Origin of the sequence: Massilia luteola, assembly GCF_034420155.1 — a bacterium.
GTDB classification, from domain to species: domain Bacteria; phylum Pseudomonadota; class Gammaproteobacteria; order Burkholderiales; family Burkholderiaceae_D; genus Telluria; species Telluria luteola.
The window spans coordinates 114294-171964 of sequence record NZ_JAXOFN010000004.1; the positions used below are offsets into that span (position 1 = coordinate 114294).

Annotated in this window: 49 protein-coding genes (2 of these 49 cut by a window edge); 11 read left to right on the forward strand and 38 right to left on the reverse strand. The window is 66.2% G+C overall.

The genetic code is table 11. The features are described from left to right. Window positions 1-94 carry the 5' portion of a phiTE_015 family protein gene (locus U9J41_RS07190; RefSeq protein ID WP_322401399.1) on the reverse strand. 257 nt of this gene lie to the left of the window's left edge, so 94 of the gene's 351 nt are visible here — the first part of the coding sequence; the start codon lies at window positions 92-94; the stop codon falls past the left edge of the window. 725 nt (window positions 95-819) lie between these two features. Between U9J41_RS07190 and xth the strand changes: the two genes are divergently transcribed. Continuing rightward, complete coding sequence (gene xth / locus U9J41_RS07195; protein WP_322401401.1) at window positions 820-1584, forward strand: exodeoxyribonuclease III; 765 nt, start codon at window positions 820-822, stop codon at window positions 1582-1584. A gap of 65 nt (window positions 1585-1649) precedes the next feature. Here xth and U9J41_RS07200 read toward each other — a convergent pair whose 3' ends face one another. From U9J41_RS07200 to prpB, 5 genes are all read right to left on the reverse strand, one after another. Next, on the reverse strand, window positions 1650-4517 hold the full coding sequence (locus U9J41_RS07200; protein ID WP_322401403.1) for an EAL domain-containing protein: 2868 nt from the start codon (window positions 4515-4517) through the stop codon (window positions 1650-1652). Between the two features lie 202 nt (window positions 4518-4719). Then, window positions 4720-5910: a 2-methylaconitate cis-trans isomerase PrpF gene (gene prpF, locus U9J41_RS07205; protein WP_322401405.1), complete on the reverse strand. Its 1191-nt coding sequence runs from the start codon at window positions 5908-5910 to the stop codon at window positions 4720-4722. A gap of 51 nt (window positions 5911-5961) precedes the next feature. Next, complete coding sequence (gene acnD, locus U9J41_RS07210; RefSeq protein ID WP_322401406.1) at window positions 5962-8562, reverse strand: Fe/S-dependent 2-methylisocitrate dehydratase AcnD; 2601 nt, start codon at window positions 8560-8562, stop codon at window positions 5962-5964. 169 nt (window positions 8563-8731) lie between these two features. Then, window positions 8732-9892 (reverse strand): bifunctional 2-methylcitrate synthase/citrate synthase, encoded by a 1161-nt coding sequence (gene prpC, locus U9J41_RS07215; protein ID WP_322401408.1) that lies wholly within the window; start codon window positions 9890-9892, stop codon window positions 8732-8734. Between the two features lie 13 nt (window positions 9893-9905). Beyond that, window positions 9906-10796, reverse strand: coding sequence for a methylisocitrate lyase (prpB, locus tag U9J41_RS07220; protein WP_322401410.1), 891 nt, complete (start codon window positions 10794-10796; stop codon window positions 9906-9908). A 242-nt stretch (window positions 10797-11038) separates the two neighbouring features. Here prpB and U9J41_RS07225 point away from each other — a divergent pair, with 242 nt between their 5' ends. Beyond that, a complete protein-coding gene (locus tag U9J41_RS07225; protein WP_322401412.1) occupies window positions 11039-12157 on the forward strand; it encodes an alpha/beta hydrolase in 1119 nt (372 codons plus the stop codon). Window positions 12158-12349: 192 nt separating this feature from the next. Here the strand turns inward: U9J41_RS07225 and U9J41_RS07230 are convergent, their stop codons facing one another. Next, on the reverse strand, window positions 12350-14017 hold the full coding sequence (locus U9J41_RS07230; protein ID WP_322401413.1) for a cation acetate symporter: 1668 nt from the start codon (window positions 14015-14017) through the stop codon (window positions 12350-12352). Further along, the gene (locus tag U9J41_RS07235; RefSeq protein WP_322401414.1) at window positions 14014-14343 is read right to left on the reverse strand and encodes a DUF485 domain-containing protein; all 330 of its coding nucleotides are present in this window, start codon (window positions 14341-14343) and stop codon (window positions 14014-14016) included. Before U9J41_RS07235 ends, U9J41_RS07230 begins: the two co-directional genes overlap by 4 nt. 167 nt (window positions 14344-14510) lie before the next feature. Between U9J41_RS07235 and prpR the strand changes: the two genes are divergently transcribed. Continuing rightward, on the forward strand, window positions 14511-16169 hold the full coding sequence (gene prpR / locus U9J41_RS07240) for a propionate catabolism operon regulatory protein PrpR (protein WP_322401416.1): 1659 nt from the start codon (window positions 14511-14513) through the stop codon (window positions 16167-16169). A gap of 83 nt (window positions 16170-16252) precedes the next feature. Here the strand turns inward: prpR and U9J41_RS07245 are convergent, their stop codons facing one another. Together U9J41_RS07245 and U9J41_RS07250 are read right to left on the reverse strand one after the other, a co-directional pair. Continuing rightward, complete coding sequence (locus U9J41_RS07245) at window positions 16253-17209, reverse strand: sensor domain-containing diguanylate cyclase (RefSeq protein ID WP_322401417.1); 957 nt, start codon at window positions 17207-17209, stop codon at window positions 16253-16255. Between the two features lie 82 nt (window positions 17210-17291). Further along, window positions 17292-17729, reverse strand: a complete 438-nt coding sequence (locus tag U9J41_RS07250) for a hypothetical protein (RefSeq protein ID WP_322401419.1) — start codon at window positions 17727-17729, stop codon at window positions 17292-17294. 200 nt (window positions 17730-17929) lie between these two features. Between U9J41_RS07250 and U9J41_RS07255 the strand changes: the two genes are divergently transcribed. The 3 genes from U9J41_RS07255 (at window position 17930) to U9J41_RS07265 (ending at window position 22677) form a co-directional block, all read left to right on the forward strand. Next, entirely contained in the window at window positions 17930-19513 is a 1584-nt protein-coding gene (locus U9J41_RS07255) for a right-handed parallel beta-helix repeat-containing protein (RefSeq protein WP_322401421.1), read from the forward strand. A gap of 594 nt (window positions 19514-20107) precedes the next feature. After that, window positions 20108-21484 carry a cystathionine beta-synthase gene (locus U9J41_RS07260; protein WP_322401422.1) on the forward strand — a complete coding sequence of 459 codons (1377 nt, stop codon included), beginning with the start codon at window positions 20108-20110 and terminating at the stop codon, window positions 21482-21484. Window positions 21485-21492: 8 nt separating this feature from the next. Beyond that, window positions 21493-22677, forward strand: coding sequence for a trans-sulfuration enzyme family protein (locus tag U9J41_RS07265; protein ID WP_322401424.1), 1185 nt, complete (start codon window positions 21493-21495; stop codon window positions 22675-22677). A gap of 160 nt (window positions 22678-22837) precedes the next feature. On the opposite strand, the gene U9J41_RS07270 is transcribed toward U9J41_RS07265, so the two are convergent. The 3 genes from U9J41_RS07270 to clpS form a co-directional block, all read right to left on the reverse strand. Beyond that, window positions 22838-24469 (reverse strand): methyl-accepting chemotaxis protein, encoded by a 1632-nt coding sequence (locus U9J41_RS07270; protein ID WP_322401425.1) that lies wholly within the window; start codon window positions 24467-24469, stop codon window positions 22838-22840. A gap of 180 nt (window positions 24470-24649) precedes the next feature. Continuing rightward, entirely contained in the window at window positions 24650-26950 is a 2301-nt protein-coding gene (gene clpA / locus U9J41_RS07275; RefSeq protein WP_322401426.1) for an ATP-dependent Clp protease ATP-binding subunit ClpA, read from the reverse strand. Beyond that, on the reverse strand, window positions 26947-27249 hold the full coding sequence (gene clpS / locus U9J41_RS07280) for an ATP-dependent Clp protease adapter ClpS (RefSeq protein WP_027864722.1): 303 nt from the start codon (window positions 27247-27249) through the stop codon (window positions 26947-26949). Before clpS ends, clpA begins: the two co-directional genes overlap by 4 nt. Before the next feature lie 326 nt (window positions 27250-27575). Between clpS and cspE the strand changes: the two genes are divergently transcribed. Beyond that, complete coding sequence (gene cspE, locus U9J41_RS07285; RefSeq protein WP_036165387.1) at window positions 27576-27779, forward strand: transcription antiterminator/RNA stability regulator CspE; 204 nt, start codon at window positions 27576-27578, stop codon at window positions 27777-27779. Between the two features lie 164 nt (window positions 27780-27943). Here cspE and icd read toward each other — a convergent pair whose 3' ends face one another. Further along, window positions 27944-29197, reverse strand: a complete 1254-nt coding sequence (gene icd, locus U9J41_RS07290; protein ID WP_322401624.1) for an NADP-dependent isocitrate dehydrogenase — start codon at window positions 29195-29197, stop codon at window positions 27944-27946. A gap of 143 nt (window positions 29198-29340) precedes the next feature. Here icd and U9J41_RS07295 point away from each other — a divergent pair, with 143 nt between their 5' ends. Together U9J41_RS07295 and U9J41_RS07300 are read left to right on the forward strand one after the other, a co-directional pair. Beyond that, window positions 29341-29907, forward strand: a complete 567-nt coding sequence (locus U9J41_RS07295) for a pseudouridine synthase (RefSeq protein ID WP_322401428.1) — start codon at window positions 29341-29343, stop codon at window positions 29905-29907. A 134-nt stretch (window positions 29908-30041) separates the two neighbouring features. After that, window positions 30042-30245 carry a hypothetical protein gene (locus tag U9J41_RS07300; RefSeq protein WP_322401430.1) on the forward strand — a complete coding sequence of 68 codons (204 nt, stop codon included), beginning with the start codon at window positions 30042-30044 and terminating at the stop codon, window positions 30243-30245. Window positions 30246-30596: 351 nt separating this feature from the next. On the opposite strand, the gene rpsT is transcribed toward U9J41_RS07300, so the two are convergent. Continuing rightward, window positions 30597-30863 carry a 30S ribosomal protein S20 gene (rpsT, locus tag U9J41_RS07305; RefSeq protein ID WP_056447379.1) on the reverse strand — a complete coding sequence of 89 codons (267 nt, stop codon included), beginning with the start codon at window positions 30861-30863 and terminating at the stop codon, window positions 30597-30599. Window positions 30864-31062: 199 nt separating this feature from the next. On the opposite strand from rpsT, the gene murJ reads away from it, so the two are divergent. Further along, window positions 31063-32607, forward strand: coding sequence for a murein biosynthesis integral membrane protein MurJ (gene murJ / locus U9J41_RS07310; protein ID WP_322401432.1), 1545 nt, complete (start codon window positions 31063-31065; stop codon window positions 32605-32607). A gap of 13 nt (window positions 32608-32620) precedes the next feature. On the opposite strand, the gene U9J41_RS07315 is transcribed toward murJ, so the two are convergent. The 11 genes from U9J41_RS07315 to gspG are packed head-to-tail and all read right to left on the reverse strand — an operon-like array spanning window position 32621 to window position 42144. Further along, on the reverse strand, window positions 32621-33355 hold the full coding sequence (locus U9J41_RS07315) for a type II secretion system protein (protein WP_322401433.1): 735 nt from the start codon (window positions 33353-33355) through the stop codon (window positions 32621-32623). Next, entirely contained in the window at window positions 33342-33716 is a 375-nt protein-coding gene (locus U9J41_RS07320) for a type II secretion system protein (protein ID WP_322401436.1), read from the reverse strand. Before U9J41_RS07320 ends, U9J41_RS07315 begins: the two co-directional genes overlap by 14 nt. Before the next feature lie 10 nt (window positions 33717-33726). Beyond that, window positions 33727-34206, reverse strand: a complete 480-nt coding sequence (locus U9J41_RS07325) for a type II secretion system protein (protein WP_322401438.1) — start codon at window positions 34204-34206, stop codon at window positions 33727-33729. Next, window positions 34203-36290 (reverse strand): secretin N-terminal domain-containing protein, encoded by a 2088-nt coding sequence (locus U9J41_RS07330; protein WP_322401440.1) that lies wholly within the window; start codon window positions 36288-36290, stop codon window positions 34203-34205. The genes U9J41_RS07325 and U9J41_RS07330 overlap by 4 nt, the downstream gene beginning before the upstream one ends. Beyond that, window positions 36287-36877, reverse strand: a complete 591-nt coding sequence (locus U9J41_RS07335) for a hypothetical protein (RefSeq protein ID WP_425260112.1) — start codon at window positions 36875-36877, stop codon at window positions 36287-36289. The genes U9J41_RS07330 and U9J41_RS07335 overlap by 4 nt, the downstream gene beginning before the upstream one ends. Next, entirely contained in the window at window positions 36874-37461 is a 588-nt protein-coding gene (locus U9J41_RS07340; protein ID WP_322401442.1) for a hypothetical protein, read from the reverse strand. The genes U9J41_RS07335 and U9J41_RS07340 overlap by 4 nt, the downstream gene beginning before the upstream one ends. Beyond that, window positions 37458-38009 carry a PilN domain-containing protein gene (locus tag U9J41_RS07345; RefSeq protein ID WP_322401443.1) on the reverse strand — a complete coding sequence of 184 codons (552 nt, stop codon included), beginning with the start codon at window positions 38007-38009 and terminating at the stop codon, window positions 37458-37460. Before U9J41_RS07345 ends, U9J41_RS07340 begins: the two co-directional genes overlap by 4 nt. Next, a complete protein-coding gene (locus U9J41_RS07350) occupies window positions 38006-38827 on the reverse strand; it encodes a hypothetical protein (RefSeq protein WP_322401444.1) in 822 nt (273 codons plus the stop codon). Before U9J41_RS07350 ends, U9J41_RS07345 begins: the two co-directional genes overlap by 4 nt. Continuing rightward, window positions 38820-40511 carry a GspE/PulE family protein gene (locus U9J41_RS07355; protein ID WP_322401445.1) on the reverse strand — a complete coding sequence of 564 codons (1692 nt, stop codon included), beginning with the start codon at window positions 40509-40511 and terminating at the stop codon, window positions 38820-38822. The genes U9J41_RS07350 and U9J41_RS07355 overlap by 8 nt, the downstream gene beginning before the upstream one ends. Next, entirely contained in the window at window positions 40508-41695 is a 1188-nt protein-coding gene (locus U9J41_RS07360; protein WP_322401447.1) for a type II secretion system F family protein, read from the reverse strand. The genes U9J41_RS07355 and U9J41_RS07360 overlap by 4 nt, the downstream gene beginning before the upstream one ends. Before the next feature lie 5 nt (window positions 41696-41700). Beyond that, window positions 41701-42144, reverse strand: coding sequence for a type II secretion system major pseudopilin GspG (gene gspG, locus U9J41_RS07365; RefSeq protein ID WP_322401449.1), 444 nt, complete (start codon window positions 42142-42144; stop codon window positions 41701-41703). Window positions 42145-42637: 493 nt separating this feature from the next. On the opposite strand from gspG, the gene U9J41_RS07370 reads away from it, so the two are divergent. Next, the gene (locus tag U9J41_RS07370; protein WP_322401450.1) at window positions 42638-42904 is read left to right on the forward strand and encodes a hypothetical protein; all 267 of its coding nucleotides are present in this window, start codon (window positions 42638-42640) and stop codon (window positions 42902-42904) included. Between the two features lie 16 nt (window positions 42905-42920). On the opposite strand, the gene U9J41_RS07375 is transcribed toward U9J41_RS07370, so the two are convergent. The 12 genes from U9J41_RS07375 to U9J41_RS07430 all read right to left on the reverse strand — a co-directional run. Next, window positions 42921-43676 (reverse strand): LuxR C-terminal-related transcriptional regulator, encoded by a 756-nt coding sequence (locus U9J41_RS07375; protein WP_322401452.1) that lies wholly within the window; start codon window positions 43674-43676, stop codon window positions 42921-42923. A gap of 1 nt (window position 43677) precedes the next feature. Then, a complete protein-coding gene (locus U9J41_RS07380; RefSeq protein WP_322401454.1) occupies window positions 43678-44376 on the reverse strand; it encodes a winged helix-turn-helix domain-containing protein in 699 nt (232 codons plus the stop codon). Window positions 44377-44838: 462 nt separating this feature from the next. Further along, a complete protein-coding gene (locus U9J41_RS07385; RefSeq protein WP_322401456.1) occupies window positions 44839-45405 on the reverse strand; it encodes an NF038129 family PEP-CTERM protein in 567 nt (188 codons plus the stop codon). An 18-nt stretch (window positions 45406-45423) separates the two neighbouring features. Beyond that, window positions 45424-48408 carry an ExeM/NucH family extracellular endonuclease gene (locus tag U9J41_RS07390; RefSeq protein WP_322401458.1) on the reverse strand — a complete coding sequence of 995 codons (2985 nt, stop codon included), beginning with the start codon at window positions 48406-48408 and terminating at the stop codon, window positions 45424-45426. A 120-nt stretch (window positions 48409-48528) separates the two neighbouring features. Beyond that, the gene (locus U9J41_RS07395; RefSeq protein WP_322401460.1) at window positions 48529-49452 is read right to left on the reverse strand and encodes a TIGR03790 family protein; all 924 of its coding nucleotides are present in this window, start codon (window positions 49450-49452) and stop codon (window positions 48529-48531) included. A 284-nt stretch (window positions 49453-49736) separates the two neighbouring features. After that, window positions 49737-50450 (reverse strand): PEP_CTERM-anchored TLD domain-containing protein, encoded by a 714-nt coding sequence (locus U9J41_RS07400; RefSeq protein ID WP_322401462.1) that lies wholly within the window; start codon window positions 50448-50450, stop codon window positions 49737-49739. Between the two features lie 119 nt (window positions 50451-50569). Beyond that, a complete protein-coding gene (locus U9J41_RS07405) occupies window positions 50570-51988 on the reverse strand; it encodes a mannose-1-phosphate guanylyltransferase/mannose-6-phosphate isomerase (protein ID WP_322401464.1) in 1419 nt (472 codons plus the stop codon). Continuing rightward, a complete protein-coding gene (locus U9J41_RS07410) occupies window positions 51985-53151 on the reverse strand; it encodes a nucleotidyltransferase family protein (RefSeq protein ID WP_322401466.1) in 1167 nt (388 codons plus the stop codon). The genes U9J41_RS07405 and U9J41_RS07410 overlap by 4 nt, the downstream gene beginning before the upstream one ends. A gap of 18 nt (window positions 53152-53169) precedes the next feature. Then, window positions 53170-54168, reverse strand: a complete 999-nt coding sequence (gene galE / locus U9J41_RS07415) for a UDP-glucose 4-epimerase GalE (protein WP_322401468.1) — start codon at window positions 54166-54168, stop codon at window positions 53170-53172. Window positions 54169-54306: 138 nt separating this feature from the next. Beyond that, the gene (locus U9J41_RS07420; protein ID WP_322401470.1) at window positions 54307-55056 is read right to left on the reverse strand and encodes a WecB/TagA/CpsF family glycosyltransferase; all 750 of its coding nucleotides are present in this window, start codon (window positions 55054-55056) and stop codon (window positions 54307-54309) included. A gap of 16 nt (window positions 55057-55072) precedes the next feature. Further along, window positions 55073-56185 (reverse strand): non-hydrolyzing UDP-N-acetylglucosamine 2-epimerase, encoded by a 1113-nt coding sequence (gene wecB, locus U9J41_RS07425; protein ID WP_322401471.1) that lies wholly within the window; start codon window positions 56183-56185, stop codon window positions 55073-55075. A 38-nt stretch (window positions 56186-56223) separates the two neighbouring features. Further along, window positions 56224-57671, reverse strand: the 3' portion of a protein-coding gene (locus tag U9J41_RS07430; RefSeq protein WP_322401472.1) for a heparinase II/III family protein. 514 nt of this gene lie beyond the right edge of the window; only the last 1448 of its 1962 coding nucleotides appear in the window; the start codon falls outside the window, past its right edge — the gene reads right to left on this strand; its stop codon occupies window positions 56224-56226.

Genomic DNA, 57671 nt, shown 5'->3' on the forward strand with positions numbered 1-57671 from the left:
GGGTTTCGTACACGAGGTACTCTTCCGGCTTGTCTTCACGACGCCGGACAATGTGGCCATCGCGTTGGGCCCATGCTTCAAATGCTTGGCGCATTGTTGTCCTTTACAAAACTGTGTGCAAATCCTGCTCTCGGATCCGCGATCGTTACACACCTACCTAGGCCAGTCGCTCGACCGACCACGGCAACCATATATCAAAGCAACGGATTGCTTTCGAATACTTGGTCCCAGAGCAATATGCCAATAGTACAAGGTAAGTTGGCCTACTGCAATTTTTTTCTTTTGAGAAGGAGACGATACGTAAATGCCGCTTCTCTTGCTGTGATTGTTACATCTTGTCACAGTTCGGCGCAACTTTCCAGCGTCGTTACGAATTTTTACTCTACGGACAATAATTTTACGACATGTTTGTTGCAATCCGCACAAATAACGACAATCGTGTCGTGGCCTTGGGAGTCATGATGGGTAACAACAACGGTGGCGGCCGAGACCGGGGCCGCCGATGCAGGCGGCGCAGCGCTGCGAAGGCCGCACGGAGGTCGCATGCACACAACGTCCGAAACAAATTCGAACGGCTACCGTATGCGATGCATTGACGTCGGCCCACCGTCCATCGCATTTAAAACTCAACATTGTTGCGATGACATGATGCCGTTCATCCTTTGAAATAATACTTGATTTCCTGTTATTTCGATTTTTCAGTTTCATGTCGAGATCCGGACACAGGTGGCGAACGTGCCTGGATGACAGCTCTGCGTCCGGTACAATCTCAACTTGCCAAACCGCAATTTGCTCCATTTCCACCGTCGAGAAAAAACAATGAAAATCGTCACCTGGAACGTCAACTCCCTGAAAGTGCGCCTGCCGCACCTGCTCCAGTGGTTGGCCACCAATCCCGTCGACGTCCTCTGCATCCAGGAGACCAAGCTTACCGACGACAAATTCCCCGTCGCCGAGATCAACGCGGCCGGCTACGAAGTCGTGTTCAGCGGCCAGAAGACGTACAACGGCGTGGCGATCCTGTCGCGCCTCCCCATCGCCGACGTCGTGCGCAACAACCCGCATTACCAGGACGAGCAGCAGCGCCTGATCGCGGCGACCATCGGGGGCGTGCGCTTCATCTGCGCCTACGTGCCGAACGGCCAGGCCGTCGGCTCGGACAAGTATGCCTACAAGCTGGGCTGGTTCGACGCGTTGCGTCGGTGGGTCGGCGAAGAGTTGAAGATCCACGAACAGTTCGCGATCCTGGGCGACTACAACATCGCGCCCGAAGACCGCGACGTGCACGATCCCGAACTGTGGGCCGGCCAGATCCACTGCTCCGACCTCGAGCGCGGCGCGCTGCGCGAGCTGTGCGGCCTGGGACTCGTCGACGCGTTCCGGCTGTTCGAACAGCCCGAGAAGCAGTACAGTTGGTGGGATTACCGCCAGATGGCGTTCCGCCGCAACCGCGGGCTGCGCATCGACCACATCCTGCTGTCGCCGGCGCTCGCCAAGCGTTGCGAGGCGTGCGTCATCGACCGCGAGCCGCGCAAGTGGGAGCAGCCGTCGGATCACACGCCGGTGATCGCGACCATCGCCTGATCCGCCAGCGGCCAGCCTGCCGCAACCGTCCGCGTGGGCTCCCCGAGCCCACGGATCACGTTCGTTCAGCCATCGCGCGTCAACAACGCCGGCACGGCGCTGGCCTCGACCGGCCGCGCGAACAGATAGCCCTGCGCATACTGGCATCCGGCGCGGCGCAGCAGCGCCAGTTGCGCGTCGTTCTCGACACCCTCGGCCACGACGGCCATCTGCAGGCTGCCCGCCAGCGCCATGATCGCGGCGACGATGGCCTGGTCCTCGCTGCTGGACTCGAGGTCGCGCACGAAGGCGCGGTCGATCTTGATCTTGCGAACCGGGAAGCGCTTCAGGTACGCCAGGCTCGAATAGCCCGTGCCGAAGTCGTCGATCGACAGGCGGATGCCCATGCCGTAGATCTGGCCCAGCGTCTCCAGCGTCTGGCCGCCGTGCTGCATCAGGGCCGTCTCCGTGATCTCGAATTCCAGCAGGCCCGGATCGATGCCGGTGTCGTCCACGATGTCGCGGATTGCCTGGATCAGGCCCCGGTGCATGAACTGACGCGCCGACAGGTTCACCGCCAGCGGCAGCGCCGGCAGGCCCGCGCGCTGCCAGGCCATCGCCTGTTCGCAGGCGCGCCGGATCACCCATTCGCCGACCGGCACGATCAGGCCATTCTCTTCCAGGATCGGGATGAAGTCGTCGGGCGCCACGATGCCCTGCTCCGGATGGCACCAGCGCAGCAGCACTTCGAGGCCGTGCACGCGGCCGTCCTGCGTGCCGACGATCGGCTGGTAGAACAGCGCGAATTCCTCGCGCGCCAGGGCGCCGCGCAGGCGCGTCTCCAGCTCGAAATGGCGCGCGGCCGCCGCGTTCATCGGCTCGGCGTAGAACTGGTAGTTGTTGCGGCCCGCCGCCTTGGCGTAGTACATCGCGGCGTCGGCCTTGCGCATCAGGCTCGCCGCGTCCGCGCCGTCGTCCGGGTACAGGCAGATGCCGATCGACGGCGAGATGTGCAGGCTGCGGCCTTCGAATTCGACGGGCGCCGCCAGCGCCTCGATGATCTTGTCGCCCACGCGGCCGCACTCCTCGGCCGCGCGCACGCCCGGCACCAGCACGACGAATTCGTCGCCGCCGAGGCGCGCGACGGTATCGCTGGCGCGCACGACGCGGCACAGGCGCTGCGCCACTTCCTTCAACAGGTAATCGCCCGTCAGGTGGCCGAGCGAATCGTTGATCGTCTTGAAGCGGTCCAGGTCGATGAACATCAGCGCCAGTTTGAGGCCGTCGCGCCGCACCGTCAGCAGCGCGCGGTCGAGGCGCTCGGACAGCAGCGCGCGGTTCGGCAGGCCCGTGAGCGCGTCGTGGTAAGCCATGTGGTGCACGCGCGCTTCGGCCTGGCGCCGCTCGACGATCTCGGCCTGCAGCTCCGCCGTGCGTTCCTGCACGCGTACTTCGAGTTCGTCGCGCGCGCGCCGCAGCGCGTCGGCGGCCTCGCGCTGGGCGGTGACGTCGTCGATCAGCCACACGCTGCGCCCGCCCCGCTCGGCCAGGTCGAACGGCCGGCCCGACAGGCGCGCCCAGAAGCGCTTGCCGTCGCGCCGCACCAACTCGTACTCGGCCATGTGCACGCGCCCGGCCTCGAAGTCGCGCCGGGTCTGTTCGCGCGCGGTCATCCAACCCGCGGCGTCGGGATACAGCTCGCGCACGGGCAGGCCTTCGATGCTGCCGCCCCGGTGCCCGAACAACTCTTCCATCTTGCGGTTGCAGTGCAAGGTGCGGCCGTTCTCGACGACGGCGATGCCCAGCACCGCGTTGTCGAGGATCGCCTGGTTTTCCAGCAGCGCGTTGCGCAGCGATTCCTCGGCCGCCTTCTGGCCGGTGCGGTCCTCGATCATCCAGATCATCGTGCCGGTGCCGAGCTCGCGCGGATTGACGGCATAGCCGATCAGGTTGACCCACATCGGCGTGCCGTCCCGGTGCACCATCGCCATCTCGGCCTTGAACGAGCCGCCCAGTCCGAGCACGCCGTAGGCCCGGTGTCCGGTCCCGACGAACGCCGCGTCGTCGGCGTACAGCATGCGCGTCGACAGGCCCAGCGCCTCGCCCGGACCATAGCCGAACATCGCGCCGAAGCAGCCGTTGTAGCGGGTGATCGTGCGCTCGCGCGTGAAGAAGATGCCGATCGTGGCGTTGGTCATGATCGCCTGGATCTCGGTGAGCGCCTGGCGTGCTTCCGAGACGTCTTCCACGATCCACACGGTGCCGGCTTCGCGCGCGCTCATGTCGACGGCCTTGGCGCGGATGCGGCACCAGATCGTGCTGCCGTCGCGGTGGCGCAGCGGCACGTCGTTTTTTTCGAACAGGCTCCCGCTCGTCAGCACCGTCACGGCGTCGCCGATGAACGCTTCGTACTGGGCGCGCGTGGCGAAGACCAGGGCCGGGCTGTGGTTGACCAGTTCTTCCGGCGCATAGCCCAGCATCTCGGCCATGCGCGGATTGCAGGACTTGACGAGGTCGGGCAAGGTGACGGCGATGCCGACCGGCGCATGCTCGACCACCGCGGCCTGCTCCAGCAGGCGCCCGCGCAACGCGGCCTGGCCGTCGCCGAACGTGAGCACGTCGCCGAACACGAAGACGGCGCCGGCGATCCCGGCGCCCGGCGGCAGCGGCTTGGCGCGCACCTCGACGGGCCGGCCCTGGGCACCCTGCGCGATCAGCGCGTCCCAGCGCCGCTCGCCGGCCAGCGACAGGCGGATCTCGACCGCCAGCGCCGCCGCCATGTGCGCGCAGAACAGCGAGACCAGCGGACGGCCGTCGACCGCGCCGCCGGCCAGTTCGACGAGCGCCGCGTTCGCGGCCCAGATCCTGCCTTCGCCGTCGCAGGCGCAGGCCGGCGCGGCGATCAATGCCAATGCCTCGGCCACCAAGGCCGGTGTGCTCGTTCCCCGATCCATCCCTCTTCCTAAATAGGCCCTTTATGGAAGCTCGAAAAACCTGCTGCGCGTTGCACTTGCGGTCTGCGATGCGCGCTACGGTTTTGCGAGGTTCCCTTCAACAGGGCTCTTTGTCGAATTTGAGTGGATCATAGCCGAAATTCAACGCAACTTATCGTTTATAAAGATGAATTTCAGCAACTGACGTGGCGCAGCAACGGTCTCAGAACGCGTCGCCCGGCACGCGTACCCAGCCTTCCATCAGCACCCGGCTGCTGCGGCTCATGACGGCCTTCGTGACGACCCAGTCGCCGCCCTCCTGGCGTGCTTCTGCGCCGACGCGGAGCACGCCGGACGGATGGCCGAAGCGCACCGCCTCATGCGCGCGCCCGCCCGCGGCGAGGCTGACGAGCGTGCCCGGAATCGCGGCCGCCGTGCCGATGGCGACGGCCGCCGTGCCCATCATCGCGTGGTGCAGCTTGCCCATCGACAGGGCGCGCACGAGCAGGTCGACGTCGCCCGCCTCGACCCGCCTGCCGCTCGACGCCGTGTAGCCGGCGGGTGGTGCGACGAAGGCGACTTTCGGCGTGTGCTGGCGCAGCGCGGCCTCTTCCACGTGCTTGATCAACCCCATGCGCATCGCCCCGTAGGCGCGGATCGTCTCGAACATCGCCAGCGCTTTCGGGTCGCCGTTCACGGCGTCCTGCAGCTCCGTGCCCGTGTAGCCGATGTCGGCCGCATTGACGAAGATGGTCGAGATGCCGGCGTTGATCATCGTGGCTTTCAGTGTCCCGACGCCGGGCACGTCGAGGTCGTCGACCAGATGCCCGGTCGGGAACATCGCGCCGCCGCCATCCCCCTCGTCCGCGGCCGGGTCCATGAACTCCAGCTGGACCTCGGCCGCCGGGAACGTGACGCCATCGAGCTCGAAGTCGCCCGTCTCCTGGACCTGGCCGTTCGTGACGGGGACATGGGCGACGATCGTCTTGTGGATGTTCGCCTGCCAGATCCGCACGGTGACGATGCCGTTGTCCGGGATGCGCGCCGGATCGATGAAGCCGTTGGCGATGGCATACGGGCCGACCGCGGCCGACAGGTTGCCGCAGTTGCCGCTCCAGTCGACGAACGGCTTGTCGATGGCGACCTGGCCGAACAGGTAGTCGACGTCGTGGCCGGGCCGCGTGCCCGGCGCGACGATGACGGCCTTGCTCGTGCTGGACGTCGCGCCGCCCATGCCGTCGATCTGCTTGGCGTACGGGTCGGGGCTGCCGATCACGCGCAACAGCAGCTTGTCGCGCGCCGCGCCAGGGACCTGCGCCGCGTCGGGCAGGTCCTGCAGGCGGAAGAACACGCCTTTGCTGGTGCCACCGCGCATGTAGACGGCGGGGATCTTGATTTGGGGTACGTGAGTCATAAGAGTTTCCGTTTCCCCGTCGTTCCCGCCTGCGCGGGGGCGACGGTGTTTTTATGCCGCGACTTTGGAAGACGCGAGGAAGTCCTGCGCGAACCGCTGCAGCACCCCGCCCGCCTCGTAGATCGACACTTCCTCGGCCGTGTCGAGACGGCAGATGACCGGCACCTCGACGGTCTCGCCATCGCGCCGGTGGATCACGAGCGTCAGGGTCGCGCGCGGCGTGCGCTCGCCGACGACGTCGAACGTCTCCGTCCCGTCGATGCCCAGCGTGAGCCGCGTGGTCCCCGGCTCGAATTCCAGCGGCAGCACGCCCATGCCGACGAGGTTCGTGCGGTGGATGCGCTCGAAGCCCTCGGCCGCGATGGCTTCCACGCCGGCCAGCCGCACGCCCTTCGCCGCCCAGTCGCGCGACGAGCCCTGGCCGTAGTCCGCGCCGGCGATCACGATCAGCGGCTGCTTGCGTTCCATGTAGGTCTCGATCGCTTCCCACATGCGGGTCACGTTACCTTCCGGTTCGATGCGCGCGAGCGAACCGGCGCGCACGCTGCCGTCCGCGTTGCGCACCATCTCGTTCTTGAGGGTCGGGTTCGCGAACGTGGCGCGCTGCGCCGTCAGGTGGTCGCCGCGGTGCGTCGCGTACGAATTGAAGTCTTCTTCCGGCAGGCCCATCTTCGCGAGGTATTCGCCGGCCGCGCTGCTGCGCATGATCGCGTTCGACGGCGACAGGTGGTCCGTCGTGATGTTGTCGCCCAGGACCGCCAGCGGCCGCATGCCCGCCAGCGACCGTGCGCCCGCGAGCGCGCCTTCCCAATACGGCGGACGCCGGATGTAGGTACTCATCGGGCGCCAGTCGTACAGCGGCGACACCGCTTCATCGCCCGCTTCGCGGCGCGCGAACATGATGTCGTAGACCTTGCGGAACTGCTGCGGTTTCACGGCCCGCTCGACGACGGCGTCGATCTCCGCGTCGCTCGGCCAGATGTCGGCCAGCCGCACCGGCTTGCCGTCCGCGTCGGTGCCCAGCACGTCCTTCTCGATGTCGAAGCGGATCGTGCCCGCGATCGCATACGCGACGACGAGCGCCGGCGACGCGAGGAAAGCCTGCTTCGCATACGGGTGGATGCGGCCATCGAAATTGCGGTTGCCCGACAGGACCGCCGTCGTGTACAGGTCGCGTTCGACGATCTCCTGCTGGATCGCGGGGTCCAGCGCGCCCGACATGCCGTTGCACGTCGTGCAGGCGAAGGCGACGACGCCGAAGCCCAGCGTCTCCAGCTCCGGCAACAGCCCCGCTTCTTCCAGGTACAGCGGCACGGCCTTCGAGCCCGGCGCGAGGGACGACTTCACCCACGGCTTGCGCGCGAGCCCGCGCGCGTTCGCGTTGCGCGCGAGGAGGCCCGCGGCCACCATATTGCGCGGGTTGTTCGTGTTCGTGCAGCTCGTGATGGCCGCGATGATCACCGCGCCGTCCGGCATCTTGCCCGGTTCGTTCTCGACGACACCCGTGATGCCGTGCTGCGCCAATTCCGACGTCGCCACGCGCTTGTGCGGGTTCGACGGACCGGCGATGTTGCGCACGACGGTCGACAGGTCGAAGCGCAGCACGCGTTCGTACTGTGCATTGCGCAGCGTGTCGGCCCACAGCCCCGTTTCCTTCGCATACAGCTCGACCAGCTTCACGAGTTCATCGTCGCGGCCCGTCAGCCAGAGGTATTTGATGGTCTGCTCGTCGATGGCGAACATCGCGGCCGTGGCGCCGTATTCCGGAGCCATGTTGGAGATCGTCGCGCGGTCGCCCAGGGTCAGGTTCGCGGCGCCTTCGCCGTAGAACTCGAGGTAGGCGGACACCACTTTCGACTTGCGCAGGAATTCCGTCAGCGCCAGCACGGTGTCGGTCGCGGTGATGCCCTCGCCCGGCTTGCCGGCCAGTTCGACGCCGACGATGTCCGGCAGCCGCATGTACGACGCGCGGCCCAGCATCACGCTTTCCGCTTCCAGGCCGCCGACGCCGACGGCGATCACGCCCAGCGCATCCACCATCGGCGTGTGCGAGTCGGTGCCGACGAGTGTGTCCGGGAACGCGACGCCGTCCTTCACCTGCACGACGGGGCTCATGCGCTCCAGGTTGATCTGGTGCAGGATGCCGTTCCCCGGCGGGATCACGTCGACGTTCTCGAAGGCCTTGCGGGTCCATTCGATGAAGTCGAAGCGGTCTTCGTTGCGGCGGTCCTCGATGGCGCGGTTTTTCGTGAAGGCGTCCGGATCGAAGCCGCCGCATTCGACGGCGAGCGAGTGGTCGACGACCAGCTGCGTCGGCACGACCGGGTTCACCAGCGCCGGATTGCCGCCCTCCTGCGCGATGGCGTCGCGCAGGCCGGCCAGGTCGACGAGGGCCGTCTGGCCGAGGATGTCGTGGCAGACGACGCGCGCCGGGAACCACGGGAAATCGAGGTCGCGGCGGCGCTCGATGATCTGCTTCAGCGACGGCACCAGCGCGACCGGGTCGCAGCGGCGCACGAGGTTTTCGGCGAGGACGCGCGAGGTGTACGGGAGGGTGTCCCAGGCGCCGGGCTGGATGGCGTCGACGGCGGCGCGCGCGTCGAAGTAATGGAGGGCGGTGCCGTGCAGGGGTTTGCGGTAGTTGCTGTTCATGATGAGGAACCTCGTTAGACGGTATGTTTGCGAACCGTGGAATTGCTTGCGCCAGGCCGCGCCAACAGCACGTCGTCCCTGCGCAGGCAGGGATCCAATTTCAGTGCGCCGGCCCGCATCGTACTTGGGCCCCCGCCTCCGCGGGGGCGACGGTTTTGCGTTTCGGGTGTTACTTCCGCTCGGCCAGCGGCACGAACTGCAGGTCTTCCGGCCCGACGTAGTTCGCGCTCGGGCGGATGATCTTGTTGTCGATGCGCTGCTCGATGACGTGGGCCGACCAGCCCGACGTGCGCGAGATGACGAACAGCGGCGTGAACATCGCCGTCGGCACGCCCATCATGTGGTACGAGACGGCCGAGAACCAGTCGAGGTTCGGGAACATCTTCTTGACGTCCCACATCACGGACTCGAGGCGCTCGGCGATGTCGAACATCTTCATCGACCCGGCGCTGTGCGACAGCGTGCGCGCCACTTCCTTGATCACCTTGTTGCGCGGGTCGGCGATCGTGTAGACCGGGTGGCCGAAGCCGATCACGACTTCCTTGTTCGCCACGCGGTTGCGGATGTCGGCTTCCGCTTCGTCCGCGTTTTCGTAGCGCTTCTGGATGTCGAGCGCGACTTCGTTGGCGCCGCCGTGCTTCGGACCGCGCAGCGCGCCGATCGCGCCGGTAATGGCCGAATAGATGTCGGAACCGGTGCCGGCGACGACGCGCGCGGTGAACGTCGACGCGTTGAATTCGTGTTCGGCGTACAGGTTCAGGGACGTGTGCATCGCATTGACCCACTCGTCCGACGGCTTGGTACCGTGCAGCAGGTGCAGGAAGTGGCCGCCGATCGAGTCGTCGTCCGTCTCCACGTCGATGCGCTTGCCGTTATGGCTGTAGTGATACCAGTACAGCAGCATCGACCCGAACGACGCCATCAGCCGGTCGGCGATGTCGCGCGCGCCGGCGATGTTGTGGTCGTCCTTTTCCGGCAGCACGCAGCCGAGGACCGACGCGCCCGTGCGCATCACGTCCATCGGATGCGCGCCGGCCGGCAGCGCTTCCAGCGCGGCCTTCACCGCATGCGGCAGGCCGCGCAGCGATTTCAGCTTGGCCTTGTAGCCCTTCAGTTCCGCCGCATTCGGCAGCTTGCCGTGCACGAGCAGGTAGGCGATTTCCTCGAACTCGCTGTTGCCGGCGACGTCGAGGATGTCGTAGCCGCGGTAGTGCAGGTCGTTGCCGGAGCGGCCCACGGAGCACAGCGCGGTATTGCCGGCGGCGACGCCGGACAGTGCCACGGATTTTTTCGGTTTGAAGGTTGGGGTGTCGGTCTTCACGTCGGTCATCGCTCGGTTTCCTTTATTTGGATTTATTCTGGGCGAACAGCGCGTCGAGCTTCTGTTCGTAGCTGTGGTAGTCGATGCGCTCGTACAGTTCGGCGCGCGTCTGCATCGTGTCGACGACGTTCTTCTGCGTGCCGTCGCGGCGGATGGCTTCGTAGACGTTTTCGGCGGCCTTGTTCATGGCGCGGAACGCGGACAGCGGATACAGGACGATGTCGACGTCGGCGCCGCGCAGCTCTTCCACGGTGAACAGCGGCGTCGCGCCGAATTCCGTGATGTTGGCGAGGATCGGCACCTTCACCGCTTTCTTGAATTGCGCGTACATCTCCAGGCTCGTGATGGCTTCCGGGAAGATCATGTCGGCGCCCGCCTCCACGCAGGCGACCGCGCGCTCGACGGCCTTGTCGAGGCCTTCGACGGCCAGCGCATCGGTGCGCGCCATGATCACGAAGTTGTCGTCCGTGCGCGCGTCGACGGCGGCCTTGACGCGGTCGACCATCTCGCCCTGCGTGACGATCTCCTTGCCCGGACGGTGGCCGCAGCGCTTGGCGCCGACCTGGTCTTCGATGTGGCAGGCGCCCGCGCCGGCCTTGATCAGCGAGCGGACCGTCCGCGCGACGTTGAACGCCGACGCACCGAAGCCGGTGTCGATGTCGACGAGCAGCGGCAGGTCGCACACATCGGTGATGCGGCGCACGTCGATCAGCACGTCTTCCAGGCCGCTGATGCCGAGGTCGGGCAAGCCCAGCGACCCGGCCGCCACGCCGCCGCCGGACAAGTAGATGGCGCGGTAGCCGGCGCGCTTGGCCAGCAGGGCGTGATTGGCGTTGATGGCGCCGATGACCTGCAGCGGATGTTCTTCCTGGACGGCCTGGCGGAATTTGGCGCCGGCGGATTGTTGGCTCATGTCCTTACCTTTCTCGTAGCGGGTCTGTTGGATTATGGTCCATGCATTGCAAAGACCGTGCCAATCGTTGCCGAACGCGGACAGCCTGGATTTTCAAGGACTTGGGCCCGCGCGGCAAGCCCGGCCGTCGGCAATTCGTTGCAGGGCGTTTCAATATGAAACAGCGATGAAACAAGCGGGGCGATTGACACACCCCATGAAATTGAACAGACTTCGCGCGACCACTCATCACCGGGGAGACCATGTTCAGACACCCATCCAGGCTGTGCGCCCTGCTGCCGGCCGGCCTGTCCATCGCCACGCCCGCCGGCGCCGCCGGCCCGGACAGCCGCGCGGACGCGGTCAAGATCATCGCCGACATGCGCCGCATCGTCACCCCGCACGGCGTCGAGGAGACGCGGGCCGTGCGCATCGGCGGCATCGACCAGTGGATCAGCGTGCGCGGCACGGACCTGCGCAATCCCGTGCTGCTGATGCTGCACGGCGGTCCGGGTTATGTGTCGATGCCGACGAGCTGGTACTTCCAGCGCGGCTGGGAAGAATATTTCACGGTCGTGCAGTGGGACCAGCGCGGCGCCGGCAAGACCTATGCGGCCAACGATCCGGCCAAGGTCGCGCCGACGATGACCCGCGCGCGCATGCTGCTCGATGCCGAGGAGATGGTGGCGTGGCTGCGCAAGGAATTCGGCAAGGACCGCATCTTCGTGCTCGGCCACTCGTGGGGCTCGTCGCTCGGCATCCAGCTGGCGCGGCGCCATCCGGACTGGCTGCACGCGTACATCGGCCTGGCCCAGATCACCGACGGCATGGAGAGCGAGCGCCGCGGCTGGCAGTTCGCGATGGATGCGGCCAGACGCGAGGGCAATGCACAGGCCATCCGCGACCTGGAATCGATCGCGCCGTACGCCGCGCCGGGCAAGCCGCTCGTGCTCAAGGATTTATATTTGCAGCGCAAATGGCTCGCACGCTACGGCGGCGCCGTGTACGGCCGGACGGACTTCGACGCGGAATCGGCGGCCACGAAGCTGGCGCCGGAATACACGGATGCCGACCTGAAGACCATGTGGGAAGGCACGGATTTCTCGAGCAGCCGCATGCTGACGGACGTGCTCACGCAGGACTTCAGCGTCTACACGACGTTCGACTGCCCGATCGTCATCTTCAACGGCCGGCACGACTACAACGTCTCGTCGTCCGCGACGGCGGAATGGTTCGCGAAGGTGAAGGCGCCGTCGAAGCAGCTCGTGTGGTTCGAGAACTCGGCGCACGAGATGTTCAATGAGGAGCCGGGCAAGACGCTGATCTCGCTCGTGCGCTACGCGCGGCCGTTCGCGGAAAAGGCCGGGGACGTGGCGCCGTAAACGAAAAGACCCGCACGCGGCGGGTCGAATTCTCGTGTGCACGTTTCATTTGAGGCCCCCGGCCTCAAATGCCCGCCCTACGTCAAGGCGAACCAACGGCGGGCTCCCCCAAGCCCGCCGTTTTTGCGTCGACCAACATCATCGCAAACCGTAGGGCGGGCTCCCCGAGCCGCGGTTGCGTGCATCAACCCGTCAATGCGCCGATGCGGTCGAGGCACCGATACCGGTCTCGGAACGCACTTCCTGCGCCTCGAAGCCGGCCTTGTCGATCGCGGCACGCGGGCTCTTGTCCGTGACCGAGAACAGCCAGACGCCGACGAAGCCCACGGTCATCGAGAACAGCGCCGGCGAGGTGTACGGGAAGATCGCGGCCGTGTTGTGGAACACGTCGACCCACACCGATTTCGACACCACGGTCAGCCCCACGGCCGTGGCCAGGCCCAGGAAGCCGCCCACGGTCGCGCCGCGGGTCGTGCACTTGCTCCACAGGACCGACATGAACAGCACCGGGAAGTTGGCCGAGGCAGCGATCGCGAAGGCCAGCGACACCATGAACGCGACGTTGACCTTCTCGAACACGATACCCAGCAGCACGGCGGCGATGCCCAGGCAGACCGTCGTGATCTTCGACACGCGCAGTTCGCTGCCCGGGGCCGGCTGGCCCTTCTTGATCACGGTGGCATACAGGTCGTGCGACACGGCCGAGGCGCCGGACAGGGTCAGGCCGGCCACGACGGCCAGGATGGTCGCGAAGGCCACGGCCGAGATGAAGCCGAGGAAGACGTCGCCGCCGACCGCGTTCGCGAGGTGCACGGCCGCCATGTTGTTACCGCCCAGCAGCTTGCCGGCGGCGTCCTTGAAGGCCGGGTTGGTGCTCACCAGGACGATCGCGCCGAAGCCGATGATGAAGGTCAGGATGTAGAAGTAGCCGATCCAGGTGGTGGCCCACAGCACCGACTTGCGCGCTTCCTTGGCGTTCGGGACGGTGAAGAAGCGCATCAGGATGTGCGGCAGGCCGGCCGTGCCGAACATCAGCGCCATGCCGAGCGAGATGCCGGATATGGGGTCCTTGATGAAGCCGCCCGGGCCCATGATCGCATCATGCTTGGTGTGCACTTCGACGGCCTTGGCGAACAACGCTTCCGGGCTGAAGTTGTACATGGCCAGCACGGAGAACGCCATGAACGTGGCGCCGGCCAGCAGCATCACGGCCTTGATGATCTGCACCCAGGTGGTCGCGGTCATGCCGCCGAACAGCACGTAGACCATCATCAGGACGCCCACGATCACGACGGCGATCCAGTAGTCCAGGCCGAACAGCAGCTTGATCAGCTGGCCCGCGCCGACCATCTGCGCGATCAGGTAGAACAGCACGGTGACCAGGGTGCCCGATGCCGCGAACATGCGCACCGGCTTCTGGGCGAAGCGGTAGGCGGCCACGTCGGCGAACGTGAACCGGCCCAGGTTGCGCAGGCGCTCGGCCATCAGGAACGTGATGACGGGCCAGCCGACGAGGAAGCCGATCGCATAGATCAGGCCGTCGAAGCCGTTCGCGAACACGGCGGCGGAAATGCCCAGGAACGAGGCGGCCGACATGTAGTCGCCGGCGATCGCCAGGCCGTTCTGGAAGCCGGTGATGCCGCCGCCGGCCGTGTAGAAGTCGGAGGCGGAGCGGGTGCGCTTGGCGGCCCACTTCGTGATGAACAGGGTGAAGATCACGAACACGACGAACATGCCGATCGCCGTGTAGTTGGTGGCCTGCTTGGTGGCCTGGCCCAGGTCGGGCGACGCGAGCGCGGCGCCGGTGGCGGCCAGCAGGGCCGCGGCGGCGGCACTGCGGATGAGGGTTGTCGTCTTCATGCGCTGACCTTTTCCTTGCCGGCGGCGGCGTTGCGTTGGATGGCGTCGGTCAGCGCGTCGAATTCATTGTTGGCGCGGCGCACGTACATGCCGGTGATCGCGATCGTGAACAGGATCACGAACAGGCCGAGCGGCACGGCCCACGACATGACGCCGGACCCGATCTTCGAGGCCATGAACCCCTTGTCGAACGCGTTCAGCAGCGTGAAGCCGTAGTACACGATCATCACGGCCCAGGTCAGCATCCAGCCGTAGCGGGAGCGGGTCCGGACGAGCTTCTGGTAATTGGGGTCGCTCTTGACCCGCTGGACAATATCATCTTCCACTTTTGTCTCCGTTTTTTAGTCATACGCCGTTCAGGTTGACGGGCTGATATCGATCCTAAGTGGGCCGCCTTACCCGATTCTTACGGCAGGCGGAAATGTTTACGCTCAACAGTTTCAGCGTGAAACAAAAATGGAACATCGGTTGCACCTTCGGTTACACTTGCAACATGAGTTATCCCACCCGCCCCGCGCCCGCGCCGGACCAGGGCGCCGGCAAGCCCGTGATCTGGACGGTGTCCGTGTCGCGCCTGTCCGACCTGTTCCGCCACATCACCCCCGACTACGACCACCTGGCCCACATCGAAGCGCTGCATTTGGGCTTCGACGAGGCCGCGCGCCACATCCGCGAGCGCATGGCGACGGAACATTGCGACGTCGTGATCGCGGCCGGGTCGAACGCGGCGTACCTGAAGGGACGCGTGTCGGTGCCGGTCGTCGTCGCCACCGCGAGCGGGTTCGACGTCATGCAAGCGCTGGCGCGCGCGCGGCGCATCTCCGCGCGCATCGGCTTCGTCCACTACCAGCGACCCGTGGCCGAGCTGGCCGAGTTCACGGCCACGTTCACTCTCGCCGTCGAACAGCGCACCTATGTCACGGAAGACGACGCGCGCGCCAGCATCGCCGAGCTCAAGGCGGCCGGGGTCGAGGTGATCGTCGGCGCCGGGCTGATCGTCGACCTGGCCGAGGAAGCGGGCCTGACGCCCGTCTTCGTGTACTCGCTCGAGTCGATCCGGCGCGCCTTCGACGACGCCCTCGAGATGGCGCGCCTGACCCGGCTCGAAAGCGGCCGCGGACGCCGCGCCGCCGCCGACGACAGCCGCCGCGCGCGGCGCGGCCTCGCCGACCTGCGCGGCGAATCGCCCGCCATGGAGCGGCTGCGCCAGACCGTCGTGCTGTACGCGCGCTCGCCGGCGACGGTACTGATCCAGGGCGAGACGGGCAGCGGCAAGGAACTCGTCGCCCAGGCCATCCATCGCGAGAGCCCGCGGCGCGGGGCGGACCGGCCGTTCGTCGCCGTCAACTGCGGCGCGATCGCCGAGTCGCTGCTGGAATCGGAACTGTTCGGCCACGAGGAAGGCGCGTTCACGGGCGCGCGCCGCGGCGGCCACGCGGGCCTGTTCGAGGCGGCCGACGGCGGCACCTTGTTCCTCGACGAGATCGGCGAAATGCCGCTCGCGCTGCAGACGCGCCTGTTGCGCGTGCTCGAGGAGCGCGAAGTGATGCGCGTGGGCGGCACGCGCCCGGTCCCCATCGACGTGCGCGTGATCAGCGCCACGCACTGCGACCTGGAGGCGAGAGTACGCGAAGGCCGCTTCCGCGCCGACCTGTTCTACCGCCTGGCGGTGCTGCGCCTCGCCCTGCCCCCGCTGCGCGAACGCCGCGCGGACATCCCGCCGCTCGCCGAATGGGCGCTCAAGAACGCCCTCGCCGCGCTGAGCGCGCGGCCGCATCCGAACCTGACGGCGGAAATCGCGGCCTGTGCCCCGCTGCTGCAGTCCTATGCCTGGCCGGGCAATGTGCGCGAACTGCGCAACCTGATGGAACGCCTCGCGCTGTTCCTCGCGGCTGAGCCGCTGCAGGCGCTGACGCCGGCGTTCTTGCTGTCGGTGGCGCCGGAACTCGGCGCGCCGCTGACCGGGCCCGCCATCGCGCCTGCCATCGCGCCGCCGCCCGCCGCCCCGGCGCGCGACACCGTGGCCGACGTGCTGGCGCGCGACACCGTGGCCGACGTGCTGGCGCGCTTCGACGGCCAGCGCGACGCGGCCGCGCGCTACCTGGGCATCAGCCGGACGACGTTGTGGCGGCGGCTCAAGGCGGGGAACTGAGATCCCGGGCGTTCGCGACCGTCCGCAGTGTCTGCAACCCGGTCGTTAAGTCACCCACGCCCGACGCCGGTTCGATCAGACTGCTACGCCTCGACGTCGCAGAGCCGGTCGCGCCCCGCGGACTTTGCCTGATAAAGCCGGCGGTCGATCCGGTCGAGGAAGACATTGCGGTCGTCCTCGGCGCCGGGAACGATGGTACCGATGCCCATGCTGACGGTCACCAGCCGGCCGACACCCGAACGGGCATGCGGAATCTCTTCTTGCCGCAGCAGCTTGCGGCAGCGCTCGGCCTTGTTACGAGCGGCGTCCGCGTCCGTGCCCGGCAACAGCAGGACGAACTCCTCGCCGCCGAGGCGCGCACACAGGTCGCCCGGATGCGACGCGGCCGCGTCCAGGGCCTGGGCCACGCGGCGCAAGCACTCGTCCCCCTGCATGTGACCATAGTGATCGTTGTACTGCTTGAAATAATCGATGTCGATGATGACGAGCGACAGCGGGTGCCCGGTGTCGCGCGCCTTGGCCCATTCCACCGGATAGAGCGTGTCGAACATGCGCCGGTTGGCGACACCGGTCAGGCTGTCGCGGAAGGACAGAAGCTCGAGCTCGCGCTGCAGTTGCAGGATCTTGTCTTCGGCCTGTTTCCGCGCCGTGATGTCGAACATGAAGCCGACCAGGGAGTCGACGCTGCCGTCCGGGCGGCGTACCACATGCACCACGTCCCGGATCCAGACATAGTCGCCCTGGCGCGTGACGGCCCGGTAGTCCGCCTCGTGGTCGACACCCTGCTGCGACTGCGCCACACAGAAATCGACCGTCTTCTGGCGATCTTCCTCGTGGATGCGATCGGCCCAGTCGTTCACGGACACCCAGCTTGCCGGGCTCCATCCCAGCAGCGCTTCGATTTGCGGACCGATGTAGGTAAAGCGCATCGTGGCCCAGTCGATTCGCCACGGGATCGCCCTGGTCGATTCCAGCAAGGTGCGGTACACGCCGGGATCGTCGCACGCGACGGGCTGGAAATCGGGAGGTAAAGGCGTCATGACATGTAGGCGGTCGAAATGGCAACCATTGTGTGCCGAGCGTACCGTCTTTCGTCAAGAGAAAAAGCGCGGGGGCTGCGACTCAGCGCCGTCGCTTCAGGGTCCAATAACAGTAAAACGGCATCGTGACGCCCAACTGCCCGTCGGGCAGCGGCCTGACCGCGACGCGGTTCGAGTCCCACCGCATCCAGGAAGGTGTGTTCTGGGTATAGAACCGGGTGCCGTTTTGTTCGACAAGCCGAATGAATTTCATCGAACCGAGGAAGGATCGAAGCGCATCGCGTGACAGTTCGTCGACGACACCATGCACCGGCAAGCACATCAAGACCGACGGGAGCATGCCGATACATGCGCCGGTCAATGTGATTCGCAAGTCCTCCCGGTCCATGAGTGAAAACAGCAAGACGATTTCTCGCAAACTCAGGACGCCCGCAACAATGACGGCGACAATTGCCCAGTCGCGCGCCGAGGCGAGCGGAGCAAATCCAATCGACTGTTTCTGAAAAAAACGCTTCTTCATCATGCTTCCGAAAATACCGAAGTTCGCAGCGTACACGGTTCGGCGGCCCGATAATGCACACAAAGTCACAACGGCCGCTTTTGGCCGAGAATTGTCTGTCCACATTGCGTCAGCCGTTTCGCATTCGACGCCCGACACCACGCAGTGATATTCTCCAGTCCATGCATAACACACCCACCCTATCCGGCTCGATCGCAGCCATGTCGCTGGCCGCAGTCTTCATCGGCAGCGCCTCTGCCGCCACCTTGTCCGTCGGCCCCGGGAAAACCTTTTCCGCACCGTGCGCGGCCATCGCCGCGGCCCGCGACGGCGACACGATCGAGATCGAAGGCGGCACCACGTATAAAGGCGACGCCTGCAAGATCGCCGGCAACAAGCTGACTATCCGCGGCGTGAACGGCCGCCCGCGGATCGACGCCGCCGGCAAGGAAAACAGCGGCAAGGGCACCTGGGTCGTCACCGGCAACGACGTCGTCGTCGACAACGTCGAGATGTACGGCGCCAAGGTAGCCGACCAGAACGGTGCGGCGCTGCGCCTGGAAGGCACCAACTTCACGCTGCGCAACAGCTTCCTGCACGATAACGAGAACGGCATACTCAGCAACCGCAACGAGAACAGCGACATACTGATCGAATACACCGAGTTCGGGCACAACGGCTTCGGCGGCGCCGGCCAGACGCACAACCTGTACATCGGCAAGGTCAAGAGCCTGACCTTCCGCTACAGCTATTCGCACGATGCGAACGTCGGCCACAACCTGAAGTCGCGCGCGATGACGAACACGATCGTCTACAGCCGCTTCTCGAGCACGAATCCCGGCGAGAAAGGCAGCACGGCCTCGGGCCAGCCGAGCTACGAGATCGACCTCCCGAGCGCGGGCACATCCTACGTCATCGGCAACGTCATCGAGCAGCCGGCCGCCAATCAAAATCCGGCGATCGTCGCATACGGCGAGGAAGGGCCGACCAATCCGTCCCAGGACCTGTACTTCGTCAATAACACGGTGGTCAACGAGTTTGCCGGCGGCACCTTCCTGTTCGTGAGCGGCAAGGTATCGACGCCCGCGCTCATCCAGAACAATATTTTCGTCGGCGAAGGCGCATTGAGCACGCAGGCCACTGCGGTACTGAAGAACAATTATCGTGCGTTCGCAGCAGGCGCCGTCGACCATGCCACCGACAGCCTGCGGCGTTTTGCCAGCGCGCTCGTGATCGACGCGGGCGCCGACCCGGGCAGGTCGGCCGCCGGCGTCCCACTGGCGCCTACCGGGCAGTACAAGGACGTCGCGTCGGGCGAGGAACGTCCCGTGGCCGGCGCGCTCGACGTCGGCGCGTATGAGCAACCGGGCGCCAGGGCCAGCGCGAAACCGGTCACCTGGACCGAATGCGCCGCCGAAGGCAAGTCCTGCCACTTCAGCGGCACGCGTGAAGTGCGTTTCGGCGGCAAGGGGCTGTACACCTCGAAGATCGTGACCACATCGACGCCCTGCACGACCGCGGCGTTCGGCGACCCGGCCCATGCCCTCGCCAAGACCTGCAGCTATGCCAGCGTCACGACGGCGGCGCCGGCCGCGGTACGGAAAACCGCGGCTGTCGGCGCCTGGACGCCTTGCGCCGGTGAGGGCGCGATTTGCCAGCTCAGCGGCACCAATCGCGTGCGTTACGGTACCGAAACCGAAAACGTGACCAAGGTATTCACGGGCCCCGTCACCTGCTCGAACGCCAGCTTCGGCGACCCCGCCCACGGTTCACTCAAGACGTGCAGCTTTCGCCCCGCTCGTTGAGCACCTCGGCACCGTGGACAAGCACTGCCCGGCGCGGGGTGGTTGCTCGACGCGGCCCCTGGGACTGTGCTGGACGGCGCCGGCGTCATGAAACGGACATCGTAATTACCTTGAGTTCGTGGACCGCAGCAATCGCTGCGTAAGAATGAACAGTAGCCAAGCTTGAGCCAAACCGCAGAGGATCAAATAGCCGATTTGAGCGAACGGCAGCGAAAAGATGTCCGGCCAGTTTTTATACCGAAGGTCAAGGGAACAGGACAGGGGTCTTGGCTAAAAAGCGACCTGGTCTTCTGCAAATTTGAACGTCCGCTCCTGGTCCGATTGCGGACTGTGGACGCCCCCCAGTGTACGAGCTCGTTGCTCCCACAGCAAGCAAGCGGCTTTTGCCACACGTTCCCCGATCGACCCACCACGCGTATGCCAGGTCCGCCTTAACGCGGCCCAACCCACACGCGCGCGAAAAGCCGTATTATTATTTTTTTACTACGGCCTGGTGCCCGATCGGTGCCAGCTTTTCGCACGCGGCGCTCACGAGGCGCGCGCACGGGCCCGGCGATATGCCGCGGTGCGCCCGCCCGTTCACACGGAGGCAATATGCAAGACTTGTCGCAAGCTGCACTGTTTTCTCTGATCGGCAATACCCCGATGGTGGAAGTCACCCGCATGGACACCGGCCCCTGCCGCCTGTTCCTCAAGCTCGAGTCCCAGAACCCCGGCGGCTCCATCAAGGACCGCGTCGGCCGCGCCATGATCGAGGCGGCGGAACGCGACGGGCGCCTGCAGCCGGGCGGCACCGTCGTCGAAGCGACGGCCGGCAACACTGGCCTCGGCCTCGCCCTCGTCGCGCGCATCAAGGGGTATCGCGTCGTGCTCGTCGTGCCGGACAAGATGGCCTCCGAAAAAATCCTGCACCTGAAGGCGCTCGGCGCCGAAATCCACCTCACCCGTTCCGACGTCGGCAAGGGGCATCCCGAGTACTACCAGGACTACGCGGCCCGGCTCGCGCGCGAGATCCCCGGCGCCTGGTTCGCCGACCAGTTCAACAATCCCGCCAACCCGCAAGCCCACGAGACCACGACGGCCCCCGAGATCTGGGACCAGATGCGCCACGAGCTGGACGCCATCGTCGTCGGCGTGGGCTCGTCCGGCACGCTGACCGGCCTGTCGCGCTTCTTCGCGCGCGTGCAGCCCGACGTGGAATTCGTGCTGGCCGACCCGCAGGGCTCGATCCTGGCCGACTACGTCAGGACCGGCAAGGTGAGCGACGTCTCCGGCTCGTGGGCCGTGGAAGGCATCGGCGAGGACTTCATCCCGTCCATCGCCGACATGTCGCGCGTAAAAACGGCGTATTCGATCAGCGACGAGGAGAGCTTCAACACGGCGCGCGACCTGCTGCGCCAGGAAGGGATCCTGGCCGGCTCGTCGACCGGCACCCTGCTCGCGGCCGCACTGCGCTTTTGCCGGGCGCAGACGACGCCGAAACGCGTCGTGACCTTCGTGTGCGACACGGGCACGCGCTACCTGACGAAGGTGTACAGCGACGGCTGGATGGTCGACCAGGGCCTGCTGCACCGTCCCCGCATGGGCGATCTGCGCGACCTGATCGGGCGCCGCTTCGACGACGGCGAAGTCGTGACCGTCGCCCCGTCCGACACCTTGCTGACCGCCTTCAACCGCATGCGCAGCGCCGACCTCGCGCAGATGCCGGTGGTGGAGCGCGGCAAGCTCGTCGGCCTGATCGACGAATCCGACCTGCTCCTGCACGTGACGAACGAACGCGAGCGCTTCAAGGCGCCCGTCTCCGGTACGATGACGTCCGACCTGCAGACGCTGGCGCCGTCCGCCGGCATGCAGCAGCTGCGCGACATCCTCGACCGCGGCCTGACCGCCGTCATCGCCGACGGCGACCAGTTCTACGGCCTGATCACCCGCTTCGACCTTCTCAACCACCTGCGCCGGACCCTGACGTGAGGAATCCTGTGAGCCATCCAGACGACACCCAAAAACGCCATATCGCCACGCGCGTGATCCACGGCGGCCAGGCTCCCGACCCGGCCACCGGCGCCGTGATGCCGCCCATTTACGCGACCTCGACCTTTGCCCAGGAAAGCCCGGGCGTGCACAAGGGGCTGGACTACGGCCGCTCCCACAACCCCACGCGCTGGGCGCTAGAGCGCTGCGTGGCCGACATCGAAAGCGGCGGCGCCGCGTATGCGTTCGCGTCCGGCCTCGCGGCCATCGCGGCCGTGCTCGAACTGCTGCCGGCCGGTTCCCACATCGTGGCCGGCGACGACATGTATGGCGGCACCTACCGTTTATTCGAACGCGTGCGCCGCGTGAGCGCCGGCCACGAGTTCACCTACGTCGACTTGACGGACCCGCTCGCGCTGGCGAACGCGCTGCGGCCGGAGACCAAGATGGTGTGGGTCGAAACACCGACGAACCCGATGCTCAAGCTCGCCGACCTGCACGCGATCGCGCAACAATGCCGCGGGCGCGGCGTGATGACGGTGTGCGACAACACGTTCGCGAGTCCCATCAACCAGCGGCCGCTGGAACTGGGCATCGACATCGTCGTGCACTCCACCACCAAGTACATGAACGGCCACTCCGACGTCATCGGCGGCATCGCCGTCGTCGGCGGCCACGCGCACCAGCAGGCCTGGCGCGAACGCCTCGGCTTCATCCAGAACGCCGTCGGCGCCATCCAGGGACCGTTCGACAGCTTCCTCGTGCTCAGGGGGATCAAGACGCTGGCGCTGCGCGTCGAACGCAGCAACGCCAACGCGCTCGACCTGGCGCAGTGGCTGCAGGGCCAGGCCAAGGTCCGGCACGTCTACTACCCGGGCCTCGCCGCGCATCCCCAGCATGAACTGGCGCGGCGCCAGATGCACGGCTACGGCGGCATCATCTCCATCGACCTCGACACCGACATCGCCGGCGCCCGCCGCTTCCTCGAACAGTGCGAGGTGTTCACGCTGGCCGAGAGCCTCGGCGGCGTCGAGAGCCTGATCGAGCATCCGGCCATCATGACGCATGCGACGATTCCGGCGGAGCAGCGCGCGCGGCTGGGGATCGGCGATGGGTTGATCCGGCTGTCGGTCGGGATCGAGCATGTCGACGACCAGCGGGCAGACCTGGCGCGGGCGTTGGCCGCTATTTGAAAACCGTCGTCCCTGCGCAGGCAGGACCCAATGTTGCGTGTGCCGCGGCGATGCACGCAATACTTGGGTTCCCGCCTGCGCGGGAACGGCGGTAAGGATGGCTGCGGCCACTCAGGCATACAATCACGCCGCTACGTCGGCATACGATGGCGCCGGCGACTCAGGCGTACGCCGGTGCCGGCAATGCCAGCCCGCGGCCTTGCGCGTCCTCGTCTTCCACGACCGGCACGTGGCGCCCCACTTCCTCGCTGCGCACGCGGAACGTGGCCACGACCTCGGTCAACCCCTCCGCCTGCGCGCGCAGCGTCGCCGCGGCGGCGGCGGCCTGTTCGACCATGGCCGCATTCTGCTGGGTCGCCTCGTCCATGTCGGCGATGACGCCGCGCACCCGGGCGATGCCGGCCGCCTGCTCCGAGCTGGCGCCGTCGATCGCATGCAGCAGGTCGGCCACCTGCTGCACACGGTCGAGGATCTCGCGCATCGTGCCGCCCGACGCGCTGGCGATGCCGGCGCCGGATTCGATGGCGCCCGTCGATTCGCCGATCAGGTGCTTGATCTCTTTCGCCGCCGCCGCCGAATGCTGGGCCAGGTTGCGCACCTCGGCCGCCACCACGGCGAAGCCGCGGCCTTCCGTGCCGGCGCGGGCCGCTTCGACGGCCGCGTTCAGCGCGAGGATATTCGTCTGGAACGCGATACCGTCGATCATCGCCGTGATGTCGCCGATGCGCGCGGCCGACTGGCGGATCGTCTCCATGCGCTCGACCATCTGCTCGACGGCGCCGGCACCCTGCCGCGCCACGCCGGATGCGGCCAGCGCGAGCTCGTTGGCGTCGTGCGCGTTGACGTGGTTCTGCTCCACGGCCTCGGTCAGGTCGGACATGGCCTGTACCGTGGCGTGCAGGCTGCGCGCCTGGGCTTCCGTCCGCTGCGACAGGTCGCGGTTGCCGGCCGCGATGCCGGCCGATGCGTCGTCGATCATCCGTGCACTGTCGAGCACCTTCACGACGGTGGCCGACACGCCGCCCGTCATATGGTTCAGCGCGTCGAACAGGCGGCCGATCTCGTCGCCGCGGTCGTGCGCGATGGTGGCCGACAGGTCGCCCTTGGCGACGCGCTCGGCGAGCACGACGGCATCCTGCAGCGGCGCGACGATGCTGCGCGTGAGCAGCCAGCCGGCCGCGCAACCGATCAGCAGCGCGGCCGCGCCGAACGCCGGCAGCAGCACGCGGCTGAGCGCGAAGGCTTGCGCGGACGTCGCCGCCATCGCGTGCGCCTCGCGCGTTTGCCAGGCCAGCAGCGCGTCGAGGGCGTGCGTGTAGGCGTCGAACGTCGCCGCCAGGTCGCCGGCCGCCATCTGTTCGACTTCCTGCGTCTTGCCGAGATCCTTGGCCTGGAACACCTGCTCGCGCACTTTCAGATAGGCGGCCTTGCGCTGCGCGACGCCGTCGATCAGCACGCGCTCATCCCGGGCGGCCGGCAGCGCACCCAGTGTCGCTTCCAGCGCGGCCGCGTTCTTGTCGCCCCGCGCGAGCAGGCCCTGGAAATAATCGGCGGCTTCCAGGCTGTCGCTGCGGGCAATCGCAACGGCGCGCACGCCGTTCAGGCGCGTCACGCCCAGCAACGCCGCCGTCAGCTGCTGGCGGGCCAGCTTATCGTTGACGAGATCGTTCGTGATGGCGTCGGCCGCCTGCATGCGCCACAGCGCGACGAAGGAAATGATGACGATGGCAAGAGACACCACGGCAAAGGCGCCGATGATCTTGGTGCCGGTCTGGAGGTGCGCGAGTCGCATGGGGCAATGTCCGGGAGGGAGGGATGCGACCGATTATAGAAATGCCATATGACATCAAAATGAATATATGTGACACGCACGCATTCTTTTGTGACATGCGAATGACAGCGCGCGCGCCCTGGTCCGGGACGAAAAAAAAGCCCGCACGAGGCGGGCTTTCGTTGCAGCGACCGGGATCGCTTATTCGATTTCGACGGTCTCGACCGGCTCCGGCGGCGGCGGGACGTCGCCTTCGGGGAACTCGAGGAACACGTCGTCCTTCTCGTTCAGGTCGACCGTGACGCGGCCGCCGTTCACGAGACGGCCGAACAGCAGCTCGTCGGCCAGCGCCTTGCGGATCATGTCCTGGATCAGGCGCGACATCGGACGGGCGCCCATCTGCGGATCGAACCCTTTCTTCGAGAGGAACTTGCGCAGTTTCTCGGTGAAGATGGCTTCGACCTTCTTCTCGTGCAGCTGCTCTTCCAGCTGCATCAGGAACTTGTCCACGACGCGCAGGATGATGTCCTCGTCCAGCGCGCGGAAGCTGATGATCGCATCCAGGCGGTTGCGGAACTCCGGCGTGAACATGCGCTTGATGTCGGCCATCTCGTCGCCTGCCGCCTTCGAATCCACGAAGCCCACCGAACGCTTGGTCAGGCTTTCGGCGCCCGCATTCGTGGTCATTATGATGATCACGTTACGGAAGTCCGCCTTGCGGCCGTTATTGTCGGTCAAGGTGCCATGGTCCATCACCTGCAGCAGGATGTTGAAGATGTCCGGGTGGGCCTTCTCGATCTCGTCCAGCAGCAGCACGGCATGCGGCTTCTTGGTGATGGCCTCGGTCAGCAGGCCGCCCTGGTCGAAGCCGACGTAGCCCGGCGGCGCACCGATCAGGCGCGACACGGCGTGACGCTCCATGTATTCCGACATGTCGAACCGCACCAGTTCGATGCCGAGGATGAACGCCAGCTGCTTCGCGACTTCCGTCTTGCCGACGCCGGTCGGACCGGAGAACAGGAACGAACCGATCGGCTTGTCCTGCTTGCCGAGGCCGGCACGGGCCATCTTGATCGCGGACGCCAGCGCATCGATGGCCGGGTCTTGCCCGAACACGACGTTGCGCAGGTCGCGGTCGATGGTCTGCAGCTTGCTGCGGTCGTCCTGGTTGACGGTCTGCGGCGGAATCCGCGCGATCTTCGCGATGATGTCCTCGATCTCGGTCTTGCCGATGGTCTTTTTCTGCTTCGACTTCGGCAGCACGCGCTGGGCCGCACCCGCTTCGTCGATCACGTCGATCGCCTTGTCGGGCAGGTGGCGGTCGTTGATGAAGCGCGCAGCGAGCTCGGCCGCGGTCGACAGCGCCGACGCCGAATACTTCACGCCGTGGTGCTCTTCGAAGCGCGACTTGAGGCCGCGCAGGATCTGCACGGTCTGCTCGACCGACGGCTCGTTCACGTCCACTTTCTGGAAGCGGCGGCTCAATGCATGATCTTTCTCGAACACGCCGCGGAATTCCGTGAACGTGGTCGCGCCGATGCACTTCAGCTGGCCGTTCGCCAGGGCCGGCTTGAGCAGGTTCGACGCGTCGAGCGTGCCGCCCGACGCCGAGCCGGCGCCGATGATCGTGTGGATCTCGTCGATGAACAGGATGCCGTTCGGCGTGTCCTTGAGCTGCTTCAACACTGCTTTCAGGCGTTGCTCGAAGTCGCCGCGGTACTTGGTGCCGGCCAGCAGCGCGCCCATGTCCAGCGAATACACGACGGCATTCTGCAGGATCTCGGGCACGTCTTCCTGGACGATGCGCCATGCCAGCCCTTCCGCGATCGCGGTCTTGCCGACGCCGGCCTCGCCCACGAGCAGCGGATTGTTCTTGCGGCGGCGGCACAGGATCTGGATCACGCGCTCCACTTCTTCCTCGCGCCCGATCAGCGGGTCGATGCGACCGTCGGCGGCAGCCTTGTTCAAGTTCTGGGTGAACTGATCCAGAGGACTTTCCTTGGCCTGGCCTTCGACCTGCGCTTCTTCCACGCCTTCCGACGCCTTCTGGCTGTCGATCTGCTGGTCCTTGCGCACGCCGTGCGAGATGAAATTGACCACGTCGAGGCGGGTCACGCCCTGCTGGTGCAGGTAGTAAACGGCGTGCGAGTCCTTCTCGCCGAAGATCGCCACGAGCACGTTCGCGCCCGTGACTTCCTTCTTGCCGTTCGACGCCGACTGGACGTGCATGATCGCGCGCTGGATCACGCGCTGGAAGCCCAGCGTCGGTTGGGTATCGACTTCGCCGGTGCCAGGCACCGTCGGAGTGTTGTCGCCGATGAAATTCGTCAAGGTCTTACGCAGGTCTTCGATATTGACCGCGCACGCACGCAGGACTTCAGCGGCCGACGGGTTGTCGAGCAGCGCCAGCAGCAGGTGTTCGACCGTGATGAACTCGTGCCGAGCCTGCCGCGCTTCGACAAAGGCCATGTGTAGTGATACTTCAAGTTCCTGCGCAATCATACTTCCTCCATCACGCACTGCAGGGGATGACCTGCCTTGCGCGCATGCGTTAATACAAACTCCACTTTGGTACACGCTATATCTTTGGAAAACACGCCGCACACGCCTTTGCCATGGCGGTGTACAGAAAGCATGATCTGCGTCGCCGTCTCGCGATCCTTGTTGAAGTACTCCTGGATGATGGCGACCACGAACTCCATCGGCGTGTAGTCGTCATTGAGCAACGCCACCTGATACAAGGGAGGTGGCTTGACTGTCTGCCGCTCCAGCAGCTGTTCGGTATCGTGCTTGGTTGCCATAGGGGTATTCTAAATTGCTTTCGATCTTCGTGTGTGCGGAAACTAACGCTCAGGGTATTCCCATTTGCTTTCCATCTTACGCGTTTTCCAGTTGGTGCACAGATGGCGGTTCCATGGCGAAAATCAAGAGCTTGATTTTTAGCCACTATGTAAATTTTTACAACGCGTGTTCAAAACCGCTTGACTTACAAGATTATTGCACCAACAATGCAGTTATTGACATGTACTTATGTACTTGTTGATAAGAAGTGAGCAGGCTGAGGAGGGGGCAAGAAGCTTCTTGCTTTTATGGCTCGTGTGATTTGTTTTTAATCGAAGGTTATTTTATGGCAACAGGTACTGTTAAGTGGTTCAATGATTCCAAAGGTTTTGGCTTCATCACCCCTGATGACGGCGGCGAAGATTTGTTCGCACATTTCTCCGCGATCAATATGAACGGTTTTAAGACCCTCAAAGAAGGTCAAAAAGTCCAATTCGAAGTCACGCAAGGCCCGAAAGGCAAGCAAGCTTCCAACATCGTCGGCGCGTAAGCACCCTCGGAAGCAGAAAGCCCCGCTACGGCGGGGTTTTTTTATGGCGCAATGCACAAAAGACGCCCGCCTCGCACGCCTCCCAGCATCGCACTCTCTATATATATTAGTAGAAAAAACAAAGCCCCGTATGAACGGGGCTTGATGTGCGTCAATCAAACTGCCTACATATTCTCGATCATGACCTCGCCGAAGCCCGAACACGACACCTGGGTGGCGCCCTCCATCAGGCGCGCGAAGTCGTAGGTGACGCGCTTCGACGCAATCGCCTTTTCCATCGAACTGATGATGAGGTCGGCAGCCTCGGTCCATCCCATGTGGCGCAGCATCATTTCGGCCGACAGGATCAGCGAACCCGGGTTCACGTAGTCCTTGCCCGCATACTTGGGCGCGGTGCCGTGCGTCGCTTCGAACATGGCGACCGAATCGGACATGTTCGCGCCCGGCGCGATGCCGATGCCGCCGACCTGCGCCGCCAGCGCGTCCGAGACATAGTCGCCGTTCAGGTTCAAGGTGGCGATCACGCTGTACTCGGCCGGGCGCAGCAGGATCTGCTGCAGGAACGCGTCCGCGATCGAATCCTTGACGACGATGTCCTTGCCCGTGCGCGGGTTCTTGAACTTGGACCACGGACCGCCGTCGATCAGCTCGGCGCCGAATTCGCGTTGCGCCAGCGCATACGCCCAGTCGCGGAATCCGCCTTCCGTGTACTTCATGATGTTGCCCTTGTGGACAATGGTCACGGACGGCTTGTCGTTGTCGATCGCGTACTGGAGCGCCTTGCGCACGAGGCGCTCCGTGCCTTCGCGCGACACCGGCTTGATGCCGATCGCGGACGTCTCCGGGAAACGGATCTTGCGCACGCCCATCTCGCGGGTCAGGAACTCGATGACCTTCTTCGCCTCGGGCGACCCGGCCGCCCATTCGATGCCGGCGTAGATGTCTTCCGAGTTCTCGCGGAAGATCACCATATTGGTCTTGTGCGGCTCGCGCAGCGGCGACGGCACGCCGGTGAAATAACGCACGGGGCGCAGGCAGACGTACAGGTCGAGTTCCTGGCGCAGCGCGACGTTCAGCGAGCGGATGCCGCCGCCGACGGGCGTCGTCAACGGGCCCTTGATCGACACGACGTACTCGCGCACGACGTCCAGCGTCTCGGGCGGCAGCCACACGTCCGGGCCATAGACCTGCGTCGACTTCTCGCCAGCGAACACTTCCATCCATGCGATCTTGCGCCGGCCGCCGTAGGCCTTGGCCACGGCCGCGTCGACGACCTTGAGCATCACGGGCGTGATGTCGACGCCGGTGCCGTCGCCTTCGATATAGGGAATGACCGGCTGGTCGGGAACCGTCAGCGTGAAGTCCGGGTTGACAGTGATCTTTTGACCATCGGTAGGTACTTTGATATGTTGAAGCATCATGTTCTCCGAAGTGGGCGCGGCGGGTCGCGAAGGCGGCGTCAGCCCGCCAGGTCCGCGATCTCCATTAGAATAGTGATATCGTCGTCGGTCTTGTCTAAGACGCAACACTGGCACAACATTATGCACCAAATCCATTCTTCATGTCCCTCATCCTGTTCAATAAACCCTTCCAGGTCCTGTGCCAGTTCTCGCGCGAGGACGAGCGCAAGACCCTCGCCGACTACCTGTCCATCCCGAACATCTATCCCGCCGGCCGCCTCGACGCCGACAGCGAAGGCCTGATGCTGCTCACGGACGACGGCCGCCTGCAGCACCAGATCGCCCACCCTGACCACAAGGAAGCGAAGACGTATCTCGTGCAACTGGAGGGCGTCGCCGACCGCGCCAGCCTCGATCGCCTGCAGGCCCCCATCGACCTGGGCGACTTCACGACGAAGCCGTGCCGCGCGAGCCTGATCGCGGCGCCGGACTGGCTGTGGCCGCGCAACCCGCCCATCCGCGTGCGCCAGGACAAGCCGACCAGCTGGGTCGCCATCACGCTCGAGGAAGGCAAGAACCGGCAGGTGCGGCGCATGACGGCCGCCGTCGGCCTGCCCACGCTGCGCCTCGTGCGCTCGAGCATCGGGCCGTTTTCGCTGGCGACGCATCCGCTGATGCCCGGCGAATGGATGGAAGTGCCGGCGGCGGCCGTGGGCGGCAAGGGTTGACGGGTTTGAGGAAAATCAACCTTTCTAAAAGTTAATGTAATCGCGACAAAAGCCTGTCAACCGGCAACTCTCGGGCATCGTTAAGGGAACAGATTCACCGTTGTGGATCACCTTCTTCTTTAAAGGAACCCGAAATGTCCAAACTGATCGCTGGCCTGGTTGCTTCCCTGTTCGCCGTTTCCGCTTTCGCCGCCCAAGCGCCGGCACCGGCCGCAGCCGCTCCGGCCGCATCGGCCGCCGCCGAGCAGCCTGCCGCTCCTGCGAAGAAAATGAAGAAGCACCACAAGAAAGCCAAGAAAGCCGCTGCCGCCGACGCTGCCGCCCCGGCAACCAAATAAGCTTCTCGACATCCAGCAGGCTCCGGCCTGCCAAGAAGCAGCCGTCCAGGCTGCTTTTTTATTGCCTGAAACCGAGAATTGCCTTTGCGACATAGCCAAAAACCGGGCTCTGACCCTAATGCCGTTAAGTTAAGGCCCAAAAGACCGCTCCGACTAACATGTGTGTGGCCTTTTCAAGGGCTTCGCGCGGACCTTACCGGTCTTAAACTGGCTGAAATCACGCTTAACTTAACGGCATTAGGCTCTGACCCCGGTTTCAGGCAACAAAAAACCCGCCGGACATGCGTCGGGCGGGTTTTCCATCCACGCTGACACGCGGCTTGCGGCCGCGCGTGCGTTGCCGTCGGTGTATTAAGCCGACAGGGCCTTGAGGGCGGCAGCCAGGCGGCTCTTGTGGCGAGCGGCCTTGTTCTTGTGGATGATTTTCTTGTCAGCGATGCTGTCGATGGTCGACACGGATTGCTGGAAGATCTGCGAGGCAGCAGCTTTGTCGCCAGCCTGGATGGCCTTGCGGACGGCCTTGATTGCGGTACGCAGGGTCGAGCGCTGGGCCGAGTTGTGTGCGTTTTGCTTGACTGCTTGACGAGCGCGCTTGCGTGCCTGTGCGGTATTTGCCATGGAATTTCCTAATCGGGGTCAAGTTGCGTTTGCAAACATTCAAACCGGCCCATTCCAGTGCCTGCCAAACGAGTGTCTGCTAACAGAATTCAATACAGCCCTCGATTATAGCGAAGGTTTCATCGCAGGGCAAATCCTCGTTCGCATTTCGTCAGCGCAAAGGGTTCTGGAAGCACTAGCCCAGCTATAATCGAGGGCTATGAACCTACTCAAGACCCTGGCAGCCATCTCGAGCATGACGATGCTGTCCCGTATCACCGGCCTGCTCCGCGATTCCCTGTTTGCCCGTGCGTTCGGCGCCAGCGACTACACCGACGCCTTCAACATCGCCTTCCGCCTGCCCAACCTGCTGCGCCGCCTGTTCGGCGAGGGGGCGTTCTCGCAAGCCTTCGTGCCGATCCTGGCCGAGTACAAGAGCCAGAAAGGCGACGCCGCCACCCGCACCCTCGTCGACCACGTGGCCAATACCCTCGTGTGGGCGACGCTGGCGACCAGCATCATCGGCATCATCGGCGCGCCCGTCGTCCTGTACGTCATCGCCAGTGGCCTCAAGGGCCCAGCCTTCGACGCGGGCGTCGTGATGACCCGCCTCATGTTCCCGTACATCCTGTGCATGTCGTTCGTCGTGCTGGCCGGCGCCGTGCTGAATACCTGGCGCGAATTCAAGATTCCCGCGTTCACGCCCGTGCTGTGGAACCTGTCGTCGATCTTCTTTTCGCTGTTCATGGTGAAGTACTTCGAGGTGCCCGTCTATTCGATGGCCGTGGCCGTGATGGTGGGCGGCGTCCTGCAGGTCGGCATCCAGGTTCCGGCCCTGCAGCGCATCGGCATGCTGCCGCGCCTGTCGTTCAATCCCCTCGCCGGCCTGGCCGATCCCGGCGTGCGCCGCATCCTCAAGAAGATGGGCCCGGCCGTGTTCGCGGTGTCGGCCGCCCAGATCAGCCTGCTCATCAACACGAACATCGCGTCGCGCCTGGGCGCCGGCAGCGTCTCCGTGCTGCAGTACGCGGACCGGTTGATGGAATTCCCCACCGGCATGCTCGGCGTGGCGCTGGGCACGGTGCTGCTGCCCAGCCTGTCGAAGGCGAACGCCGACGGCGACACCGTCGAATACTCCGCCCTGCTCGACTGGGGCCTGCGCCTCACGTTCCTGCTCGCGCTGCCGGCGGCCGTCGGCCTGGCCACGCTGGCCGAGCCGCTGATCGCCACGCTGTTCAACTACGGCGCCTTCAACGCCCACGCCGTCACCGCCGCCACGGCGCCGCTGATGGCCTATGCGGCCGGCCTGCTCGGCATCATCCTCGTCAAGATCCTCGCCCCGGCCTTCTACGCGCGCCAGGATATCCGCACGCCGGTGAAGATCGCCGTCGGCGTGCTCATTGCCACACAGCTGATGAACATGGTGTTCGTGCCGGTGCTCGGCGTGGCGGGACTCGCGCTGTCGATCGGCCTGGGCGCCTGCATCAACGCGACCTTCCTGTTCACGGGCCTGCGCCGGCGCGCCATCTACGTGCCGCATGCCGGCTGGCTGCCGTTCTTCCTGAAGGTCGTCGTGGCCGTCGCGCTGATGGGCGCCGTGGCGTGGTTCAGCCAGGCGCAGCTCGACTGGGCCGCGCTGCGCGCGCACGCCGTGCTGCGCATCGGCGCGCTGTTCCTCATCATCGGCGCCAGCGCGAGCGTGTATTTCGCCGCGCTGCTGGCGCTGGGCTTCCGCCCGCGCCAGTTCATGCGCCGCGCCAAGTGACGGGCCGGTTCGCCTAGCGGCCGTCGTCCGCGGCGGATGGCGCGGACTCGCTGTCTTTCTCGGCCGGTGCCGGCGCGGTCACGGCGGGCTCGGACGGCGCGGGCGCCGGACTGTCGTCCGGCCGCGCGGTGTCCGACTCCGTCGCGCCCCGTCCGGGAAACAGCGACGGTTGTTCTTGCGGCGCGCCCGCGGGCGGCGCCTGGAACAGCGACGGCTGGCCCTGCGCCTGCGGCTTGCCTTGTGCCAGCACCTGCCCCTGCACGAGCCCCTGCCCGGTCGCCACGAATTTCCAGTCCGAGATATGCCGCTTGTTCTCGAAGCCGGAAAAGCGCGCGTCGAAATGCGCCACTTTCAGCGGCTTCGCCTTCGACAGGCTGTACACGGCCAGTACGCCCCGCCGCTCGCCGGGATTGGCCCACACGATGCCCCACTCGGCCTTGCCCGTCATCGGGTCGATGTAGATCTTGCGCAGGTGCCGGCGCACGCCGGGAAAGCGCGGGTCCTTCAACAATTCCTGCAGCGACGGCGGCTGCGGCAGCTGGCCCTTGGGCGTCGCCTCGGCGTACGTGCGCAGCGCTTCGCTGAACGCGGCGCCCGTCTCCAGCAGGTCGTCCTCGGCCTGTGCCCGGCGCAGCAGCGAGTCGACCTTCAACGTGGCCGCGCCCACGAGGCCGATCACGGTCACGAGGATCACGAGGCCGAGGTAGGTGAAGCCCCCCTCGCGCCGGGGCGCTTTACCACTCCGCATACGGCGTGCCGTTGCGCCCCGCGCCCGGCGCGCCGCTGCGGATGTTGTAGACGCCGCCCTTGTCGCCCTCTTCCGGCGGGACGACGATCCAGGCCGAGTCGCTGTCGGCGATGGGATCGAACGGCAGCGCCGGCAGGTATTTTTTCTCGACGAGCTGCTGCAGCGATTCCGGATAGCGTCCGGTGTCTTCATGGAACTGGTCGATCACGGCGCGCGTGTTGCGCAGGTTCTCGGCCAGGATGGTCTCCTTGGCGCTGTCGACCTTGGGGAAGAAGCGCGGCACCGCGAGCGTCAGCAGCAGCGCCACGATGCCCAGCACCACCAGCAGTTCGATCAGGGTGAAGCCACGTCTGTGTGTCATGTCCATGCGCTCACCAGCGGTTGTAGGGGATGCCGTTCAGCCCGACCTTGCCCGAGGTCGAGTAGACGTCGTACACGTCGTCCCCTTCCTTCGGCTCGTCCGGCTCGCTGGCGTAGCTGCGCTTGCCCCAGGTCTCGGCATCCTTCAGGTCGGCGTCGCCATTGAACGGATCGCGCGGCAGGCGGCGCAGAAAATAGATCTTGGCTTTCTTCGGGCTCTTCAGGTCGGGCACGCCCTCGACCAGCATCTCCAGTTTCGGCGGATACCCGGTGGCGCCGGCCGCGCGTGCGACGCGGCCCTCGTCGCCCGCCTTCTTGTAGGCGTCGAGGGCGCCGCGGATCTCGCGCAGCGCGCCGCGCAGCGCCTGTTCGTGGCGGCGCTGCAGCACGACCTGGGCGGTCGGCACGAGGAGCGTCCCGAGCACGGCCAGGATCGCCAGCGTGACGAGCAGCTCGATCAGCGTGAAGCCGCGCGGGCGCCGGGCGTTCATTTCTGGTTCGGGAACGCGGCCTGCGCTGCCGGCACGCGGTTGGTGGGCGGCTGAGGCATCGGCGTGACTTCCGGCGGCGCCAGCGGCGTGATCTGGATCGGCGGCGCGGCCGGCAGTTCCGACGGCGCCACCGATGCCGGTGCGGACGGCAAGGTGGCAGTGCCGCCGACGCTGCTGGCCGGTACCATCCCGCCCTGCCCGTTCGCGGCCGCGGGCGGCTGCGCAGGCGGTTGCGCGGCCGGTGCCGGCACCGGCGCGCGCACTGGCACGCCCGGCAACGCCCGCGTGCCCTGGGCCGGCAGCTGCACCGGCGTGCGCACGCTCGTGTCGGGGCGGCGCCGGAAGCTGGCCTCCGTGCCGGCGCTGAATTCGGAACTGGACGCCGGCGGGCGCTGCAGGTTGCGGATCAGGTGCGGCGTGATCGACAGCACGACCTCGGTCTTGTTGCGGGTGTCCTGCTGGCTGCCGAACAGGCGGCCCAGGATCGGAAAGTCGCCGAGGCCAGGCAGCTTGGTGCTGCTCGACCGGTCCTCGTTCTTGATCAGGCCGGCCAGCACCTGGTTCTCGCCATCCTTCAGCTGCAGCATCGTGGACGCCGAGCGCGTGCCGATGCGGTAGGCCGTCGTGCCGCCCTTCGTCGTGACCGTGTCGACGAGGTTGCTGACTTCGAGCGAGATGCGGATGCCGACCTCGTTGTTCAGGTAGATCGTCGGTTCGACGTCCAGCTTCAGGCCGACGTCGACATAGTTCACCGACTCCGACGCGAAGCCGCCCACGCCCGACGAAATCGTCGTCGTGATGGTCGGCAGCTTGTCGCCGATGACGACCTTGGCCTTTTCCTTGTTGCGCACGCGGATGCGGGGCGCGGCCAGCGTTTCGGAATCGCCGTCCGTCTTGCTCGCGGTGATGGAGCCGGTGACGCCCGTCACGCCGATCGTCTGGCTGTTCAAATGGTGCAGCTCGTCGATCGTGATCGGGCTGCCCGTCGCCGACTGCAGCGGCGCGAACGCGAGGCTCGTGGGCCAGTCGACGCCGAGGTCGAGCAGGCGGTTGCGCTGCACTTCCAGCACCTCGACGTCCAGCATCACCTCGGCCTCCGGCACGTCCTGCAGCGCCACCAGCTGCGACGCCAGCTTCACCGCTTCCGGGGTGTCGCGCAGGATCACGAGGTTGAGCTTCTCGTCCACCACCACGTCGCGCGCTTTCAGGATCGTCTTGAGCGTGTTGCCGATCGTCTTGGCGTCGGTATTGGCCAGGTAGAAGGTCTTGACCGTCATCTCCTGGTATTCCTTCTGCTTGGCCGCGATGTTCGGGTAGATCAGGATCGTGTTGCCGTCCATGACCTGCCGCTCCAGCTGGTTGGTCATCAGGAGGTAGTAGATGGCCGCTTCCACCGTGCTGTTCTTGAGGAAGATGGACGCGCGCTGGTCCGTCTTGACGTCCTTGTCGAACAGGAAGTTGAGGCCGGAGTGGCGCGCGATGACTTCGAAGATCTGCTTGAGGGGCGCGTCGTGGAATTCGAGGTTGATCGGCGTGCGGAACACGGCCGCCAGCGCGGCCTCGGGCGAGTTGGCGGCGATCTTCTCGTTCACCTCGGCCAGCAGCCGGCGCGCCGCTTCATGGGTCGGGCGCTCGGTGAGGATGGCGGTGAGCTTGGTCTTCGCCGTGTCGTAGTCCTTGCGCTCCAGCGCCGCGCGCGCTTCGCCCATCAACACGCCGTGGCGATGGTCCGCCTCGACCTGGCGCAGGCCGGCCCGCGCGCGCTCGTTGAGCGGATCGATCGCGAGCACCCGCTCGTAGTCGGCCACGGCCAGTTCCGGCTTGCCGTCGGCCAGTTCGTGGTCGGCCTGGGGCAGCAGGCGGTTCGTCGCGGCGTCGCGCGCGCGCAGGAAGGCGGCCTTGTAGACGACGTTGTCCGGATCCGCGATCAGCGCTTCGCGGTATTTCGACAGCCCCGCCTCGACCTTGTCCTGGGCCACGAGCTCGTTGCCTTCGCGGTAAGCCATTTGCGCCGCGCAGCCGGACAACAGGAGGGCGAGCAGCACCGGGAGCAGGCGGCGGGCCGGAATTGGGCGAGCGATCAATCGAATACTCCAATATTGAGCTGCTGAACCTGGTTCAGCGGCAGGTAGGTCAGGGTCAGGACCGGCGGGGCGATCGAGTCGACGCGGTACGTCCCGTCGATCACGGCGCCCTTGTCGCGCACGATGTAGGTGCGTGCGCCGCGCGCCAGGTAGACCTCCCAGGCGCCGTCGCCGACGGACTTGCCGATGAAGGTAAAAGGCAGCGGCGGCGCGGTGGGCGGCGGCGGCGGTGGGGGCGGCGGCGCCGGTTGCGGTGGCGGTGGCGGCGGCGTCCAGTCCTGGTGCGAGAACGGACCGGCGCCGTTCCGCCCCTGGCCGAACGCGGTGTCGCCGTCGCCGATCAGCGTATCGCGCGGCACCAGCGCTAGGATCGCTTGCGCTTCGCCCGCATCGCCGGCCTTCGCGCCCGGCGCCGCGGCGGGCGCCCGTACGGTCGCCGTGCGCACGGGCGCCGGCCGCGCGGGACGCACCCATGGTTCGGCGATGCCGCCGGCCGGCGCCTTGTCGCCGAACGCGGCCAACAGGCCCGCGCCGGCGAGGGCCAGCCCGAGGATCGCGTGGCGCGGCTTGATCCGGCCCGCCTTCATGGCTGCGGCGTCCCGTCGCGCAGGTACAGCGTCAGGCGCAGGCGCGCTTCCACCGTCGCGTCGCCGATGGCGTCGCGGTGGAACGCGATCTCGTCGAGCGAGGCGAACGGGATCGCGCGCAGCGCCGCCATCGCGAACTGCCAGATCGCCTGGTAGCTGCCTTTCACCGGCAGGTTCACCTGGTACGTGTAGACGTGCGCGTTGCGGTCGTAGCCCGGCTTGTACTCGCCCTGGCGCAGCACGAGGCCGGACTTGGCGGCGAGGGCGAACAGCGTCTTGACCTGCTGCTCGGCGCCGTGGCGGTCGCCCAGCGCGCCGTAGAACGCGGCGAGGTTGTCCGGGGCTTGTACCGGCGCGGGTGCCGGCGCGGGCGCGGGTTGCGGTACTCGCGCGGCTTGCGCTTTCTGCTTCGCCTGCGCGGCGTACGCTTCGTGCGCGCGTTCCATCGCCCACACGGCGTTCAGCGTCCACGCGAGCCCGCCCGCCATGACGGCCAGCGCGATCGCGGCCGCCAGCACGATCGGGTTCGCGCGCAGCAGCACGAGGCGCAGTTGCAGCATGGGCGAGGCGAACGTCGTCTTCATTGGGCGGCCCTCCACTGGGCATCGACCTGGAAGCGGATCGGCCGGTTCGGGTCCTGCTCGTTGATCTCGTGGCGCGCCAGCAGCACGGTGGTGAACCACTCGATGCGTTCCAGCTGCTCGACGTAGGCGATCATGTCGTCGCTGCTCTTCGCTTCCGCCGTGATGCGCACGGTGCTCTTTTTCGCGTCCGGCTCCAGCGCCAGCAAGGCGATGTTGGCGGGCGTCGCCGCCTGGACCGCGTCGTGCAGGCCGCGCCACGGCAGGTTCAGCTGCTGCACGGACGCGTTCACGGCGCCGGCCTGCGCAGGCGGCACCGTGCGCATGGGCGCGGCCACGGGCGCGCGCGCGACCGCGCGTGCCCGCGCCTCGGCCACCTGCGCCGTACGTTGCGCCTCCGCGCGCTGCAGGGCGCGGTACTGCGCGACCGTGCTGGCCAGCGGCCCCGCGAGCGCGCATGCCGCGACCAACAGGCTCCACGTCCCGCGCGGCGCGCGATACCAGGTGCGGGCGAGGCTCGGCGGCGCGAAATCGATGCGGACTTTCTTCATGGCGCCCTCCCCGTCAGCGCGAGCCGCGCGCAATCGGGCCACAGCGGATCGGTCTCGTCCTCGAACAGCGTGCAGGCGAATTTCAACCGTCCCGCGCTGCTCGCCCAGCCCGTCGGCGCCGGACCGCAGATCTGCAGGCGTTCCGGCCGCGACAGGCCCACGCGCAGCGCCTCGCGCGCCACGTGGCCTTCGAGCCAGTCGCGGTCGGCGCCGGCCGGAATCGGGGCCGTGCGCACCGCGGCGAGCAGGTCGCCGTCGAACGCAGCCACGGACAGCACGCCGCCGTGCACCACGCCGAACCACGCGCCGGCGCGGCGCACGCGGCGGTGCTGGTTCATCGCGGCGACGAACTGCGGCACGATCTCGACGAGCTTGAAACGCTGGCTGGATGCCGCCGCCGTCAGCTGTTCGAGCAGCGCCAGCGGCAGCGCGGCCGCGAGGAACGGGCGCGCGGCGTCCCAGTCGGCGCTGATGGTCCAGCCGCCAAGGCCCGCGCCGAACAGCGCCTGGTAGCGCAGCGCGGCCGCCGCTACCAGGTCGGCCTGGCGCGCCGCGCCGTCCGGCGGCATCACCTGCCACAGGCGCACGAGGTCGTCGGACAGCACCACCGTCGCCGGCAGGCCGGCCACGTCATGCTCGCCCAGCAGCATGCCGAGGGCCGCGCCGAGCGACACGGGATCGGCCCCCGTCGCCGCGACCTGGCCCAGCAGGCGCGCGCGCTCGTGCGGCCAGATGCTGGTGCGCACGAGCGCCAGCGCGTCCGGGGCGATCCCGATGCGCAGGGATTGGCCGAAGCCGGACTTGAACGAACTAAGCATGCAGCGTGACCCTCCGGATTTCCTCGATCGTCGTGGCGCCGCGCTTGACGAGATCCAGCGCCGCGAGGCGCAGGCTGCGCGTGCCGTTGGCGGCGGCCGCCGCCTTGATGCGGCGGATCGGCTGCTTGTCGACGATCAGCTCGCGGATCTCGTCGTTCAGGGTGAGGATCTCGGCGATCGAGCGGCGCCCCTTGTAGCCCGTGCCGCGGCAGTCGCCGCAGCCCTGGCCGCGCATGAAGACATAGTCCGCCACGTCGGCGCGCGCCAGGTGGGCGGACGCCAGTTCGTCGTCGGACGGCGTGTACTGCACGGCGCAGCGCGGGCAGTTCATGCGGATCAGACGCTGCGCCCAAATGCCGTTCAGCGCCGACACGAACGCGTACGGATCGATCCCCATGTGCGTGAAGCGCCCGAACACGTCGAACACGTTGTTGGCGTGGACGGTCGTCAGCACGAGGTGGCCCGTCAGCGCCGACTGCACCGCGATCTCCGCCGTCTCGCGGTCGCGGATCTCGCCGACCATGATCTTGTCCGGATCGTGGCGCAGGATCGAGCGCAGGCCCTTCGCGAACGACAGGCCCTTCTTTTCGTTGACGGGGATTTGCAGGATGCCGGGCAGCTGGTATTCGACGGGGTCCTCGATCGTGATGATCTTTTCGCGGCCGTTGTGGATCTCCGTCAGCGCCGCGTACAAGGTCGTCGTCTTGCCGGAGCCGGTCGGCCCCGTCACCAGCAGCATGCCGTAGGCCTCCTGCGCGAGCGCGCGCAGGGTGACCAGCGACGGTGCGTCGAAGCCCAGCGCTTCCAGCGTCAGCGAGCCGTAGGCCTCGATCATCGCGCGCTTGTCGAGGATACGGATGACGGCGTCCTCGCCGTGGATGCTGGGCATGATCGACACGCGCAGGTCGATGTCGCGCCCGGCCGACTCCACGCGGAAGCTGCCGTCCTGCGGGATGCGGCGCTCGGCGATGTCCAGTTCCGCCAGCACTTTCAGGCGCGAGATGATGTGCTCCGCCAGCTCGATGCCGCCGACCGAGGTCGCGTGATCGAGCACGCCGTCGACGCGGTACTTGACGGCGAGGCCGCCTGCCGTGCTCTCCAGGTGGATGTCGGAGGCGCCGGCTTTCAAGGCGTCGTACAGGGTCGAGTTCACGAGCTTGACGGCGGGGCTCGCCGCCTCCGACACCGACGCGAACGACAGCACCGTGGCGCTCTTGCCGTCGCGGCGGCCCTCGCCGCTGTCGCCGACGAGCGTGTCGACGGCGCGCGCGGACTCCTCGTGCTTGCCGAGATAGGCCTGAATGTCGGATTGCAGCGCGAGCCGCAGGTACAGCGGCGCCGCCGCCGTCGCGCCGGCCTGCGCCTGCAGCCACGTCTGCAGATCGAGGTCGAACGGATCGGCGATCACGCCCGTCAGACGCTTGTCGTCGGCGCGGAGCAGCACACAGTGGCGCGCCAGCGCCTGCGCCAGCGGCAGCAGGTCGAACGCGGGCTGCTGGCCGAACATCTCCGGCGTTTCCATGACCTCGAGGCCGAACGGCACGGCCAGCAGGCCCACGATCTCGCGCGGTTCCAGGCCGCACAGGCCCTGCAGTTCCTCGACGAGCGAACGGCGCGATTGCCGGCTCTGCGCGCGCGCGCGGGCCAGCAGCGCAGCGTCGAGGGCGATGTGCGGCGCGTTCACGACATGTCTCCGGCCAGGTCGAAGATCGGCATGTACAGCAGCACGACGATGGCGCCGACGACGAGGCCGATCGCCGCCATCAGCAGCGGTTCGAACGTGCGCGTGAAGCGGTCGATCCAGCGTCCGATCTCGCCGTCGTAGAACGCGGCCGAGCGCGTGAGCATCGTGCCCATCGCGCCCGTGCGCTCGCCCACGCGCAGCATGCGCAGCGAGATCGGCGTCGTCAGGCCGTTGGCCTCGAACGCGTCCGACAGCGGCCGCCCCGCCTCGATCGCGGCGCGTGCCGCGCGCAGGCCGGCGGCCACGCCGGGCGACACCATGCCCTGCACGGTGTCGATGGCGTTGACGAGCGTGATGCCGCCTTCGTTCAGCATGCCCAGCGTGAGGTACAGGCGCGAGAGTTCGTAGATGCGGGCGCGCTCGCCGATGCCGGGCAGTTTCGCCAGCAGGCGCGCGACCCCGCCACGCTTCAACGCGCGGCGGATCGCCACCGTGGCGCCCGCGACGGTGGCCACGAAGCCGATCAGCAGTCCGGCCGCATGGCGGCCCGCGAACTGGCCCCAGTCGAGCATCATGCGCGACATCCACGGCAGGCTGCGGCCCGCGCCCTGGTACACCTCGGCGAAGCGCGGCACGACGTACGACATCAGGAAGATCGACACGCCGCCGCCCACGAGCAGCAGGATCGCCGGATAGATGGAGGCGCTGACGACCTTGGCGCGCACGGTGTCGATGCGCTGCTGGTATTCGATAAAGCGTTCGAGCGCGCGCGGCAGGTCGCTCGTACCTTCCGCCGCCCGCACGATGCCCACGTACAGCGGCGGAAACAGCGCCGGCTGCGCGGCCATCACGGCGGACAGGCGCTTGCCTTCGCGCAGGCCGGCGAGCAGGCGTTCCAGCACGCCGCGCGTGGCGGGACTGGCTTCCTTTTCCAGCAGCGCTTCGAGGCCTTCGACGATGCCCAGGCCCGCCGTCAGCAGGGCCAGCAACTCCTGGCTGAACAGCACGAGCGACAGCTTGCCGCCGCGCTGGCGGCGCAGCAGCGGCGCGTGCACGGGTTCGATGGCGCTGACGAACAGGCCGCGCGCCTCGACCTGGCGGCGCGCATCCGCCTCATCCGGGGCGTCGACGAGCACGCTGGCGATGTGCATGTCGGGTGCTAGGGTGCGTACCGCGAACTGCATGAGGCTTACTGGGAGGTGATGTCGGCGTTCTCGCCTTCACCGCCCGGCTGGCCGTCCTTGCCGAGCGAGAGGATCTCGTACTCGCCCTTGCTGCCGGGCGCACGGTACTGGTAGGCATGGCCCCAGGGGTCGAGCGGGACGCTTTTCTTCAGGTACGGGCCGTTCCACTTGGCGCTTGCCGCGGGCGGGGCCGTCAGCAATGCGTTCAGGCCCTCCTCCGTCGTCGGATAGCGCCCCACGTCGAGCCGGAAGGTGTCCAGCGATTTTTCGAACGCTTCGACCTGGGCCTTGGCGACGGTGACCTCGGACTTGCCCAGTTGCGCGAAATACTTCGGCCCGACATAGGCCGCAAGCAAACCGATGATAACGATAACTACCAAAAGTTCAAGCAGGGTAAAACCGGCCTGGCGGACCCGCGCGGCGGTGTCCTGGTTCTGCACACGATACATCCAACCGACTCCTTATTGCTCTAATGTAAAGCCTTGTGTGAAGGCTACCATGGCCCCGTCATCGCGACAAATCATTTATGGATCGCTCGCCATTCCGGGGGGACGACCGTCGGTCGAAGCACCGCAAACAGATTCCTTGCTCGCAAAATTCTAACCGGGTTCCGCTTGCCGGAACAGCGTCGGGATGTTCGTTCCCTACTTCGGGGGATGGAGATGACGGATCGCCTAGCATAAGCCGTTGACTGTGTGAAATCCTTTGTGGGTTTCCCGTCAATTGAAGAAAGATCTGCGTCGCTTTTGTGCGACTCCTTTCTCATTTGCATTTAAAGTTTCCGCTGGGATATTTCTCCGCATCATCGCTTATCTTCGCTTATTTCCACACAAGAATATTTCAAAAGCATAATATTTGCACGAAAATAACAAAAAAAATGTTGAATTGCGGAAAAACGGACGCTACAGTGGCGCATCGATGACCGCAACATTGCCCGCAATCATGAAAAACTTCGCTCTCCGTACCGCTCTCGGCCTCAGCCTCGCCGCCCTCCTCGCCGCCTGCGGCAGTGGCGCCCAGATCGACCAGCCGACCCAGACCGCCGCCATGATCGAGACCGGCAACGCCGCCCAGGTCGCCACGGCCAACTCGCCCGCACCGGACTGCGCGGCCGATGGTTGCAAGGGCCTGCGCATCATCGATGCGAACGCCGAAGCCTACCGTTACGAAGCCATGCGCCGCGCCGCGGCCGACGCACCGCAGTCCTGATCCCGCGGCCGCAGGATCACGCCTCCAGCAGCCCTAAATCCATGCAGCGCGCCAGCGCATGCGCCCGGTTGCTGACGCCGAGCGTGCGGTAGATGCGCTGCAAATGGTTCTTGACGGTCAGCGCGCTGATCCCCAGCAGCCGTCCCATCTCGTCGTTGCTCTTCCCCGCCCGCAGCCAGCCGACGATCTCGGCCTCGCGCGCGCTCAACCGACGCGCCGGCGCCCCGCCCGCAGGCACATGCGATGCCGGCAGGCGGCCCAGCGCCAGGTGCAGGTGCGGCAGCAGCAGTTCCAGGAAATAAGCGTGGCGCGCAGTCGGCCGTAGCGGCAGGCCGAACAGCAAGAATACGCTGCCGCCCGCGCTCGTCGGCCCCGTGCCGTGCACGAGCACGCTGTCGAATCCCATCCTCATCGTCTCGTCGCGGAACCCTTCCAGCGGCTGGCCCACGGCCGCGCCGAAATCGGCCAGCGCCGGCAACCGTCCGCCCTGCGCGCAGTGGCGCGCAATGCGCAGCGCCAGGCCGCCGCGTGGGTCCGTCAACGCCAGATGCGCGGCCGGGGCCAGCACCGTGCCGTGCACGCATTCCAGCCGGGCCAACGCGCCGCCCTGGCCGAGTTGCACACACACCAGCACCTGATGGGGCAGCAGCGCCTGCACCTGACCCTGCGTCCACAGGAAGAACTGGCGCGGGCTGGACACGCGCACGCCGGATTCGATGGCGCACAGCAGGTATTCCTGCTCCTGGCGATCGAGGATGACGACGGGTTCCACGTCAGGCCGCGCCGTGCCAGGCGACGAAGCGGTAGCCGGTGCCGCGCACCGTCTCGATGTGCTCCTGGTGCCCGCTCGGCTGCAGCGCGTGGCGCAGCCGGCCCACGTGGGCGTCGACGGTGCGCTCGTCGAGCACGGCGTGGCGGCCCCAGACCTTGTCCAGCAGTTGCGACCGCGTATGCACCCGCTCGGGATGGTGCATCAGGAAGTTTAGTAAACGGAACTCGACGGGCCCCAGCGTCACCTGGCGCGTCCCGGCCACGACGCGCTGCGTGTCCGGATCGAGGTGCAGGCCGGCCATCTGCACGGCGTCGATCGACACATGCGGCGCGCGCCGGCGCAGCACGGCCTGCATGCGCGCGAGCAGTTCGCGTGGGTTGAAAGGCTTGGTCAGATAGTCGTCGGCGCCGGATTCCAGGGCCAGGATCTTGTCGTGCTCCCCTGCCCGCGCGGACACCATGATGATCGTCATCGCGTGCGTGCGCGCCTGCGGGTGCAGGCGCCGGATCAGCGCTTCGCCCGATTGGCCGGGCAGGTCCCACTCCAGCAGCAGCATGTCGGGTACGCGCCCATCGATCGCGGCGAGGGCCGACTCGGCGTCGGGACACAGGCCGACGTCGTAGCCGGCACGGGTCAGGTTCAATTCCAGCAACTGGCGAACGAAGGGGTCGGGATCGACCACGAGGACGTGTGCGCTCATCGATAAATCCTTGTCTCGGCGACAACAGCTTCGAATATGCACGAAGCAAAGTCAGCTGAACAATATGATTTCGATTAGGAATTGATATGTTTGGCGAATAAATCGCCGCAAAGGGGGGCTGCGGGCGAACGGCGGGACGAACTGCGACGCGGCGAGGAAGGGAGACACGGCGTCACCACACCGTCGCCCCCGCGCAGGCGGGGGCCCAAGTTTGCGCGGCAGTACCGCACGCGGCCTTGGGTTCCCGCCTGCGCGGGAACGACGGGTTAAGGACGCTGATCCTAATTGCAGCGGCGTTGTTGCATTGGGTTCCGCCTGCGCGGGAACGACGGGTGGAGGACGCTGATCCTAATTGCAGCGGCGTTGTTGCATTGGGTTCCCGCCTGCGCGAAAGTCGTGTCCGGCACTGCCGAAAAGTCGCTTCCGGCAGTGCCGGAATCGACGGGGCTGATCGCGCCGGCCTTACGTGCGGCGGCGTTGCCGCATCGCGCCCAGCAGGATCAGGCCGGTGGCGACGAGCAGCCAGTCGGCCGGTTCCGGCACCGCGTTCACGGTGGCGAACGCGGGATCGGCCACCACGGCGGGCGGCTCGCCGGCCACGAGGCTGATCTGGACCGCCGGGTCGGACGACAGGTAATTGCCCGCGCTGTCGAGCAGGCTGACGGTCAGGCCGGTGCTGCCGGCATCGGACGGCGTGCCGCCGAACATCACGTCGAAGCCGAACTTGCCGCCGAGCAGGATCGACTGGAAGAATTCCGAGAACGCATCGCTCTTGAACGTGAGCGTGCCGCCCGCCTGCGTCACGTTGACGAGATCGGGCGTGCCGGTGAATGCGCCGTCGAGGTTGCCGATCGTCGCCGTCAGCACGTCGCTGGTGCCGAACGGCAGGAAGTCGATCTGCATATAGCCATCGCCGCCCGTGCCGGCCGTATCGAGGGCCACGTGGTAGATCGGGCTGGCGGACGCGGCCCCGGCCAGCAGGGACAGCGCCAGCAGCGCGCGTGAGAATAAAGTTTTCAGGTTGGTCATGGAGCGCTCTCAGTCATGTCAAAAGGTGCCGGAATACAGTGTCGACGTGAACGTCACGTTCGTTTTCGACGGGTTGGTGAAGGTCAGCGACACTTTTACGGTCGCGCCCGGTGCCAGCGCCGCGCCCGGCAAGGTCATATACGGTGCGCCGTTGAAGTCGCCGCTCTTGTTGTCGAGCGTGACGCCGGCCGGCAAGCCCTGCAGCACGTATTGCAGCGGTCCGGCGAGCGCGGCGGCGCTCGTGTTCGTGAAGGCCACGCTGCCCGTGAACTTGCCGGTGACGCGGTTGTAGCCCAGCGCACCCGCCACGATCTTGACGCTGCCCGTCACGTCGGCAAAGGCCGGCGCCAGGTTCAGGCTCACGACGACCGGATCGTGGTCCGACGCGCGGAACGGATTGTTCACGTACGGATCGTCGGCCGTGTCGCCCAGGTTGTAGTCGATCGCGTCCGGCTCGTCCGCATTGTTGTGCCACTCGGCCACGCCGGCCACCTGCGGGTCGAGGGCGCCGCTGGCCAGCGCGTGGTCGAGGTAGCCGCTCTGGCCGTCGAACACGTAGGAATACGGGATGCCGTTCGGACGCACGAAGCGCTCCAGTTCGTTGACCATGCCGTTATCCGTCAGGAATGCGATCGGGTCTTCATGGCCGTACGAGTTGAAGTCGCCCACGGCCAGCACGTCCGGATCGCCCGCGGCCGCCACGACGGTCGGGATGAAATAGTTGAACAAGCGCTTGGCCTGCTGGATGCGGGTGGCGTTCCAGCAGCCCTGGCCATCGCCGATGTCCGTGTCGCCGGCACCGGCGCCGCCGCAGCCGCCTTTCGATTTCAGGTGGTTGACGACCAGCGAGAACTTGGCGCCGTTCGCATTCACCCTGAAGGTCTGGGCGATCGGCGCGCGGTTGTTGACGTCGTCGCCGTCCGACAGCGCGCCGCCCACCGGCGTCAACACGGCCGGCTTGTAGATCATCGCCACCCGGATCGCGTCCGTGCCCGTCGCGGCGGGCTTCGCCACATACGCGTAGGTCGGCGTCGGCGCGCCGATCGCCTGATTCAGCGCGTCGACGAGATAGCCCACCGTGATGTCGCCGTTGTTCTGGATTTCCATCAGGCCGACGGCGTCGGCGTTCATCGCCTTGAGTTCATCGACGATCTTGTCGCGCTGGCGCACGAACTCGGTCATGTTGTCGGCGCCGCGGCAATTGCTTTTCGACGTCGTCGCGCCGATGGTGCAGCCCTGCCCCGTGTGGCCCCACGCGTCGGTGCCGTCGGTGAACGTGGTGAAGAAGTTCAGCACGTTGGCGCTGGCCACGCGCACGTTGCCTGCCACGACCGTCGGCGCATCCTCGCGCGCATTCGTGCGGCTGAACACGGGCGTGTCCGTCGGCTGCAGCTTGTACCAGCCGCCGCCGCCGCCGATGGCGCCGAAGTCGAGCACGCCGACGAGGTCCGTCACCGTGTCGCCCGCGCGCACGGTCTTGTCGGCCGCGAGATACGGGATGTGCGCCGGCACCGTGAAGATGCCGTCGTCCAGGATCACCATGTTTTGCGCGTTGGCGGCGATCAGCGCGGCCGCGTCCGGCGTGCCGGCGCGGTAGCGGTTCGTCGGCGTCTCGCGGCGGCCGTTGGCCAGCACCAGTTCGCCGCGGTCGCCCAGGTAGCTGTTGCCGTTCACGGTCAGCGCGTTCACGAAGCGCACGAGCATGCCTTCGTAGTGGCTCAGTTCGGCCGGCAGGTCGATGTTGACGGGGGCGATCGTATTGCCGGTGCCGAGGACGCTCACGGCGCTGACGTCCTTCAGTTCCGTGTACGAACGCGTGGAACCGCTCGGCGCGTATTCCGTCACGGTGCCCGTCACGCGCACGAGGTCGCCCTCGTTCGCGGCCGCGGCGGCGCCGTAGACGAAGATCGCGTCCGACGTCGTCGGGTCGCCATCGCCCTGCGGGTCCTGGATGTAGAAGCCGCTGCCCAGTTTCTTCGTGATGACGCCGGTCGTCGACTGCACGGTGTTCGCGTACGGGCTCGTCAGGCCGCTGCCCTGGATCTGCGGGATCGTGACGACGCCGCTGACGGCCACGTTGACGGTGCAGCTGGCGCTCTGGCTGGCATCGTTGGCGAACGTGATCTCGACCGGATACGTGCCGGCCGGCAGGCTCGCGTCGACGACGAGGTTGGCGCTGGCCGTGCGGTTGTCGGCAGTGGCCGGCATGAAGCCCGTCAGGCTGATCCCGGCGATGGCGCCCTTGCTGATGACGGCGCTGTTGACGATGCTGTCGGCGTCGGTCGCCTGCAGCGGGGCCGTCGTGCCGGCGCCCACGTCGACGCCCACGCTGCCCGGGCACGCCAGCACGATCGGCTGCGGCAGCGGCGCGCCGCTGCACGACACGCGGTCGCTGCCGGTGGTGCGCGGGCTTGCCGCGCCGGTGACGAAATCGCTGCTGTTGTCATTGCTGTCCAGGCAGCCGCTGTTCTTGCGCAGCACGGCCAGCGTGTTCGACGGCGGCGCCGTCGGGCCGGAGCCTTCGTAGTAATTGGCGGCGGTGCCGAAGCCGACGAAATCGACGACGTTGTCGACCGGCTTGGCGCCGGCCAGCGCCGCCGTCGTGTTGACGAGCGCGACCTTGCCGGCCGACGCGCTCATCGCGATGGTGCCGGCCGTGTCCGGCGTCAGCGCGTCCGTGCCGCCACTCCCGGCGGCCTCGTGCACGAGGTAGTACTGGCCGGCCGCCAGGGTCACGCTGGCCGGCAGCCTCGTCACCTGCCATGCCGTGCCCGCGCTCGACGCGTATTGCACGCTCCAGTTGTTCAGGGTGACGGCGGTGTCGCCCGTGTTCAGCAGCTCGATGAAGTCGTTTTTATACGTGGCGCCTGAATTGCCGCCGCCACCGTAGACTTGGCTGATGACGACGCCGCCCGGCGCGGCGAACACGGGTGCCGACAGGCCGGCCAGCAGGGCCGCCAGCACGGTCATGCGTCCTGGAAAATGGAGAGCGCGTTGTTTCATTGGGTGTCCTGGAATGAGGAAATGATCTGTCAGTGCAACACTTAACAAATGTATATTAAATGCGCAAATTGACAACGTCATGACCACGGATTAGTCCGAACGGACTAATTCCTGGATGGATCAACGCTTGCGGTACGGCGCGGCCAGCGGTTCGCCGATGAACAGGCCCTGGATGGGCCAGGCGACGCTCTTCCAGTAGGCTTCGATCGCGCTGGCGCCCTGCACATAATGCTTGAGCAGCACGGTCGGATTCGGGAATTTCTGCCAGTGGTTGCAGGGCTCGCTGACCGTGCCATAGCTCGCGGTCGCGCCCGCTTCTAGCCAGCGCAGGCTGCTCATCTGCTCTCCGCCAAGGAGGTCGCCGCCCAGCGACGTCAGGTGGTCGGCCAGCGCACCGGGCAGGAAGCGGAGGGTGTCCAGTTTGGCGACCTCGGCCATGCCCGTCTCGTAGATCATGATGTCCTTCGCGCCTTCCAGCACGTCGGCCTGCATGGGTTTCGTCACCAGCCTGCGCGCCGCGATGCGGCCGGGCGGCGGGAAGAAGGCCGCGCGCGAATTCCGCGCCTTTTCCGACGTCGTCAGGAAGTAGGCGGTGGCGGGCACGATCCGGAACCCGGCCCCGGCCCCGCGGTCGATCAGGGCCTTCGCGCGCTCCACGGATTCCGTCGGCAACAGCATCGAGATCCGGATGTTCAGGTCGGTGTACGGACGCGAGGAACTGGAATTGAAGTATGGGCTCGGGCGGCCCGGCAGGCACGTCTTCGCGCATTGGCCGGGATCGAAGCCGAGGCTGTACGCGCCCGTGATCGAATTGCATTCGACCTTGTACGGCGCCGTCCACACCATCAGCACGGCCTGCACGTTCGGGCCCAGGTGCGCGTCGATCTCGTCCTTGAGCGCCGCGAAGCGCTCGGCGCTGATCTCGTGCGGCTTGCCGGGAATGCGTACGTGCACGACATTGGCCGCCGGAATGCCGCGCCGCTTGCGGTAGTAGGCGCCGATCCTGACGCTGTTCGGCTCGGCGTCATTGATGACGATGGCCAATTGATCCGGCCGGAGGCGGGACTCGCCGACGAATTGGGCGCGGGCCGGGGCCGCGATGAAGGCGGCAAGGCATGCGAGCAGGGGCAGGCACAGTCTCGGGCAGCGTCTCGGGATCCGGGTCATGGGCAGTGGCAGCGTTGAAAAAACGGGAGCTCGAGGCTCCCGCTCATCATGCCACAGCTTGCAAGGCGAACAACTTAAGCGCGGCTTAGAACCGGGCCGCGTCGGCAGCGTGGGCGCGTGTGCGATGTGCGGGCGTCACGCGTGGGCACGGGGTGCCCACCCTACGAACGCCTCCGCATGGCCGCGCCCAGCACGCCGAGGCCCGCCAGCAGCATGGCCGCGGCACCGGGCTCGGGCACGGGCGAGATCGCGAACACTTCCATCGCGTCCAGGCGCACGATCTCGCCATGCAGGCTGCCGTCGATGATGCTCTTGCCTTCGCCGTCCGGGTTCCCGTAGGTCAGGCGCCACGACGTGGCCGCCGTCAATTCGTCGTTGACGAACAGGTCGGGCCCGGAACCGAAGATGGGGCCGTAGCCGACCTCGTTATAGGTCTGGCGCAAGCCCTGGCTCGGCAAGACATAGTCCGTCAGCACCTGACGGTACACGGCCGGGTCCGTCATATTGAACAGGAAGGCCGTGCGCTGCCAGTCGCGCTGGGTCTCGTGCCAGCCTTCGCTTGAGGCCCAGCTCTGCGGGTTGTAGCCGCCGACGAGGAAGCTTGCCCCGGCGGTGTTCGTCACTTCGAGCAGGGTGAAGGTCGCGCCCTTCCCGTCCGCCCCGGCGTGGAAGGCGTCCGACGTATCGCCGGGGTGCAGGGTGTACACATTGTCGAGGTTGAATTCGCCGGCGCCGAGCCAGCGTTCGAGTTGGGCGTGGCTGCTCGCGTCCAGCAGAGCAGAGCCGCCGATGATGTCGCCGGCCGCCGCGCTGCCGCCGACACCGGCCAGGGCCGCACCCAGGGCGCCGGCCACAATGAACGTCTTCATCTTCATGATGTTTCCCCGATGGGTTACAGACGACGCATTGTATGCCGCATGCGCGCGGCCATACGCACTGTAGACCAGAGGAAAAGATGCGTCCGCATCGAACGTGCGGACGCGGCGCGAAACGCTCAGGCGCGCTTGTAGATGTCCTCGAAGCGGACGATGTCGTCCTCGCCGAGGTAGCTGCCGGATTGCACTTCGATCAGGTGCAGCGGCAGCTTGCCCGGATTTTCCAGGCGGTGCGTCATGCCGATCGGGATATACGTGGACTCGTTCTCGGCCAGCAGCGTGACCTGGTCGCCGCACGTGACGCGCGCCGTGCCCGACACGACGATCCAGTGTTCGGCGCGGTGGTGGTGCATCTGCAGCGACAGCTTTTCGCCCGGCTTGACGCAGATGCGCTTGACCTGGAAACGCTCGCCCGCGTCGATGCCTTCGTAATAGCCCCACGGACGGTACACCTTCGTGTGCACCAGGTGCTCCGTGCGCGCGTTGCCCTTGAGGTGGTCGACGACGTTCTTGACGCGCTGGACCATGTCCTTGTGCGCGACGAGCACGGCATCGTTCGTTTCCACGACGACGAGGTCCTTGACGCCAACGACGGCCACGATGCGGCTCTCGGCGCGCACCAGCGTGTTGCTCGTGCTGTCGAGGTAGACGTCGCCGCGCGCCACGTTGCCGTCGGCATCCTTGGCTTGCACGTCGGCCAGCGCGGACCACGAGCCGACGTCGCTCCAGCCGATGTCGGCCGCGACGACGATGCCGTCGCGCGTGTGTTCCATCACGGCGTAGTCGATCGAATCGGATGGGCTCGCGGCGAACGCGGCTTCGTTCAGGCGGCAGAAGTCGAGGTCGCTGTACGCGGCCTGCACGGCGGCGCCGGCGGCCTGGGCGATCGTCGGCGCGTGCTTCTCGATCTCGGCCAGGAAGCGGTCGGCGCGGAACATGAACATGCCGCTGTTCCAGTAAAAGCCGCCGTCGGCGACGAAGCCTTCGGCCGTGTTGCGGTCGGGCTTTTCGACGAAGCGTTCGATCGTGTAGCAATCGTCGCAGCCCGGCAGCGGCTCGCCGCGGCGGATGTAGCCGTAACCCGTTTCCGGACCGCTCGGCACGATGCCGAACGTCGCCAGGGCGCCTTGCCCGACCTGGGCCGCGGCGCGCTCGACGGCGATACGGAACGCGTCGTTCTTTTCGATCACGTGGTCGGCCGGCAGCACGAGCATCACCGCTTCCGGATCCTGCGCGTGCAGGTATTGCGCGGCGGCGGCCACGGCCGGGGCCGTGTTGCGCCCCGCCGGCTCCAGCAGGATGCCGTGCGGCGTGATGCCGACGTCGCGCATCTGCTCGGCCACGAGGAAGCGGTGTTCGTTGCCGCACACGACCAGCGGTGCCATCAACCCCGGCCAGCCGCGGACCCGCAGCGCGGTTTCCTGCAGCATCGTCTTGTCCGTCACCAGCGGCAGCAGCTGCTTGGGCATGACTGCCCGCGACAGCGGCCACAGGCGGGTACCGGCGCCGCCGGAGAGGATGACTGGGTAAATTTTCATGCGTTGGCTTTCTCTAATGACTTGTCTGTTTCTTCGGCCTGTTCCGTCCGCCGGCTGCGGCGGCGGTCGCGCGCGTTCAGCCATTCCGACGAGCTGTAGTCGGAGGAGTGCTTCATCTCGCCGGCGCGGTCGATGCTGTAATCCTTGAACACGATCATTTCATGCAATGTCACGTCGTTCAGCACGCGAGTGTACTCGAAAAGGACACTGCGGACGACCTCGGCACCCTCGCAGATATGGCTGCCGTGGCCGATCCACGTCGGCCCGACGATCGTCGTGCCGGCCTCGATCTTGACGCCGGAACCGATGTAGACGGGGCCCTTGATCGTGGTGCCCCGCCAGTCGATGCTCGTGTTCAGGCCGGTCCACAGGCCGGGCTCGATCTGGATGCCCGGCACGTCCATATGATTGACCTCACCAGTCAGCACGTTCTGCAGCACTTCCCAGTAATCGCTCACGCTGCCGATGTCCAGCCAGTTGAACGGCCGGCCCTGGGCATAGAACGGCATGCCCTTTTCGACCAGCAGCGGGAACAGCTGGGAACCGATGTCGAACTCCACGCCCGACGGAATCAGGTCGATCACTTCCGGTTCGAAGATGTAGATGCCCGTGCTGATGAAGTTCGACAGCGCGTCTTCCTGCTTCGGCTTTTCCTGGAACTGGGTGATGCGGCCGTTCTGGTCGGTCACGACGACGCCATAGCTCGACACCTTGTCCCACGGGACTTCCTTCGTGATGACGGACGCCATGGCGCCCTTGCGGCGGTGCTCCGCCAGGGCCGCCTTGAGGTCGAGGTCGATCAGTGCGTCGCCGCACAGGACGATGGTCGTGTCGTCGAAGAAGCCGCCGAATTCCTGGATCTTCTTCATGCCGCCGGCCGAGCCGATCGGCACCGCGACGACTTCGCCGTCTTCCTTCGTATAGCCTTCGAAGGAATAGCCGATCTGGACGCCGTATTGCTCGCCCTCGCCGAAGTATTCCTCGATCTTTTCGTGCAGGTGGCTGACGTTCACCATGATCTCGGTCACGCCGTGCTTGCGCAAATGCTCGATCAGGTAAGCCATCACGGGCTTGCCCAGCACGGGGATCATCGGTTTCGGCAGGTCATAGGTCAACGGACGTACGCGCGTACCTTTGCCTGCTGCAAGAATCATCGCTTTCATGGTTCGGTCCTCATACGTTTATTTTGGGGTAGTCTGGTAGCGCCAGGAATCGGCGCACATTTGGGCGATGTCACGCTGCGCGGTCCATCCGAGTTCCTCGCGCGCCTTCGTCGGGTCGGCGTAGCACTTGGCGATGTCGCCGGGGCGACGGTCCACGATCTGGTACGGGATCGGCTTGCCGCAGGCCTTTTCGAAGGCGTGCACCATTTCCAGGACGCTGTTGCCGTTGCCCGTGCCGAGGTTGTACGTGTAGAGGCCGTCGCCCTTCGCCAGCTTGTCGAGGGTCTTCACGTGGCCGATCGCCAGGTCGACGACGTGGATGTAGTCGCGCATGCCGGTACCGTCCGGGGTCGGATAGTCGCCGCCGTACACGGACAGTTTTTCGCGCTGGCCGTTGGCGACCTGGGCGATGTAAGGCACCAGGTTATTGGGGATGCCGTTCGGCTCCTCGCCGATCAAGCCGCTTTCATGCGCGCCGACCGGGTTGAAATAGCGCAGCAGTGCGATGCGCCAGTCCGGTTCGGCCTTGAACACGTCGCGCAGGATGTCTTCGATCATCAGCTTGCTGCGGCCATACGGATTGGTGGCCGACAGCGGGAAATCCTCCATGATCGGCACCGAGGCCGGATCGCCGTAGACGGTGGCCGACGACGAGAACACGAGCGTCTTGCAGCCGAACTTGGCCATCGTCTCGAACAACGCGACGCTGCCGTACACGTTGTTGTCGTAGTAGCGCAGCGGCTGCGCCACCGATTCGCCGACAGCCTTCAGGCCGGCGAAGTGGATCACGGCGTCGATCTTGTGCGCGCCGAACACGGCCTCCATGGCCGCGCGGTCGCGGATGTCGCCTTCGACGAATTCGAACGGCTTGCCGGTGATCTTCTGGACACGGTCCTGCACGGAACGCACCGCGTTGTACAGGTTGTCGTACACGACCACGTCGTGGCCGGCGTTCTGCAGTTCCACGACGGTGTGCGAACCGATGTAACCCATGCCGCCAGTAACGAGAATCTTCATGAATGCTCTTCTTTCGTAAAAGTGTTGCCGCCGCCGTGCCCATTCCTTGAGCCGGCGCGCATCGTTATGTCGTCGGCGCCGGCTCGAAACCGGCGCCATCCCTGTCTGGTGTTTTGGTGTACTGCAACCTCGGGGGCGCTATCGTGCGCCCTTCAACTTCAACTCTTTGAGGAACAGCCGGATGAAGGCCATGTCCTCGATAAAATAACGGCGGAACATCCGGCGCGGCTCCTGCAGGAAACGGTAGAACCATTCCAGTCCGGACTTCTGCATCCACAGCGGCGCGCGCTTGACGTGGCCGATCGCCACGTCGAAGGTCCCACCCACGCCCATCGCGAACGGGACCTGCATCTCGGCCTGCCAGCGGCCGAGGAACTGCTCTTTTTTCGGCGAACTGATCGCCACGAACAACAGATCGGGACGCGCGGCGCGGATCTGTTCGACCACCTCCGCTTCGTCCGCCTCGCCCTTCCAGTAACCGTTGCGGTAGCCGGCCAGCACCAGGTTCGGGTATTTATGCCGGTACGTGGCTGCCACCTTGCTCACCACTTCCTCTTTCGCGCCGAGCAGGAACACGCGCCAGCCCTTCTCGCCGGCGCGCCGCATCAGCGCCTCGAACAGGTCGCAGCCGGCGACCCGCTCCTTCAACGGCCGGCCCAGCAGGCGCGACGCCCACACGACCGGCATGCCATCGACATTCACGAGCGCGCAGTCGTTGATGATCCGGCGCAGTTCCGGATCGCGGCTGGCCTTGACCAGCTTGTCGACGTTGACCACGACGTGCTGATGGGGCCGTCCGGTGTGGATGAAGCCCTCGACCGTCTGCAATGTCTCTTCCATCGTCAGGTTGTCGATGGAACACCCCATCAGCGTGATGCGCTCGTTCATTGTCTACCTCATTGCGTTAGCCGCGGATTTCCTTCGTCAGGATGTCCACGATGCGTTCGGCCGCCTTGCCGTCCCACAGGTGCGGCCGGCGGCCCTGCTTGCCCTCGCCGCGCAGGATCTTGCCCGCTTCGGCGAGGATCGCGGCCGGGTCGGTGCCGGCCAATACGTTCGAACCTTCGTCCACCGTCACGGGACGTTCCGTGTTCTCGCGGATCGTCACGCACGGCACGCCCAGCGCCGTCGTTTCTTCCTGCAGGCCGCCGCTGTCCGTCAGTACGACCGCCGCATCCTTCCACAGGTTCAGGAACGCCATATAGGCCTGCGGACCGGCCAGCGTGACGTTCGGGCCCAGGTCGATGCCGAATTTCCCGATGTTCGCGCGGGTGCGCGGGTGCACGGGGAAGATCAGCGGGAGTTCCGCTGCGATCTCCTTCAGCGCGCCGGCGATGCGCGTGAACGTGGCCGCGTCGTCGACGTTGCTGGGACGGTGCAGCGTGACGACGCCGTAGCGCTGGCCGGCCTGCGCGCGCGCGGCTTTCCAGGTGCTCGTCTCGAACGCGGACGTGTCGGCGTGCGCCAATTTCTCGGCCTGGTACAGCACGTTGTCGACCATTACGTGGCCGACGTAGTGGATCGCGTCATCCTTCTTGCCTTCGCGGCGCAGGTGCTCCACGGCGGACGGTTCCGTGACGAAGAACCAGTCCGAGATGCTGTCCGTGACGAGGCGGTTGATTTCCTCGGGCATCGCCATGTCGAAGCTGCGCAGGCCGGCTTCCACGTGGGCGACGGGGATGTTCAGCTTCTTGGCGACGATCGAGCAGGCCAGCGTGGAATTCACGTCGCCCACGACGAGCACGGCGTCCGGGCGCGTGGCGGTGCACAGTTCCTCGAAGCCGATCATGATCTTGGCCGTCTGCTGGGCGTGGCTGCCGCCGCCGGCGGCCATGAACACGTCCGGCTGCGGAATGCCGAGCTCTTCGAAGAACACGTCGTTCATCTCGCGGTCGTAGTGCTGGCCGGTGTGGATGATCTTGAACGCCGGCGCATCCGGACGCGCCTGCAGCGCACGCACGATCGGCGCGATCTTCATGAAATTGGGGCGGGCACCTGCGACCAGATAAATGAGCATTTGAAACAATCCCTAGATGTAGTTATGGAAAAACGGTGTTAGAAAAACGTTATTGTAAACTTGCACTCGACCGGGACGGCGGACGATACGGTGCTGATCTTTAAAACGTCGCACGGCTGCCTGTGTTCGTAGCAGCGCGAATACCAGCCGAGCGGCGGATTTTCGTTGCCGTGCACCAGCTCCAGCTTGAGGTCCGCGCCGTGCGCATGCATCTGCAGCGCGAAGCGCTTGCCGCGCACGTGCAGGCCGGCGCTGTTCAGCCGCACGTCCAGGCCGGGTGCGAAATGCCAGAACAATTCGACCTGGTGATGTTTCTTCGCAGCGATCTCGTCGCGCACGGTGAGCGTCGCGCTGGCACCATCGTAACGCACGCTGCGCATATGCCGCACGGGATCGGCCAGGCGCTCGTAACCGTCGTGCGAGCCGCGGAAGTCGAACTCGTGCGGCGACTGCGGCATGCGTTCGATGGCTGCCCGCGCCTTTTTCAGCCACATGAAGCGCCCGCCCGACACCGACTGGTCGAGCCCGTCGATGCGCACCGTGTTGTGCGCCGACGTGCCGCGGAAGTAGTCGCGCCACTTGTGTTCCTGCCAGTACGAATACGTGCCCGGATCGACGAGGCACGCCTCGCCGCCGACGGACAGCGTCAGCGCGAGCGCATCCGCGTGGCCGTGCGCGGCGATGCCGAGATAGCCGAGCGGACCGCAGTCGACCATGCCCTTGATCTCGTCGCGCTCGCCGAAATGCGAACCGAACAGCAGATAGCCGCCGTCCGGGAAGGCCCAGCCCGTATCCGACTCGTGCGGGTCCGCCTCCGGCCGCTTGCCGGGCAGCGCGTGCAGCAGCCAGCGCACGCCGGGGTGCGCCGGCGCCATGCGGCGCAGCACGGCGTCGCCCAGCGCCAGCAACTGGTCGGCGCGGTCGGCGCCGGGCGCATCCAGCCGGAACACGATGCCGTCGTCGGCGTCGCCCACCATCGGCACATTGCCGCCCACGTCGCGCACGGAACGGAGGAAACGCAGCGCGCGCTGCAGGCTCGCCCAGTAGGCGCGCGAGAACGGATGATCGCAGGCCTGGCCCACGAGTCCCGCCACGAACAGGAATTCGCTGGAGAACACGTGGTAGGCAAAGGCCTGCTCGCGGTTGACGCCGTCGCGCGAGAACTGGGCTTGCGCCTCGTGTTCCAGCTCGGCGCGCGCCTGTTCCAGCCACGCGCCCGACGCTTTCCAGCACGGCCAGATCGACGCGCCCACATACAGGCCGGCCAGTTCGCCGATCAAATGGTTGTTCGCCGACGAATGGCGCGACAGGTGGCGCGCGATCGCGCTGCAGTGGGCGTGGATCGCATCCAGCCAGTCGGCGCGCAGGCGCTGCCCTTCCTCGCCCGCGAACAGGCCGCTGCCCTCGCCGCCGATCAGTTGCCACACGAGGCCCCAGTTGATGAGGCGGATGCCCAGTTCCAGCGAGCTCGTCCAGTTGGGGCCGA

Bases quoted from the DNA above. Each gene is read 5' to 3' on its own strand.
- xth (WP_322401401.1), top strand. From the start codon at position 820: ATGAAAATCGTCACCTGGAACGTCAACTCCCTGAAAGTGCGCCTGCCG.
- U9J41_RS07200 (WP_322401403.1), bottom strand. From the start codon at position 4,517: ATGGATCGGGGAACGAGCACACCGGCCTTGGTGGCCGAGGCATTGGCA.
- prpF (WP_322401405.1), bottom strand. From the start codon at position 5,910: ATGACTCACGTACCCCAAATCAAGATCCCCGCCGTCTACATGCGCGGT.
- acnD (WP_322401406.1), bottom strand. From the start codon at position 8,562: ATGAACAGCAACTACCGCAAACCCCTGCACGGCACCGCCCTCCATTAC.
- prpC (WP_322401408.1), bottom strand. From the start codon at position 9,892: ATGACCGACGTGAAGACCGACACCCCAACCTTCAAACCGAAAAAATCC.
- prpB (WP_322401410.1), bottom strand. From the start codon at position 10,796: ATGAGCCAACAATCCGCCGGCGCCAAATTCCGCCAGGCCGTCCAGGAA.
- U9J41_RS07225 (WP_322401412.1), top strand. From the start codon at position 11,039: ATGTTCAGACACCCATCCAGGCTGTGCGCCCTGCTGCCGGCCGGCCTG.
- U9J41_RS07230 (WP_322401413.1), bottom strand. From the start codon at position 14,017: ATGAAGACGACAACCCTCATCCGCAGTGCCGCCGCCGCGGCCCTGCTG.
- prpR (WP_322401416.1), top strand. From the start codon at position 14,511: ATGAGTTATCCCACCCGCCCCGCGCCCGCGCCGGACCAGGGCGCCGGC.
- U9J41_RS07245 (WP_322401417.1), bottom strand. From the start codon at position 17,209: ATGACGCCTTTACCTCCCGATTTCCAGCCCGTCGCGTGCGACGATCCC.
- U9J41_RS07250 (WP_322401419.1), bottom strand. From the start codon at position 17,729: ATGAAGAAGCGTTTTTTTCAGAAACAGTCGATTGGATTTGCTCCGCTC.
- U9J41_RS07255 (WP_322401421.1), top strand. From the start codon at position 17,930: ATGTCGCTGGCCGCAGTCTTCATCGGCAGCGCCTCTGCCGCCACCTTG.
- U9J41_RS07260 (WP_322401422.1), top strand. From the start codon at position 20,108: ATGCAAGACTTGTCGCAAGCTGCACTGTTTTCTCTGATCGGCAATACC.
- U9J41_RS07270 (WP_322401425.1), bottom strand. From the start codon at position 24,469: ATGCGACTCGCGCACCTCCAGACCGGCACCAAGATCATCGGCGCCTTT.
- clpA (WP_322401426.1), bottom strand. From the start codon at position 26,950: ATGATTGCGCAGGAACTTGAAGTATCACTACACATGGCCTTTGTCGAA.
- clpS (WP_027864722.1), bottom strand. From the start codon at position 27,249: ATGGCAACCAAGCACGATACCGAACAGCTGCTGGAGCGGCAGACAGTC.
- cspE (WP_036165387.1), top strand. From the start codon at position 27,576: ATGGCAACAGGTACTGTTAAGTGGTTCAATGATTCCAAAGGTTTTGGC.
- icd (WP_322401624.1), bottom strand. From the start codon at position 29,197: ATGCTTCAACATATCAAAGTACCTACCGATGGTCAAAAGATCACTGTC.
- U9J41_RS07295 (WP_322401428.1), top strand. From the start codon at position 29,341: ATGTCCCTCATCCTGTTCAATAAACCCTTCCAGGTCCTGTGCCAGTTC.
- U9J41_RS07300 (WP_322401430.1), top strand. From the start codon at position 30,042: ATGTCCAAACTGATCGCTGGCCTGGTTGCTTCCCTGTTCGCCGTTTCC.
- rpsT (WP_056447379.1), bottom strand. From the start codon at position 30,863: ATGGCAAATACCGCACAGGCACGCAAGCGCGCTCGTCAAGCAGTCAAG.
- murJ (WP_322401432.1), top strand. From the start codon at position 31,063: ATGAACCTACTCAAGACCCTGGCAGCCATCTCGAGCATGACGATGCTG.
- U9J41_RS07315 (WP_322401433.1), bottom strand. From the start codon at position 33,355: ATGCGGAGTGGTAAAGCGCCCCGGCGCGAGGGGGGCTTCACCTACCTC.
- U9J41_RS07320 (WP_322401436.1), bottom strand. From the start codon at position 33,716: ATGACACACAGACGTGGCTTCACCCTGATCGAACTGCTGGTGGTGCTG.
- U9J41_RS07325 (WP_322401438.1), bottom strand. From the start codon at position 34,206: ATGAACGCCCGGCGCCCGCGCGGCTTCACGCTGATCGAGCTGCTCGTC.
- U9J41_RS07335 (WP_425260112.1), bottom strand. From the start codon at position 36,877: ATGAAGGCGGGCCGGATCAAGCCGCGCCACGCGATCCTCGGGCTGGCC.
- U9J41_RS07340 (WP_322401442.1), bottom strand. From the start codon at position 37,461: ATGAAGACGACGTTCGCCTCGCCCATGCTGCAACTGCGCCTCGTGCTG.
- U9J41_RS07345 (WP_322401443.1), bottom strand. From the start codon at position 38,009: ATGAAGAAAGTCCGCATCGATTTCGCGCCGCCGAGCCTCGCCCGCACC.
- U9J41_RS07350 (WP_322401444.1), bottom strand. From the start codon at position 38,827: ATGCTTAGTTCGTTCAAGTCCGGCTTCGGCCAATCCCTGCGCATCGGG.
- U9J41_RS07360 (WP_322401447.1), bottom strand. From the start codon at position 41,695: ATGCAGTTCGCGGTACGCACCCTAGCACCCGACATGCACATCGCCAGC.
- gspG (WP_322401449.1), bottom strand. From the start codon at position 42,144: ATGTATCGTGTGCAGAACCAGGACACCGCCGCGCGGGTCCGCCAGGCC.
- U9J41_RS07370 (WP_322401450.1), top strand. From the start codon at position 42,638: ATGAAAAACTTCGCTCTCCGTACCGCTCTCGGCCTCAGCCTCGCCGCC.
- U9J41_RS07380 (WP_322401454.1), bottom strand. From the start codon at position 44,376: ATGAGCGCACACGTCCTCGTGGTCGATCCCGACCCCTTCGTTCGCCAG.
- U9J41_RS07385 (WP_322401456.1), bottom strand. From the start codon at position 45,405: ATGACCAACCTGAAAACTTTATTCTCACGCGCGCTGCTGGCGCTGTCC.
- U9J41_RS07390 (WP_322401458.1), bottom strand. From the start codon at position 48,408: ATGAAACAACGCGCTCTCCATTTTCCAGGACGCATGACCGTGCTGGCG.
- U9J41_RS07400 (WP_322401462.1), bottom strand. From the start codon at position 50,450: ATGAAGATGAAGACGTTCATTGTGGCCGGCGCCCTGGGTGCGGCCCTG.
- U9J41_RS07405 (WP_322401464.1), bottom strand. From the start codon at position 51,988: ATGAAAATTTACCCAGTCATCCTCTCCGGCGGCGCCGGTACCCGCCTG.
- U9J41_RS07410 (WP_322401466.1), bottom strand. From the start codon at position 53,151: ATGAAAGCGATGATTCTTGCAGCAGGCAAAGGTACGCGCGTACGTCCG.
- galE (WP_322401468.1), bottom strand. From the start codon at position 54,168: ATGAAGATTCTCGTTACTGGCGGCATGGGTTACATCGGTTCGCACACC.
- U9J41_RS07420 (WP_322401470.1), bottom strand. From the start codon at position 55,056: ATGAACGAGCGCATCACGCTGATGGGGTGTTCCATCGACAACCTGACG.
- wecB (WP_322401471.1), bottom strand. From the start codon at position 56,185: ATGCTCATTTATCTGGTCGCAGGTGCCCGCCCCAATTTCATGAAGATC.